Source organism: Azospirillum sp. A1-3 (genome assembly GCF_023806445.1).
Lineage (GTDB): Bacteria > Pseudomonadota > Alphaproteobacteria > Azospirillales > Azospirillaceae > Azospirillum.
Genome location: NZ_JAMSLU010000001.1, coordinates 2241016 through 2298376, shown reverse-complemented (window position 1 = coordinate 2298376; position 57361 = coordinate 2241016). Strand labels below are relative to the sequence as shown.

At 65.2% G+C, this 57361-nt stretch carries 47 protein-coding genes, 1 tRNA gene and 2 pseudogenes (2 of these 50 running past the window's edge); 23 read left to right on the top strand and 27 right to left on the bottom strand.

Going from position 1 to position 57361, the window contains the following annotated elements:
* Both M5E06_RS11030 and ppdK read left to right on the top strand, forming a co-directional pair.
* Positions 1 to 1603, top strand: the 3' portion of a protein-coding gene (locus M5E06_RS11030; protein WP_252138195.1) for a putative bifunctional diguanylate cyclase/phosphodiesterase. 653 nt of this gene lie to the left of the window's left edge; 1603 of the gene's 2256 nt are visible here — the last part of the coding sequence; its start codon lies off the left edge, out of view; the stop codon is at positions 1601 to 1603.
* Positions 1604 to 1954: 351 nt separating this feature from the next.
* A complete protein-coding gene (gene ppdK / locus M5E06_RS11025) occupies positions 1955 to 4648 on the top strand; it encodes a pyruvate, phosphate dikinase (RefSeq protein WP_252138194.1) in 2694 nt (897 codons plus the stop codon).
* Between the two features lie 387 nt (positions 4649 to 5035).
* Here the strand turns inward: ppdK and M5E06_RS11020 are convergent, their stop codons facing one another.
* The 9 genes and pseudogenes from M5E06_RS11020 to hrpB all read right to left on the bottom strand — a co-directional run bounded on the left by M5E06_RS11020 (position 5036) and on the right by hrpB (position 17868).
* The gene (locus tag M5E06_RS11020; RefSeq protein ID WP_252138193.1) at positions 5036 to 5950 is read right to left on the bottom strand and encodes a hypothetical protein; all 915 of its coding nucleotides are present in this window, start codon (positions 5948 to 5950) and stop codon (positions 5036 to 5038) included.
* Positions 5951 to 6379: 429 nt separating this feature from the next.
* Complete coding sequence (locus M5E06_RS11015; RefSeq protein ID WP_286208646.1) at positions 6380 to 7672, bottom strand: IS1380 family transposase; 1293 nt, start codon at positions 7670 to 7672, stop codon at positions 6380 to 6382.
* Complete coding sequence (gene istB, locus M5E06_RS11010) at positions 7647 to 8480, bottom strand: IS21-like element helper ATPase IstB (protein WP_252138191.1); 834 nt, start codon at positions 8478 to 8480, stop codon at positions 7647 to 7649. The genes M5E06_RS11015 and istB overlap by 26 nt, the downstream gene beginning before the upstream one ends.
* Positions 8477 to 9985 (bottom strand): annotated as a pseudogene (istA, locus tag M5E06_RS11005) (IS21 family transposase). Before istA ends, istB begins: the two are co-directional and overlap by 4 nt.
* 177 nt (positions 9986 to 10162) lie before the next feature.
* Positions 10163 to 10357, bottom strand: a pseudogene (locus M5E06_RS11000) (transposase); the annotation flags it as partial.
* A gap of 578 nt (positions 10358 to 10935) precedes the next feature.
* Positions 10936 to 11757 carry an IS5 family transposase gene (locus M5E06_RS10995; protein ID WP_252138190.1) on the bottom strand — a complete coding sequence of 274 codons (822 nt, stop codon included), beginning with the start codon at positions 11755 to 11757 and terminating at the stop codon, positions 10936 to 10938.
* Positions 11758 to 11798: 41 nt separating this feature from the next.
* Entirely contained in the window at positions 11799 to 13763 is a 1965-nt protein-coding gene (locus tag M5E06_RS10990) for an NACHT domain-containing protein (RefSeq protein ID WP_252138189.1), read from the bottom strand.
* Positions 13764 to 13810: 47 nt separating this feature from the next.
* Positions 13811 to 14881: an IS630 family transposase gene (locus M5E06_RS10985; protein ID WP_252138188.1), complete on the bottom strand. Its 1071-nt coding sequence runs from the start codon at positions 14879 to 14881 to the stop codon at positions 13811 to 13813.
* Between the two features lie 431 nt (positions 14882 to 15312).
* Positions 15313 to 17868, bottom strand: coding sequence for an ATP-dependent helicase HrpB (gene hrpB, locus M5E06_RS10980; RefSeq protein WP_252138187.1), 2556 nt, complete (start codon positions 17866 to 17868; stop codon positions 15313 to 15315).
* A gap of 177 nt (positions 17869 to 18045) precedes the next feature.
* Here hrpB and M5E06_RS10975 point away from each other — a divergent pair, with 177 nt between their 5' ends.
* A complete protein-coding gene (locus M5E06_RS10975) occupies positions 18046 to 18519 on the top strand; it encodes a ferritin-like domain-containing protein (protein WP_252138186.1) in 474 nt (157 codons plus the stop codon).
* Between the two features lie 42 nt (positions 18520 to 18561).
* On the opposite strand, the gene M5E06_RS10970 is transcribed toward M5E06_RS10975, so the two are convergent.
* Positions 18562 to 18774, bottom strand: coding sequence for a hypothetical protein (locus M5E06_RS10970; protein WP_252138185.1), 213 nt, complete (start codon positions 18772 to 18774; stop codon positions 18562 to 18564).
* Between the two features lie 113 nt (positions 18775 to 18887).
* Positions 18888 to 19889 carry a hypothetical protein gene (locus tag M5E06_RS10965; RefSeq protein ID WP_252138184.1) on the bottom strand — a complete coding sequence of 334 codons (1002 nt, stop codon included), beginning with the start codon at positions 19887 to 19889 and terminating at the stop codon, positions 18888 to 18890.
* Positions 19890 to 20115: 226 nt separating this feature from the next.
* On the opposite strand from M5E06_RS10965, the gene M5E06_RS10960 reads away from it, so the two are divergent.
* Together M5E06_RS10960 and M5E06_RS10955 are read left to right on the top strand one after the other, a co-directional pair.
* A complete protein-coding gene (locus tag M5E06_RS10960; protein ID WP_252138183.1) occupies positions 20116 to 20532 on the top strand; it encodes an HRDC domain-containing protein in 417 nt (138 codons plus the stop codon).
* A 239-nt stretch (positions 20533 to 20771) separates the two neighbouring features.
* Complete coding sequence (locus tag M5E06_RS10955; protein ID WP_252138182.1) at positions 20772 to 20918, top strand: hypothetical protein; 147 nt, start codon at positions 20772 to 20774, stop codon at positions 20916 to 20918.
* Positions 20919 to 21125: 207 nt separating this feature from the next.
* On the opposite strand, the gene frc is transcribed toward M5E06_RS10955, so the two are convergent.
* Together frc and M5E06_RS10945 are read right to left on the bottom strand one after the other, a co-directional pair.
* Positions 21126 to 22376 carry a formyl-CoA transferase gene (frc, locus tag M5E06_RS10950; RefSeq protein ID WP_109073341.1) on the bottom strand — a complete coding sequence of 417 codons (1251 nt, stop codon included), beginning with the start codon at positions 22374 to 22376 and terminating at the stop codon, positions 21126 to 21128.
* A gap of 139 nt (positions 22377 to 22515) precedes the next feature.
* Positions 22516 to 22968, bottom strand: coding sequence for a PAS domain-containing protein (locus M5E06_RS10945; protein WP_109154693.1), 453 nt, complete (start codon positions 22966 to 22968; stop codon positions 22516 to 22518).
* A gap of 323 nt (positions 22969 to 23291) precedes the next feature.
* On the opposite strand from M5E06_RS10945, the gene M5E06_RS10940 reads away from it, so the two are divergent.
* Complete coding sequence (locus M5E06_RS10940) at positions 23292 to 23963, top strand: YopT-type cysteine protease domain-containing protein (protein WP_252138181.1); 672 nt, start codon at positions 23292 to 23294, stop codon at positions 23961 to 23963.
* A 5-nt stretch (positions 23964 to 23968) separates the two neighbouring features.
* Here the strand turns inward: M5E06_RS10940 and M5E06_RS10935 are convergent, their stop codons facing one another.
* From M5E06_RS10935 to mdh, 6 genes are all read right to left on the bottom strand, one after another.
* Complete coding sequence (locus tag M5E06_RS10935; protein WP_252138180.1) at positions 23969 to 24694, bottom strand: Tle-like phospholipase domain-containing protein; 726 nt, start codon at positions 24692 to 24694, stop codon at positions 23969 to 23971.
* A 189-nt stretch (positions 24695 to 24883) separates the two neighbouring features.
* On the bottom strand, positions 24884 to 26125 hold the full coding sequence (odhB, locus tag M5E06_RS10930; RefSeq protein WP_252138179.1) for a 2-oxoglutarate dehydrogenase complex dihydrolipoyllysine-residue succinyltransferase: 1242 nt from the start codon (positions 26123 to 26125) through the stop codon (positions 24884 to 24886).
* 40 nt (positions 26126 to 26165) lie between these two features.
* The gene (locus tag M5E06_RS10925; RefSeq protein WP_252138178.1) at positions 26166 to 29120 is read right to left on the bottom strand and encodes a 2-oxoglutarate dehydrogenase E1 component; all 2955 of its coding nucleotides are present in this window, start codon (positions 29118 to 29120) and stop codon (positions 26166 to 26168) included.
* Positions 29121 to 29390: 270 nt separating this feature from the next.
* Entirely contained in the window at positions 29391 to 30266 is an 876-nt protein-coding gene (gene sucD / locus M5E06_RS10920) for a succinate--CoA ligase subunit alpha (RefSeq protein ID WP_014246680.1), read from the bottom strand.
* Position 30267: 1 nt separating this feature from the next.
* Entirely contained in the window at positions 30268 to 31464 is a 1197-nt protein-coding gene (gene sucC / locus M5E06_RS10915) for an ADP-forming succinate--CoA ligase subunit beta (RefSeq protein WP_252138177.1), read from the bottom strand.
* Positions 31465 to 31596: 132 nt separating this feature from the next.
* Entirely contained in the window at positions 31597 to 32565 is a 969-nt protein-coding gene (gene mdh / locus M5E06_RS10910) for a malate dehydrogenase (RefSeq protein ID WP_042699729.1), read from the bottom strand.
* 270 nt (positions 32566 to 32835) lie between these two features.
* Between mdh and M5E06_RS10905 the strand changes: the two genes are divergently transcribed.
* Positions 32836 to 33330 carry a hypothetical protein gene (locus M5E06_RS10905; RefSeq protein ID WP_252138176.1) on the top strand — a complete coding sequence of 165 codons (495 nt, stop codon included), beginning with the start codon at positions 32836 to 32838 and terminating at the stop codon, positions 33328 to 33330.
* A 9-nt stretch (positions 33331 to 33339) separates the two neighbouring features.
* Here M5E06_RS10905 and M5E06_RS10900 read toward each other — a convergent pair whose 3' ends face one another.
* Complete coding sequence (locus M5E06_RS10900) at positions 33340 to 34575, bottom strand: DUF2336 domain-containing protein (protein ID WP_252138175.1); 1236 nt, start codon at positions 34573 to 34575, stop codon at positions 33340 to 33342.
* A gap of 554 nt (positions 34576 to 35129) precedes the next feature.
* Here M5E06_RS10900 and M5E06_RS10895 point away from each other — a divergent pair.
* Positions 35130 to 35429 (top strand): hypothetical protein, encoded by a 300-nt coding sequence (locus M5E06_RS10895; protein WP_199231067.1) that lies wholly within the window; start codon positions 35130 to 35132, stop codon positions 35427 to 35429.
* The gene (locus tag M5E06_RS10890; RefSeq protein WP_252138174.1) at positions 35419 to 35748 is read left to right on the top strand and encodes a type II toxin-antitoxin system HicB family antitoxin; all 330 of its coding nucleotides are present in this window, start codon (positions 35419 to 35421) and stop codon (positions 35746 to 35748) included. Before M5E06_RS10895 ends, M5E06_RS10890 begins: the two co-directional genes overlap by 11 nt.
* A 105-nt stretch (positions 35749 to 35853) precedes the next feature.
* Here M5E06_RS10890 and M5E06_RS10885 read toward each other — a convergent pair whose 3' ends face one another.
* A complete protein-coding gene (locus M5E06_RS10885; RefSeq protein WP_252138173.1) occupies positions 35854 to 37422 on the bottom strand; it encodes a lysine--tRNA ligase in 1569 nt (522 codons plus the stop codon).
* A 204-nt stretch (positions 37423 to 37626) separates the two neighbouring features.
* On the opposite strand from M5E06_RS10885, the gene M5E06_RS10880 reads away from it, so the two are divergent.
* Genes M5E06_RS10880 through M5E06_RS10870 form a run of 3 tightly spaced genes read left to right on the top strand, consistent with a single transcriptional unit; the run spans position 37627 to position 38810 of the window.
* The gene (locus M5E06_RS10880; RefSeq protein ID WP_252138172.1) at positions 37627 to 37950 is read left to right on the top strand and encodes a DMT family transporter; all 324 of its coding nucleotides are present in this window, start codon (positions 37627 to 37629) and stop codon (positions 37948 to 37950) included.
* A gap of 51 nt (positions 37951 to 38001) precedes the next feature.
* The gene (locus M5E06_RS10875) at positions 38002 to 38340 is read left to right on the top strand and encodes an ArsR/SmtB family transcription factor (protein WP_109155091.1); all 339 of its coding nucleotides are present in this window, start codon (positions 38002 to 38004) and stop codon (positions 38338 to 38340) included.
* On the top strand, positions 38337 to 38810 hold the full coding sequence (locus M5E06_RS10870; protein WP_252138171.1) for an SRPBCC family protein: 474 nt from the start codon (positions 38337 to 38339) through the stop codon (positions 38808 to 38810). Before M5E06_RS10875 ends, M5E06_RS10870 begins: the two co-directional genes overlap by 4 nt.
* Positions 38811 to 38824: 14 nt before the next feature.
* On the opposite strand, the gene M5E06_RS10865 is transcribed toward M5E06_RS10870, so the two are convergent.
* From M5E06_RS10865 to secA, 3 genes are all read right to left on the bottom strand, one after another.
* Positions 38825 to 41572 (bottom strand): EAL domain-containing protein, encoded by a 2748-nt coding sequence (locus tag M5E06_RS10865; protein WP_252138170.1) that lies wholly within the window; start codon positions 41570 to 41572, stop codon positions 38825 to 38827.
* Positions 41573 to 41696: 124 nt separating this feature from the next.
* Positions 41697 to 42149, bottom strand: a complete 453-nt coding sequence (gene mscL, locus M5E06_RS10860) for a large conductance mechanosensitive channel protein MscL (RefSeq protein ID WP_252138169.1) — start codon at positions 42147 to 42149, stop codon at positions 41697 to 41699.
* A gap of 223 nt (positions 42150 to 42372) precedes the next feature.
* Entirely contained in the window at positions 42373 to 45108 is a 2736-nt protein-coding gene (secA, locus tag M5E06_RS10855) for a preprotein translocase subunit SecA (RefSeq protein ID WP_252138168.1), read from the bottom strand.
* A gap of 500 nt (positions 45109 to 45608) precedes the next feature.
* Between secA and M5E06_RS10850 the strand changes: the two genes are divergently transcribed.
* The 5 genes from M5E06_RS10850 (at position 45609) to M5E06_RS10830 (ending at position 51019) form a co-directional block, all read left to right on the top strand.
* Positions 45609 to 46613, top strand: coding sequence for a peptidylprolyl isomerase (locus M5E06_RS10850; RefSeq protein ID WP_252138167.1), 1005 nt, complete (start codon positions 45609 to 45611; stop codon positions 46611 to 46613).
* 186 nt (positions 46614 to 46799) lie between these two features.
* A complete protein-coding gene (gene argJ, locus M5E06_RS10845; protein ID WP_252138166.1) occupies positions 46800 to 48038 on the top strand; it encodes a bifunctional glutamate N-acetyltransferase/amino-acid acetyltransferase ArgJ in 1239 nt (412 codons plus the stop codon).
* Positions 48039 to 48057: 19 nt separating this feature from the next.
* On the top strand, positions 48058 to 48501 hold the full coding sequence (locus M5E06_RS10840; protein ID WP_109152247.1) for a (deoxy)nucleoside triphosphate pyrophosphohydrolase: 444 nt from the start codon (positions 48058 to 48060) through the stop codon (positions 48499 to 48501).
* A gap of 411 nt (positions 48502 to 48912) precedes the next feature.
* Positions 48913 to 50841 (top strand): DNA helicase RecQ, encoded by a 1929-nt coding sequence (gene recQ, locus M5E06_RS10835; RefSeq protein WP_252138165.1) that lies wholly within the window; start codon positions 48913 to 48915, stop codon positions 50839 to 50841.
* A gap of 103 nt (positions 50842 to 50944) precedes the next feature.
* Positions 50945 to 51019 (top strand) — tRNA-Thr (locus M5E06_RS10830).
* Between the two features lie 97 nt (positions 51020 to 51116).
* Here the strand turns inward: M5E06_RS10830 and M5E06_RS10825 are convergent.
* On the bottom strand, positions 51117 to 52109 hold the full coding sequence (locus M5E06_RS10825; RefSeq protein ID WP_252138164.1) for a S1C family serine protease: 993 nt from the start codon (positions 52107 to 52109) through the stop codon (positions 51117 to 51119).
* 643 nt (positions 52110 to 52752) lie between these two features.
* Between M5E06_RS10825 and M5E06_RS10820 the strand changes: the two genes are divergently transcribed.
* From M5E06_RS10820 to M5E06_RS10800, 5 genes are all read left to right on the top strand, one after another.
* On the top strand, positions 52753 to 52962 hold the full coding sequence (locus tag M5E06_RS10820; RefSeq protein WP_252138163.1) for a hypothetical protein: 210 nt from the start codon (positions 52753 to 52755) through the stop codon (positions 52960 to 52962).
* 29 nt (positions 52963 to 52991) lie between these two features.
* Positions 52992 to 53312 (top strand): hypothetical protein, encoded by a 321-nt coding sequence (locus tag M5E06_RS10815; RefSeq protein ID WP_252138162.1) that lies wholly within the window; start codon positions 52992 to 52994, stop codon positions 53310 to 53312.
* 21 nt (positions 53313 to 53333) lie between these two features.
* The gene (locus M5E06_RS10810) at positions 53334 to 53756 is read left to right on the top strand and encodes a LysM peptidoglycan-binding domain-containing protein (protein WP_252138161.1); all 423 of its coding nucleotides are present in this window, start codon (positions 53334 to 53336) and stop codon (positions 53754 to 53756) included.
* Positions 53757 to 53808: 52 nt separating this feature from the next.
* Positions 53809 to 54279 carry a hypothetical protein gene (locus M5E06_RS10805; protein ID WP_252138160.1) on the top strand — a complete coding sequence of 157 codons (471 nt, stop codon included), beginning with the start codon at positions 53809 to 53811 and terminating at the stop codon, positions 54277 to 54279.
* Positions 54280 to 54828: 549 nt separating this feature from the next.
* A complete protein-coding gene (locus M5E06_RS10800) occupies positions 54829 to 55275 on the top strand; it encodes a hypothetical protein (RefSeq protein WP_252138159.1) in 447 nt (148 codons plus the stop codon).
* A 76-nt stretch (positions 55276 to 55351) separates the two neighbouring features.
* Here M5E06_RS10800 and map read toward each other — a convergent pair whose 3' ends face one another.
* The gene (gene map / locus M5E06_RS10795; protein WP_252138158.1) at positions 55352 to 56161 is read right to left on the bottom strand and encodes a type I methionyl aminopeptidase; all 810 of its coding nucleotides are present in this window, start codon (positions 56159 to 56161) and stop codon (positions 55352 to 55354) included.
* A gap of 56 nt (positions 56162 to 56217) precedes the next feature.
* Positions 56218 to 56955, bottom strand: coding sequence for a DNA/RNA nuclease SfsA (gene sfsA, locus M5E06_RS10790; RefSeq protein ID WP_252138541.1), 738 nt, complete (start codon positions 56953 to 56955; stop codon positions 56218 to 56220).
* 66 nt (positions 56956 to 57021) lie between these two features.
* Here sfsA and M5E06_RS10785 point away from each other — a divergent pair, with 66 nt between their 5' ends.
* Positions 57022 to 57361: the 5' portion of a competence/damage-inducible protein A gene (locus tag M5E06_RS10785; RefSeq protein WP_252138157.1), read on the top strand. Its footprint extends 446 nt past the window's final position; the window shows 340 of its 786 coding nt (coding positions 1-340); it begins with the start codon at positions 57022 to 57024; its stop codon lies off the right edge, out of view.

Genomic DNA, 57361 nt, shown 5'->3' with positions numbered 1-57361 from the left:
GGTGATGTCCGTCGACATCGCCGAAGACCCGCGCTGGGCACCCTATCGCGAGGTGCCGCTGGCCCATGGGCTGGCCGCCTGCTGGTCCAACCCGATCAAGGGGCGGGACGCCCGCATGCTGGGCAGCTTCGCGCTTTATTATCGCGAGTGCCGTCCTGCCGCCCCCTTTCACCGCCGGCTGGTGGAGGCCTGCGTGCATCTGTGCGCGCTCGCCATCGAACATGACCGGGCGCGGGCGGAGATCAACCGGCTGGCCTATTTCGACACGCTGACCGGGCTGCCCAACCGCCAGCTCCTGGCCGACCGCGCCACTGCGGCGCTGGCGCTGGCCGGACGCACGCGGCAGCCGGTGACGCTGATGTTCCTGGACATCGACCGCTTCAAGACCGTCAACGATTCTCTGGGCCATGCGGTCGGCGACCGGCTGCTGGTGGAGGTGGCGACCCGGCTGGAGCGACTGTTCATCGAGGGCGACACGCTGGCCCGGCTGGGCGGGGACGAGTTCGTAGCATTGCTGCCGGGCTGCGACGCCGCCCATGCGTCCCTGCTGGCCGAACGGGTGCTGGCCACCCTGTCGGTGCCGCTGACGGTCGCCGATTTGACGCTGACCCCGACCGCCAGCATCGGCATCGCCGTGCATCCCGACGACGGCATGGACTTCGACACGCTGCTGCGCCAGGCCGACGCGGCGATGTACCGGGCCAAGCAGGCCGGCCGCAACCGCTGTCATTTCTTCCGCCGCGACATGAACGAACAGGCGGTGCGCCGGCTGGAGATGGAGGCGGCGCTGCGCGAGGCGCTGGACCGCCAGGAGGCCGGATGCCCGGACGACGAGGCACCGTTCGAGCTGCATTACCAGCCCCAGGTCCGGCTGAAGCCGCATTGCCTGCATCGGGTGGAGGCGCTGATCCGCTGGACCCACCCGCGCTGGGGCGCGGTGTCGCCGGTTGAGTTCGTGCCGCTGGCCGAGGAATGCGGGCTGATCGACCGGCTGGACAGTTGGGTGCTGCAGACTTCGGTGGCCCAACTCGGCCGCTGGCGCGCGGCGGGGGTGCCGGTGCCGGGGCTGGCGGTGAACGTCTCCGCCGTCCGCTTCGCCCGCGGCGACCTGCCGGATCAGGTCCGTGCCGCGCTGGCCGCCAACGGCATCCCGGCCAACGACCTGACGCTGGAGATCACCGAGCGGCTGATGATGACGGAGGAGGTCGGCGTCCATGACGCGCTGGATGCCCTGCATGCGCTGGGCGTCACCCTGTCGATCGACGATTTCGGCACCGGCTATTCGTCCCTCAGCTACCTGAAGCGCTTCCCCGTCGGCGAACTGAAGATCGACCGCAGCTTCGTCAAGGAGTTGGACATCGACGCCGCCAACCGGCCGCTGGTGCGCGCCATCATCCAGATCGGCGAGGCGTTGGGCCTGACCGTCGTGGCGGAGGGGGTGGAGCGCGAGGCCCAGCACCTGATGCTGGAGGCGGAAGGCTGTGCCATCGGCCAGGGCTACCGCTTCGCCCGGCCGATGCCGGCGGCGGCGCTGGCGGACTGGCTGGCAGGGGAGGGCAAGCACTGGGTGGAGTGTCCGGCCGAGACCTGCTTCAGCATCTGAAACATTTGCAGTGGAAATGGTCCCGTTTTTCTTTGGATTTACGGGGTACTTCGACCGCATTTCACCATTCGAATCGGTGCTTATGCGGTTCCGCCGGAGTAATGGGGATCCGGCAATACGATATAGTCGCAACGCTCCTTTGCCGGCAAAGCGCAGGTCATCCCGTTCTAGACCACGCGACTGTCTTGTGTCCCAACGTTTGGGGCGATAGAAGGTCCACTCAGCGGCATGTGCGGTCAAGCAAACTGACCACGGCGTTTCGCTGAGCGGAAAGGACCGCCCGGCGAGCGTCGTTGGACACAAGGGGAGCACCCGCATGCCGGACGACCATGGGGCGAGAGGAATTCCGCGATGGCGAGCCAGGGTGAATCCAAGTGGGTCTACAGCTTCGGGGCCGGTGCCACCGAAGGACGGGCCGATATGAAGAACCTGCTGGGCGGCAAGGGCGCCAATCTGGCCGAGATGGCCAATCTTGGCCTGCCCGTTCCGCCGGGCTTCACGATCACCACCGAGCTGTGCACCTATTTCTACGCCAACGGCCGCTCCTATCCGCCGGAGCTGACGGCGCAGGTGAACGCCGCCATCGCGCGGCTGGAACAGGCGATGGACGCCAAGTTCGGCGACCCGGTCAACCCGCTGCTGGTGTCGGTCCGCTCCGGCGCCCGCGCGTCGATGCCCGGCATGATGGACACCGTCCTGAACCTGGGCCTGAACGACGCGACCGCCGCTGGCCTCGCCAAGCGGTCGGGTGACGGCCGCTTCGCCTACGACAGCTATCGCCGCTTCATCCAGATGTACTCCAACGTCGTGCTCGACGTTGAGCATCACCATTTCGAGGACATCCTCGACAACCACAAGCGCGACAAGTCCTACAACCTCGACACCGACCTGTCGGCCGAGGATTGGCAGGCGGTGATCGAGGACTACAAGAAGGCGGTCGAGCGCGAGCTTGGCCGGCCCTTCCCGCAGGATGTGCAGGAGCAGCTGTGGGGCGCCATCGGCGCCGTCTTCGGCTCCTGGATGAACGCCCGCGCCATCACCTACCGCAAGCTGCACGACATCCCGGCCGATTGGGGCACCGCGGTCAACGTGCAGTGCATGGTCTTCGGCAACATGGGCAACGACTGTGCCACCGGCGTGGCCTTCACCCGCAACCCGTCGACCGGCGAGAACGCCTTCTACGGCGAGTATCTGGTCAACGCCCAGGGTGAGGACGTCGTCGCCGGCATCCGCACGCCGCAGCACCTGACCATCGCCGGCAAGATCGCCAACAAGTCCGACCTCCCCGCCATGGAAGAGGTGATGCCGGAGGTGTTCAACCAGCTGAACGAGGTCCGCCTCAAGCTGGAAAAGCACTACCGCGACATGCAGGACATCGAGTTCACGGTCCAGCAGAACAAGCTGTTCATGCTGCAGACCCGCAACGGCAAGCGCACCGCCCCGGCGGCGCTGAAGATCGCCGTCGATCTGGCGAACGAGGGCGTCATCGACCAGAACGAGGCGGTCCGCCGCATCGATCCGGCCTCGCTCGACCAGCTGCTGCACCCGACGCTGGACCCCAAGGCCGACCGCAAGGTCATCGCCAAGGGCCTGCCGGCCTCCCCCGGCGCCGCGTCCGGCAAGGTGGTGTTCACCGCCGACGAGGCCGAGCAGATGGCCGGCAAGGGCGAGTCGGTGATCCTCTGCCGCATCGAGACCTCGCCTGAGGACATCCACGGCATGCACGCCGCCCGCGGCATCCTGACCAGCCGCGGCGGCATGACCAGCCACGCGGCGGTGGTTGCCCGCGGCATGGGCCGTGCCTGCGTGTCGGGCGCCGGCGACCTGCGCATCGACTACAAGACCAAGCAGATGGCCGTCCGCGGCGTCACCGTGAAGGAAGGCGACGTCCTGACCATCGACGGCTCCACCGGCGAGGTGATGCTGGGCGAGGTGCCGACGATCCAGCCGGAACTGTCGGGCGACTTCGCCACCCTGATGGGCTGGGCCGACAGCATCCGCCGGATGAAGATCCGCGCCAACGCCGAAACCCCGCTGGACGCCCGCACGGCGCGGAAGTTCGGCGCCGAGGGCATCGGCCTGTCGCGCACCGAGCACATGTTCTTCGACCCGGAGCGCATCCTGGCCGTCCGCGAGATGATCCTGGCGGAGGACGAGGCCGGCCGCCGCAAGGCGCTCGCCAAGCTGGAGCCCTTCCAGAAGAAGGACTTCGTCGAGCTGTTCACGATCATGACCGGCCTGCCGGTGACGATCCGCCTGCTCGACCCGCCGCTGCACGAGTTCCTGCCGAACACCGAAGAGGACATGGCGGAGGTCGCCCAGGCCACCGGCACCGATCCGCTGCGGGTGCGCCACCGCACCATCCAGCTGCATGAAGCGAACCCGATGCTGGGCCATCGCGGCTGCCGTCTGGGCATCTCGTACCCCGAGATTTACGAGATGCAGGCCCGCGCCATCTTCGCCGCCGCCGCCGAGGTCGCCAAGACCACCGGCGAGGCCGTCATTCCCGAGGTGATGATCCCGCTGATCATCACCAAGAAGGAGTTCGACATCCTCAAGGGGGTGATCGACCGCGCCGCCGAGCAGGTGAAGGCCGAGACCGGCGTGACGGTGGAGTACCTGACCGGCACGATGATCGAGATCCCGCGCGCGGCCCTGAAGGCCGGCGAGATCGCCGAGTCGGCCGAGTTCTTCAGCTACGGCACCAACGACCTGACCCAGACCACGCTGGGCCTGTCGCGCGACGACGCCGGCAGCTTCCTGCCGGAGTACCAGCGCCAGGGCATCCTGGAGCAGGACCCGTTCCAGTCGCTGGACGTCACCGGCGTCGGCGAACTGGTGGAGATCGCCACCGAGCGTGGCCGCAAGGTCCGTCCGGACATCAAGCTGGGCATCTGCGGCGAGCATGGCGGCGACCCGGCCTCGATCTCCTTCTGCGAGAAGATCGGGCTGACCTATGTCTCCTGCTCGCCCTACCGCGTGCCGATCGCCCGCCTCGCCGCCGCCCAGGCCGCGCTGAACAGCGACACGGTCAAGCGCGACTGAGCCGCTTCGGATAGCTGAAACGATTTCGGCCCTCTTCCCGTAAGGGAAGGGGGCCGTTTCGTTTTGGGGGCGGAGTTGGGCGGGTGGAACATCGTGGAACAGATTTCGGCGGACTGTTCACTGTTCCATCCGGTACCGCCCGACCCGGCCTGCGGCGGTCGGATGGAACGTTTGGAACAGTTTGGAACGGCTTTCCGGGGACTGTTCACTGTTCCATCCGGCGGGGCGGGGGCGCGGGAGGACGGGCGCAAGGCGGCGTGGCACCATTGGCGATGCATGCAGGACACTCCTCGGGCGGTTGAGGCTTATAGTCCTATCATGGATGGCGGTGGGTGGTAAGGGGATGTGGAAAAATTCCAACGTAACAGTGAGTGGGTGAAGATGTAGTTATTCATCAGTAAACCAGTTATCTCGCGCGGCGATTTTCCCAACAGGAACAGCGTCGGCGCCAGTCTTTGAGGCGAGAATTGCCTCAGCTTGACCAACAACATGTAACGGGTATTCGTCTGGATTAACACATATTGATCGCGCGATATCCATTGGTATCTTTTTTAAATTATTTGAACCATGGTGCATGAACGGAAATGAAACCCCATTTTTGTAGGCGTGAGCGATGACGGGAAGTGCCCGCGTCCAAAGCTCCGGTTTCTTCGCTATGCTGTCCGCAAGGATTTTTGTGATAGCAAGCAGAACTGCATTGTCTCTCCCATCGTAATTTTCCAAATAATGATGGAAAATAATTTGAGCGGATGCCGATTTGACCCGATACGATATTAGAGAGGCTAAACGAACAGACATGGAGGTGGGCATATCCCGTTTTGTAATAGAATGTAGGCCATTTCTGCGCCGCCTAATCGACAGATTTGATATAACCGAGACAGCAGATGCAAGGTTATTCCAAGACGTGTTATCCATTTCGTCTAACGCATTAGAGATGATATCAGAAAACTCTAAAACATTTTCTATCGGCATCCATTTTAAAGCACACAATATGACTAACTGTGAGTATAATGTATTGGAAAATCTTTCTTTGACGATTTGAGATCTCCACCATTCTATATTTCTTGCTGATTTTTTTGCCCATATAGTTCTGTGGCAAAGAGGCGCTTGATCGTCAAAGATGTCATAACTCTGATGATCATTTATATCAACGGTCTCTGCTACATAAACAGATAGGGTGCAAAGCGCCCAACGATTTCCCCAAGTTTTCCTGGAGGCTTCAACAAATATTGACCATATTTCGATATCTGAACGAAGAGTAGGAATTTTCGTGCTTAGGATATCGTAGATCATCGCCAGCATTTATCCTGGAACTATTCCAGGACAATTAATGTGGTTTGAAGAAGTATCCATGAATCTTCTCATTATCGCATGAAAAGGACCGTAATGAGAAAGGAATGTTGCTAGAGATATTTGTGCTGGTGATTCCATTCTGTCAAAATGGATATCGGGAGAAAGCAATGCTGCTAGTGCTCCGAACAGAGCTGCTGAATCCGTTAAATCCTTTCCGTTTTGATAAAAGGAGTAGTAGCTTCCGCCATTGTCTAAGATATGATCTAAAAAAGTCTTCTATAAAGCGGGATTTTCATCAAATAGGTCTAGCCTGGATCATTCATCAGGGTTTTGGAACGGCTGTCCGAAGGCGCGTCGATGGGTGGCGCCAATGGCGCGGGATGACGGGGCTTGAGGGTTGCGGGGATAGGTTTGTTCAGGGGCAGGTTGCCCCGGCGTTCACGGCGGGAGCTTGACGGTGCGGGCGGCCAACACCGCAAGGCTTTCCTGGTAGGGGAAGCTGGTCGGCAGAGAGACCTTGATGCGGGTATTCATCTCGGTGACCCGCGCCGCCACCTTGATGAGACCAAGGCGCAGGGTGTCGAACTGGGTGTCGCGCCAGAACGACGCCTTCGGTGCCAAGCCGCGCAAGGTGTGCAGCAGCCAATAGGCGGCGGTGTGGATGAGCAGCCGGAACTGATTGGCGGTTGCCTTGCTGCAGGAGGTTCGGTCGGAGGCGAGGTGCAGCTTATGCGCCTTGATCAGGTTCTCCATCTGGCCGCGGGCGCAGTAGATCGTCTCGTACAGCGCCTTGGGCGTTCCAGCCAAGTTGGTGACGATGAAGCGGGTGTCGGTGCCCTGGGCTGACGCCTCGATCCGGGCGATGACCCGGCGCTCGACCTTCCAGGTGCGGGCGGCATAGCGGAACTCGCCGAAGCGCCGGACCTTGTCCGCCTCGCCGGCGAGCCGGCCCATCGCGGCGTCCTCGGCCAAGTCGGTGACCCGCCCGAGCAGGATCTTGTTGCCGCCGAGGCCGAAGATATAGCCGACGCGATTTCGTTCGCACCAACTCATCGCCTCGTGGCGGCCGTAATGGCTGTCGCCACGCACCAGAATATCAACGCGCGGCCAGCGGGCGCGGATGGCGCGCACAACGTGGCGCAGCACCAACGCCACCTCGGCGCCGTCCGGCGTCTTGCCGGGCCGCAGGATCACGGCGACCGGCTTGCCCGTCGTCGCCTCGTAGATGTGCATCGGCAGGAAGCAACGCTCATCGTAATGGGCGTGGAACAGCGAGAGTTGCTGGGCGCCGTGGACGCGATCCTCGGTGTCGTCGATGTCCAGCACGATGCGCCGCGGCACCATGGCGAAGCTGTCGCAGAACAGGTCCACCATAGCCGCCATCATGCGCTTGAGCGCCACCGGGCCGGGCAGGTTCTCCAGGCGACTGACGGTCGGCTGCGAGCAAAGGTCGCCTCCGCTCTCGGGAAGTCGGCCCACCGCCATCTTGAAGGCGGGATCGCTGCGCAGGGCGTCGCAGTCATTGGCATCCGGGTAGCCGGCGGCGATCAGCAGGGCGCGGAAGCGGATCATCTCCGCCAGCGTGTGCTGGACGCGCTCGGGAGCGCGCGGTATGGCGCGACAATCAGGATGGAGAGCGCGACAATCAGGATGAGACGGTCTGGGGTCGCGGCAGGAGCATGATTGACGCTGCAGTAGGCGGGTTTCAAGGGTCCTGTCGCGGAGCGTCAATCAGGTTGGAGTTGATTGTCGCGCGCGAGGGCGGGCGTCCAGGTCCCCGTTTTCTCTCCAGTGCTGCTCGTCGCCGGTAGCTTTCGACGTTCATCTCGAAGATGGTGGCGTGATGAACCAGCCGGTCGATGGCAGCCAGCGTCATGGCTTGGCTGGGAAAGATCTTGCCCCAGTCGCCGAAGGGCTGGTTTGCCGTGATCAACAAGGAGCGCCGCTCGTACCGGGAGCCAATCAGCTCAAAGATGACGCTGGTCTCCGCTTGATCCTTGGCGACGTAGGCGAAGTCATCGAGGATCAGCAGGTGGTATTTGTCCAGCTTGGCGATCGCCGACTCCAAGCTTAGGTCACGTCGGGCGATCTGCAGCTTCTGCACCAGATCGGTGGTCCGGGCGAACAGCACGCGCCAGCCATTTTCCACCAGGGCGTAGCCGATGGCGGCGGCTAGATGCGACTTGCCCCCGCCGGGTGGCCCGAACAGGATCAAATTGGCGCCTTTTTCCAACCAGCTGTCGCCGGCAACCAAGGCCATCACCTGGGCCTTGCTAACCATGGGCACCGCGTCGAACTCGAAGCTCTCCAGGGTCTTGCCAGGTGGCAGGCGGGCTTCGTCGAGGTGACGCTCAACACGCCTGCGAGCGCGTTCAGCGATCTCATGTTCGGTTAGGGCGGCCAGGAAGCGGGCAGCAGGCCAGCCCTCCTTGTCGGCTCGCGCGGCAAAGTCGGGCCAGATCAGCTTGATAGCCGGCAGGCGCAGATCGCCGAGCGCCAGCGACAGGCGGGCGGCGTCGATAGGATCAGCCGCAGTCATGCTGGTTCTCCCGGGCGAACGGTGCCCAGCTCGTCATAGACGCTGAGCGGCACGAGATCGACGGTGACGGTGGTGAGGGCGGCGGTGGGAGCCTGGAAGCGCTCGCGCAAATCCTGCAAGTCGGGCAACCGGCCGGCCGCCAATTCGATCTCCAAGAGTTGGGCCAAAGCGGCTTCGCAGCCCCGTTCGTGGGCCAGCGACAGCAACTCCACCGTGGTGGCGCAAGCCCGCCGCTCGTCGCCGGCAGCCAGCAAGGCCTCGAAGGCCCGGGCGTAGGCTTGGCGAGGGAACAGCTGGTCACGGTAGACAAGATTGAGCAGCGCCATCGGCTTGCGCCGCAGGGCGTGGATGACGTGGCGGTAATCCACGACATGGCCATGCTTGCCGTTCCCGCGCGAGCGTCCACGCGGCAGGCTCAGCACGTGCGTTCCACCCAAGAAGCAGTCGAGCCGATCATCGAACAGATGAACCCGCAGGCGATGCCCGATCAGGCGCGAGGGCACGGTGTAGAACACTTTGCGCAGGGTGAAGCCGCCGCTGGAGGTGACACAGACGATGGTTCGTTCGAAGTCGCGGGTTCGATCGGGGGCAAGGGTTTGAGGGCATCCCGCTCCACCGCGACCTCCTTTATCCGGCGAGCATTCTGCTGGCCCACGACCTCGTCGATGAAGCGGCGGTAGGCCGCCAAGTCGGTGAAGTCGCGGCTGCCGCGTAACAGCAGCGCATCCTCCACCGCGCGCTTGAGGTGGCCATGGGGGCTTTCGATGCTGCCGTTCTCGTGGGCGACACCGCGGTTATTCCGGCTGGCGCTCATGCCGTAGTGGGCGCAGAGCTCTTCATAGCGGCGAGTGGCATCCTTGGCGGCCTCGCGATCCAGGTTACGGAATGCAGCCGACAGGCTATCGCTGCGATGATCAGCCGGCACGCCGCCGAGCGACCAGAGAGCGTTCTGCAGCCCCTCGGCCAGAGCGACAAAGCTTTCCCCGCCCAGCACGACGTGGGCGTGCTCCCAGCCGGAGTAGGCGAGGCGGAAATGGTAAAGGCGGTGATCGAGCGGCTGCTGGGCGATGGTAACTGCCAGAGTCGCCATGTCAGTGAAATCCGATAGGCCCATCCGGCCGGGTTCGTGATCCTGGCGGAAGATGACGTCCTGATCTGGGCCATTCACCGCTCGCCAAGCACGGATGCGGCGCTCCAGCGTACGGCGAACGCTTTCGCTCAGGTCCGGATGCCGCCGACGGATTTCGGCGAACACGGCGATCGCCCGTAGCCCCGGTGCTGCTTTGAGCATCGGCACCACCTCGCTGTCCCAGAAGCCAGCCAACGGATCGGGTCGGCGGCGCCCCCGTGGTGTCTTCTTGGTCGATGGCGGGCTGGGATCCTGGTCTATGCGATAGGCGGTCGCCGGGCTGAACCCGGCTTTTGCTGCCGCAATCGCGGGGGTGTTGGAGGACCGGTATTTCATGTAGAGCCTCATTTGCTGGTCGGTGATGTCGGCCCGGCAAGGTCGGGGTTCCTCATTGGCGTGAAGACCCTCGATCCTGGCTGCGTTCACCGCTTCCGCCAGCAGCGCCTTTCCCAAACAGAAAGGCGCCGATGCCGCCGTCGTGCCTCCGGCCGGGCTACGCCCGACCTCCGACACGACGGCGGCATTCCATTCTCATCCTGATTGTCGCCATTCTCACCGTGATTGTCGGGCCATAGCGCGGGTCCTCGATGCAGCGCGCCAGACGCTCGCAGACGCCCAGACGCCGATCAATCTCGGCCAGCAGCAGGACGCCGGCGTCGGAGGTGAGACGGCCGCCATCGAAGGCGGCGTGAACCGGCTTGCCGGCAACCGGTGACAAACCGGGCAGAACCCCGGTACTCTCGGTCATGGCGGGTGTGAACTCCCTTGATCCGTGGTGAGACTGTTTCAGCACCAGAATCATACACGAATTCAGTGGATTAGCCTCGCGCCCGCCGCCCCAGCTTCAGCTCCGGTGAATTATCCGGGCTAGACGGCCTACTTTGAGAAATTCGATAGAACTTTCTGATCCAGAGTTATGTATTAAATCTAAGCATTCATTCTTAGGTATTCGCGCAAGAACGTTTAAAAAGTTTCCAACTCTAAGCCAAAGCTGGTCGTTTTTCATTACGGATCTCGATCGGAGCCAATAAGATTTGATTTCATCTGGAATGCAATTCGAGAGAAGTGCCTCAGAGGCGGCGTAAAGAGTATCAAACTGATCTTTACTCTCTATTATCTTCTTGCAGCTTTCTACAAGCATAGATCGGGCTGGACCAGAAGGTAGCGGGAATCCACTTTCTGAGCGTTCAAAGTAACGTTTGGCTAACAAGCTTCTGAACCTTGACTCTCCCGTTACGCGGGCTGCCAATTTTCCTGCTAATTTAGGATGCTGAGCGAAGACATAGTCAGAAAGAAGTATTGCTGAGAGCCCGTTTGACAACCGCTTCAATGGCAGACTCGTCGAAGTAGCAGGCTTGCCATGGCGAGCTGCATCATACCGCCGGAGACGTCGATCCGGGCTTCATAATCTCGAACCAGACGTCTCCAGCGGGTCATCCATCCGAAGGTCCGCTCGACCACCCAGCGTCGCGGCACGACCTTGAACCCTGGCTCGGTGTCGGTTCGCCGGACCACCTCGACGGTGAAGTCGAGGAAGGCAGCCTTGTCCATCAGCTTCTTGCGATCATAGGCGCCATCGGCGAAGAGGTGCTTCATCCACGGCCACCGCTTGCGCATCGCCTCCAGGATGGTCTGGGCTCCGGCGGAGTCGGAAATGTCGGCGGTGGTCAGGTTCACCATCAGCAGGCGGCCATCGGTGTCGACCGCGATGTGCCGCTTGCGCCCGTTGATCTTCTTGCCCGCATCGTAGCCGCGCTCCGTGGCGGCGGGAGCTTTCACCGATTGGCTGTCCACAACCCCGGCGCTCGGACTGGCTTCGCGCCCGGCCCGCTCACGGTCGATCATCAACGTCACGTCGTGGATCGTCTGAAACAGCAAGCGCCGCAAGAGATGCCGAAACCACCAGTACACCGTCTGCCACGGCGGGAAGTCCTTCGGTAAAAGCCGCCAGCCACAGCCCGTCCGAGCCAAGTAGCGCAAGGCGTTCAAGATTTCTCGAAGGTCCACACACCTCGGACGGCCGGTTTCGGCCTTCTGTGGCATCAGCGGTTCTATCAGAGACCATTCCTCATCGGTCAGGTCCGTCGAATACCGCTTCGTCTGCTTCTCGATCCTGGCCATCCGGCTGCGCGTCGCTTCGGTCCACATCCGAAGCTTGAATCACATCACGCTTTCAGCGCCAACACTTTTCAAACGGTCTCTGAGAACTCTGGGACATGGCTGATACATTTAAACTGCTCAGAGTCCTCGATTTCTTCTAATCCATCAAGCAAAGAGGCAAGCTCGCCACTGCTGTAGCAGCCTGCATAAAAGCGCGCGACATTAAGCCAATAGAAATTTCTTATAATTGCATCAAAGCGGTCAGGTAAAGTTCCGCGGCGTTGTACGCCGGTAGGAGTATAGGGAGCAGTGTCATAAAGATACCGTGCCGCAAAGTACTCCCTTAAAGGCTGTACTTCAAACTCAAATGTCCCTTGAACACGGGATACAAGCGCAACAACACGTTCCACCATGCCTGTAAACAAATCGTCGACCAAGCTGGTTCCATGTCCACCGCTTTCTAGAAATTTTCTAAGGGTTTCGCGGAGGCGAGACTCTGCAATATGCCCAGAGCCGGATTTTGTTTCCGCTTCAACCTGTAGAATCCAGGCAAGATGCCTGTGTATCTGAATAAGAAGTTCTCTGCGATCTCGAACAACATCACTTTTCTCAGACTCCCTATTTAGGAAAATGTCGATATATTTGTCGTAAAGTGCTGTTCTTTTGTTTGGCAGAGAAGCGCCCTGCACAGAGATTAAGTTCAGCAAAATGGCCAATTGCATCGGATTACGGGCCAAATCACGCACATGTGCCTGATCTAACTTGCTTTTTAAAGCCCTAATCGTATCTCTCTTTTCCTTCGCGTCAGCGCCTCGAGCATCAAGCCATTTCTGTGCATATGATTCGATCGCAGAACGGGACAGTGATAGCAGGTGCATATGTTGCCACTCGTCACGAGGAAACCCAGGAGAGTTGGCAAAGGCTGTTGGGCGGCTCGTTACAAGAATCTGAGCAGAAAGCGCATTCTCCTCAATTCGGACAGCTGCGTCTGAGGCTTCTCTAACAATACGGTTTCTAATCGAGATGTCAGCAACCTCATCAAAGCCATCAAGCACGATGAGAATCTGAGATGCATGTGACACCGCAGTCAGGTCATCTACCGAAAAGGTCATGCCCGTATAACGTTGAACTTGAGCCGCAAGGAAACACTCAAGAACGGGACTGCTTCCTGACGGAATACGAGCTTCAGAGTCGTCACTAAATGGATCTCTCCCGGAAATCCAGCTTGCATAGTCGCGCAAATCTACACGAAACGGTATCATAGCATCGCAAGGACGATGAGCGGCAGGTATCTTGGAGAGCTCTGACGTTCTTTTAAGTAAAATCATGCGATAAAGCTGACAAAGATATTGAGTTATTGTAGATTTCCCTTGCCCAGGTGCGCCCTCCAATACCAGCCTTGAAAGTGCTTTGGTGCTATCTTTTTTGATAAGTAGCTGTAGTGCGCCGGGCGCTTGAGAAAGGCGCTCCTCGCTTACATCGTTAAATTCTGTGGAGACTGAAAGTGATTCGTCAAACAATGCTTCATGACCACTAACGTGACTTGACCAGTGGCTTCCTTTCTCCATCATCTTAACTTGCGCAAGGCGTGCAGGGACATCAACAAAAAGGTCGTTCAAACTTTTCTGTAGATCAATTTGCTTAAATTTCAATTGAGAATCGTACTTGAATTGGTACGCCATATATGCCCTGAGAGCGTCTGACCTTCTATTAGATTTTTCGTCATTGTTTCCGGCTAAAAGTGATTGTAGCAAATCTGTTGTTCGTATTATCTCAGGATAGCTCCACTTAATGGCAGGCTTTGAATCAATTCGACGCTCAATGTCATCTCTCCACCAGCAATTAACTTTTATGCCAAAGGCGTTGCTTATTTCTATGTTTGCTTTGTCTATAGATCCCGATTCTAAGTGGGAAGAGCCTGATACATTGGTCAGAAGAAAGTATGATTTAGCACCTCGCTCAACTAAACGAGATACTTTCGCGCTCTCAGTTCTGATTACCTGCTCAATCAGATCGCGGGCACTTTTCGAATCAGGGTTTCTGACAAATTTCACTTGAAATATTATGGAATCGGTAGAGCTGCCCCCACTAGTGCACTGACTCATTCAGAAGGTGCAGGCAAACGGCTGAGTTTATCGAGGATGTCGTCGGCTGGCTTGGTCCAGACGAAGGGCTTGGATGCCCTGTTATGCTCGCGGATGTAGCGGGTGATGGCGTCCTGGAGATCGGCCACGGACTTGAACACGCCGCGTCGGATGCTCCGGCGGGTGATGATGGAGAAGAAGCCCTCGACGGCGTTGATCCAGGATGCCGAGGTCGGCGTGAAGTGGAAGACCCATCGTGGATGATCGGCCAACCATTCCAGCACCTTGGGATGCTTGTGGGTGGCGTAGTTGTCGACGATGGCGTGGATCACCTTGCCGACCGGCACGACGCGCTCGACGGCGTTGAGGAACTTGATGAACTCCTTGTGGGTGTGCTTGGGCAGGCAGCGCCCCACCACGGTGCCGTCCAGGGTGTTCAGCGCGGCAAACAGCGTGGTGGTTCCGTTGCGCTTGTAATCGTGCGTCATCGTCCCGCACTTGCCGGGCTTCAGCGGTAAACCCGGCTGGGTGCGGTCAAGTGCCTGGATCTGGCTCTTCTCGTCGATGGACAGAACCACCGCATGGCATGGCGGGTCCATGTAGAGGCCGACGATGTCCTCCACCTTGGTGGCGAAAGCCGGATCGTTGGAGCGCTTGAAGGTACGGATGCGATGGGGCTGGAGGCGGTTGGCCTCCCAGATGCGCTGAACGGCACGCAGGCTGATGCCGATGATCTTGGCCACGGCTCGACCAGTCCAATGGGTGACGGCGCCGGGTGGTTCCGAACATGTCAGCGCCAGCACCTTGGCCACGGTGGCGGCCGGCAGAGGCGCCCGGCCGGGCTTGCGCGTTTTGTCGCGCAACAGCCCGTCGACGCCTTGTTCGGCGTAGCGCACTTGCCAGCGCCACACCGACGGGCGGCTGACGTCGGCCCGACGGGCCACCTCCAGCACGGGCAGTCGCTCGGCCGAAAGCAGAACGATGTTCGCCCGTTGCGCATGTTTCTGCGGGCGATTGCGGTCAGCGAGGATCGCGGCCAAACGCGCACGATCCTCCGCTCCAATGATGACGCTGACGATCTGGGCCATGCCGACAGAATTGCACGTCGCCCGCCCGTTGTGAATCCTATGTCTGTGTCAGTGCACTAGCTTCTCGAATGAACGCATCGCGACCACCATCAGGTTGGCCAACGGGTAAGCACTGAACGTCAGGATAAATAGAGGCAAGGATGGCTTGGCAGAGTTGTTGAAATCGCTCGTCGCCAAGTTCCTCCAGTAGATACGCCATATCAGACCTCTGCCCAGAATATAATATGGCTTCCTACATTAATGGTTGATGGATAAGGAATCAAGCATCGCGACTGGGAGCATTTCAAGGCGTTCAGTGCCTGTAGTGCTTTGCCCTTGTTTGTTTGCGAACGTTCAAGCTGCATCTGAGTTGAAAAAGCACGCTTGTCGAGATACATGCGGCACTGATGAACGACGGAGAATATTTGTAGATTGGGCGGCAAGGTATTCCCTCACCGCCCCCTCGGCTTCGCCCTGGCGGTCGGCTCGGCTTCCAGCGGGTTGTCGGGCCAGTAGTGTTTCGGGTACTGGCCCTTCAAATCCGCCTTCACCGCCTTGTAGGCGTTGGCCCAGAAGCTCGCGAGGTCGCGGGTGACCTGGACCGGGCGGCGGGCGGGGGACAGCAGGTGCAGCAGAAGCGGAACCCGGCCGCCGGCGATGCGCGGGGTCTGGGCCAAGCCGAACATCTCCTGCAGGCGCACCGCCAGCACCGGCTCCTCGCCGTCATAGTCGATGGGGATGCGGGAGCCGCTCGGCACCTCGACATGGGTCGGGGCCTCGGCGTCCAGGCGGGTCCGCAACTCCCAGGGCAGAAGGGCGCGCAAGGCGCTCGACAGGTCGATGCGCTCCAGATGGGCGCGGCGCGACACGCCGTCGAGGAAGGGGGCAAGCCACTCCTCCAGGCCGTCCATCAAGGCCGTGTCGGACAGGTCGGGCCAGACTTCGCCCTCCTTCATGCGTAGGAACATCACGCGGGTGCGCCATTTGCGCAGCTCGTCGGTCCAGGGCAGGCAGCTTGGGCCAAGCGCGCGGATGCCCTCGATCATCGCGGCGGTCATCGCCTCGGCCGGGGGCTTGGCCAGCTTCTCGTCCTTCAGGATCAGGGCGAACAGCATGCGGCGGCGGCGCGCCAGGACCATCTGCTCGCGCGCGTCCCAGGCGACGATGGTCTCGGTGCGGATGTCGTCGGCGAAGCTCTCCTCCAGATCGGCCAGCGTCACCGGGGCGGCCAGGAAGATGCGCGACTCGCGGGCGGCGCCGTCGAGGTCGGCGATGGCGAGCCACTCCTCGGCCGACAGCGGCTCTGCCTCCTGGAAATAGGCGCCGCGCCCGCCCGACAGGCGATACTGTGCCGCCACCCCGCCGGGCTGGCCGCCGGGCCGCCGTTGGCCGATGCGGTCGGGATAGGCCAGCGCCACCAGAATGCCGACGGCGTTCGAGTCCATCGCGTCGTCGCGCACGCCAAGCTGGCGGCGCCACTGCCGCGCCTGCTTCACCGCCTGTTGGGCGCCGCCGCGGTCGACGCTGAGACCGCGCGCCGCGCCCTGGCCGCCGCGCTCCTCGCCGCGCAGCAGGTCGACGCGCAGGCGCAGGTCGGCGTCGCGGAAACCCGGTTGCGAGCGGACGATGTCGCGCTCGCCGAGCAGGGCGGCGACCAGACAGGCGAGCGCGCCCTGGCCCATCGCCTTGCCGGCCAGCATCATGTGGGCCAGACGCGGATGCACGCCGAAGCCGGCCATGCGGCGGCCGTGCGGGGTGATGGGGCCTGATCTATCGAGCGCGCCGAGGCCGGTCAGCAGCTCGCGCGCCTGGGCCATCGCCGCGGCGGGCGGCTGGTCGAGCCAGGACAGGGTGGCGGGGTCGGACACTCCCCACACCGCAAGCTCCAGCGCCAGCGGGGCGAGGTCGGCGTCCTCAATCTCCGGCGTGGTGAAGGGGGCCAGCGCCTTGTGCGTCGCCTCCGGCCACAGGCGGTAACAGACGCCGGGCTCCAGACGGCCGGCGCGGCCGCGGCGCTGCTCGGCCGAGGCTTGGCTGACCTTCACCGTCGCCAGACGGGTCATGCCGCCGCGCGGGTCGAAACGCGGAACCCGCATCAGGCCGCTGTCGACCACGATGCGGATGCCCTCGATGGTCAGGCTGGTCTCGGCGATGGAGGTCGCCAGCACGATCTTGCGCTGGCCGGGCGGGGTGGGGGAGATGGCGCGGTCCTGCGCCTCGGCCGACAGGTCGCCATAGAGCGGGGCGATGACGGTGTTGGGCCCGAGGTCGGACTGGTCGAGCAGCGACTGCACGCGGCGGATCTCGCCGACACCGGGCAGGAAGACCAGCGCGTTGCCGGGCTCCTCGCGCAGGGCGCGGCGGACGGCGGCAGCGACGGCGTCCTCGATGCGGGTGCCTTGCGTGGGGGCGTCGAGGTGGCGGGTCTCGACGGGGTAGGCGCGGCCCTCGCTGGTCACCATCGCGGCGGGGCCTTGCGCATCCGCGAGAAGGGTAGCGACTGGGGCGGCGTCGAGCGTCGCCGACATCACGACAAGGCGCAGGTCGTCGCGCAGGGCGCCGCGCGCCTCCTGCACCAGGGCGAGGGCGAGGTCGCTGTCGATGCCGCGCTCGTGGAACTCATCGAACAGGACGGCGCCGACGGCGGGAAGCTCCGGGTCCTCTTGCAGTTGGCGCAGGAACAGGCCGTCGGTCACCACCTCGATCCGGGTCTTCGGGCCGACCTTGGTGTCGAGGCGGACGCGGTAGCCGACGGTCTCGCCCACCGCCTCCCCCAGCATCGACGCCATCCGGCGGGCGGCGGCACGGGCGGCGAGGCGCCGCGGCTCCAGCACCAGGATCTTGCGGCCCTTCAGCCAATCGGCCTCCAGCAGAGCCAGCGGCACCCGCGTGGTCTTGCCGGCGCCGGGCGGGGCCTGCAGCACGGCGGTGCCGCGGCTGTCCAGCGCCTCCAGCAGGGCGGGGAGGACGGGATCGATGGGGAGGGCGGGGAAGGCGGGCTTGCTCATGAGGGGGAGTCTGCTGCCGCGAACCGGCGGGAAAGGCAATGGTTTTCGGGAGGCGAGTGGGACGGCGCGCGCCAAAAGGTCGCAGGGGCGGGGGAGGGGGACAGGGGCCGCGACCTATGACCGTAAAAAATGTATGGTTTTTGGGTCGTCGGGCTTATTCGCTTCTCAAAGGGATCCATGACCGAAATCCACGACGCCGCCCTGTTCCTCGCCCACGCCTGCGCGCTGGAGGAGGACGCCGCCAACCGATTCGCCGACTTGTCGGAAGCGATGAAGACCTATGGCAACCAGGAGGTCGCGGCCTTCTTCGGCCAGATGGCGAAATTCTCGCGCATGCATCTGGCCGAGGCGCGGGAACGGTCGGGCTTCCGCAAGATCCCGGACCTGAAGCCGGAGGACTTCCAGTGGCCGGACGGCGACAGCCCGGAAGCGGCCTCGATGGAAGGCTCGCACTATCTGATGACGGTGGAATACGCGCTGGAGCTGGCGCTGGAGAGCGAAAAGCGCGGGCAGGCCTTCTATGCCGAGGTGGCGAAGACCACCACCGATTCGGAAGTCCGCATGATGGCCGAGGAGTTCGCCGCGGAAGAGGCCGAGCATGTCGCCCAGCTGGAGGTGTGGGCCAAGCGCTATCCGGCTTTGCAGGTGTGATGAGGACGTAAGGAAGGGGGCGTTGGCGGCCCCCTCCCCCGGTTACTTTGACAGGGCGGACCAGTCGATCTCGTACAGCTTGTCGACCGGCTTGTAGCTCTTGAAGGCGGCGATCACGTCGTCGATGGTGACGTCGCCCGGCACATTCTGGATTTCATAGACGACCGAGCTGCCGCTGGTCGGGCCGACGTCGGCGTTGCGGTGAGCCTGCGAGACCAGCCCTTCGCCGGCCTTCTTGATCATGATGGAAGCCATGCATCCGTCTCCTGTTTCGACTCGCCCGACGGGAAAACCATAAACAAAAAGTGGTTTAATCGGAAGGCGGAAAGAACGGGGACGGTTGCACTGCGTCAATTACGGCAAGGGCATCAGGGCAACGCGGCGGCTTCGGTCACCACGGCGCCGCCGGGCATACGGTCGGGCTGGGCGCCGGCCACCGCTCCGGCGATGCCGCCGGTCAGCCAGGCGGAGAAGGCACTGCGCCCGTCGGTGCTGGCTTGGCCGCAGGCGGTGGCGGGGATGGCGTCCTCGTCATCGTAGTTCCATAGCGGCAGGTTGATGCCAGAAGTCTCGGCAGACGGCTCGGCCGCGGACGCGGTGGCGATCAGGCCGGTGGAGCGCGGGGCGGCGGGGCGGCTGTGCACCTCGATCAGGGCGACGCGGATGCCGGCGGCCCAGGCGCGGTCGATGAAGGCGCGCACCTGCCGCGCGGTGGCGGTGGAGCCGTCGACGGCGCCGGGCGCTCCGCCGGTCAGCCAGGCCGACGGCGTCGGGCCGCAGCCGCGCCGGTATTGCAGCGCCACCTGATCCTGCACGTAAGCCTGCCCGCGATAGAGCCGCAACAGGCCGTGGCCGTAGCGCTCCAGCTCGTCGAACGGGCTGCGGCTGGCGGTCAGCAGGTTGCGGTCGAGCAGGATCAGCGTCGGCTTGACGGCGATCAGCCGGTCGAGCAGCGGCTCGAAATCGGCGAACTGGGCCTGCCGATGGACGATGCGCAGGAATTCCAGGTCAGGTACGCCACGCTCGGCGGCGACCTTCGCCATGCCGCGCTCGTCCAGCGTGGCGTCGCGCAGCACGGTGTCGCCGAGTGCGACCACCATCACCGAATCGGGATTGCGCGCCACCCGGTCGGCCATCGCGTCGATGCGGTTCAGGTTGTACCAGGCGAAGGGCTGGTCGTAGAGCATCGAGCCGACCCACAGGACCGCCAGCACCGCCAGCCCGCCCAGCGCCAGCGGCGCCAGCAGCAGCCCGGTCCCCAGCATCCACCAGCGCCGCCCGCCGCGGCGCGGTGTCGCGGCGGAGTCGGGAGTGGACTCCTCGTGAAGGGGATGGGCGGATTGCGGCTCCTGCGGTTCGGGATGGGTCATCTGGGGGCTCCAAGCGGTGGAGGCGTGGGACGGGCGAGGGGAATTGGCCGGGTGCCGGTGCGCGTCGTCTCCTCCCACAACGCGCGGGGGAGCAGATTCGGCCCGTGGAAATTGGGGGTATCCCCAAGGCCCCGGAACACCCCCGTGGCAGGGTCCCGGTTTGCCGAACGCGCCATTTCTGTGTAGGCTTCCTCCATCCAGGGAAGCCTTTCAGCAAGGTTGGGCGATGAGCACCGAGATCCGCACCTTCTCCATTCCCGACGCCGCCGCCGAAGAGGCGCAGGTGCAGCTGTCCGCCTTCCTGCGGACGGTCGAGGTCCAGCGCATCGAGACCGCCTATGCCGACGGCGCGTGGCGGGTGCTGGTGCTGTTCACCGACCTCCGCCGCAAGGAGGAGTCGCAGCAGATCGAGGCGGCCATCGCCGCCGCGCTGAACGGCTGGCGCGACAAGGCCGCCGCCCAGGCCGGGGTGACGCGCGACGCCATCCTGGCCGACGATCTGGTGCAGGAGATCGCCCGCTTCGCCCCGACGACGGAGCATGAGCTGTCGATCATCGTCAACGCCCGCGGACAGGCCAGCTCGCCCTATGGCGGGGAGATCGTGCAGGTGGTCCGCTCGACGCTGGACCTGCTGATCGACTGACCGGATTGCGGCGGAGTCCTATCCGGTTCGGTCGGGTGCGGACACACCCAAAGGCTGTGACGCTGCTGCCGTAAGCGTCAGTTGGTTCCTGAGCGCCGGCGTGCCAGGATTGCGCCCTTCACCGGCATCGACGGATGGGGTGGTTTGTGGCTTCGAAAGATCATCCGAAGGCTCGCGTCGCGGCCGGCGCGGCCGGCGCGGCCGACACGGCGTGGAGCGCAGTTCCGGACTATCGGAAGATGGCCCTTGAGCTGGCCCAGCTGGGCGCGGAGGCCGCCCGGCGCGCCCGCATGACCGGTAACGGCCATTACGACCGGCTGGCCCACACCCTGACCAGCCGGGCCGGGGAAATCCTCGACGATCTGGAGCGCAGCGGAAAGGCGTGACGGTCTGGGGTGGGGTGGATGCGAATGAAAACGGCGCCCGGGTGGGGCGCCGTTGTCGTTTGTGCGGAGTGGTCGCACTTGCCCCCACCCCGACCCTCCCCCGCTGGGCGGGGGAGGGAGTCTGTCGCAGTGCTGCGGAGTTCCCTCCCCTGCGGAGCGGGGGAGGGTTAGGGTGGGGGCAAGTGCGACGCCTCAGACCACTCCGCCTCAGACCACCTTGGCTTCGTGCATGGCGGCGATCTGGTCCTTGTTGTAGCCGAGTTGGGCCAGGACCTCGTCGGTGTGCTCGCCGAGCAGCGGGGAGCCGGTGACCTCGACCTTCATGTCGGAGAACTTGATCGGGCTGCCGACGGTCAGGTACTTGCCGCGCACCTTGTGGTCGACCTCGACGACCGTGCCGCTGGCGCGCAGCGACGGGTCGTTGGCGATCTCCTTCATCGACAGGACCGGAGAGCAGGGGATGTCGAACTTGCGCAGGATGTCGACGGCCTCGAACTTGGTCTTGTCCTTCAGCCAATCCTCGATCACCGCGAAGATGTCGAAGATCTTGTCCTGGCGCGCCTCGGCGGTGTTGTAGGCCGGGTCGTCGATCCACTCCTCGCGGCCGAGAGCCTTGCAGATCGGCGCCCAGGCATGGCCCTGGATGGTGAAGTAGATGTAGGCGTTGGGATCGGTCTCCCAGCCCTTGCACTTCAGCACCCAGCCCGGCTGGCCGCCGCCGCCGGCATTGCCGCCGCGCGGAACCACGTCGGTGAACTTGCCGTGCGGGTACTGCGGGTATTCCTCCAGATAGCCGACGCGGTCGAGGCGCTGCTGGTCGCGCAGCTTGACGCGGCAGAGGTTCAGCACGCTGTCCTGCATCGACACGGCGACCTTCTGGCCCTTGCCGGTCTTGGTGCGGGCCATCAGGGCGGTCAGGATGCCGATGGCGAGGTGCATGCCGGTGTTGCTGTCGCCGAGAGCGGCGGCGGACACGGTCGGCGGGCCATCCCAGAAGCCAGTGGTCGACGCGGCGCCGCCAGCGCACTGGGCGACGTTCTCATAGACCTTCAGGTCCTGGTAATGGTGGCCGTCGCTGAAGCCCTTGACCGAGGCGACGATCATGCCGGGGTTCAGTTCGCGGATCTTGTCCCAGCTGAAGCCCATGCGGTCGAGCGCGCCGGGGCCGAAATTCTCCACCAGCACGTCGGATTCTCGGATCAGACGGGTCAGGACTTCCTTGCCTTCGGCGGTCTTGGTGTCCAGCGTCAGGGAGCGCTTGTTGCTGTTGAGCATCGTGAAATAGAGCGCGTCGGCGTCCGGGATGTCACGCAGCTGGTTGCGGGTGACGTCGCCGGCGCCCGGGCGTTCGACCTTGATCACGTCCGCGCCGTACCAGGCCAGAAGCTGGGTGCAGGCGGGGCCGGCCTGCACATGGGTGAAGTCGATGATCTTAATGCCTTCAAGCGGCTTGGTCATGACTGCAACACTCCCTTTTTTCACGTAGTTTCAGATTGTCTCTTGGACTTGCTTGTCTGCCCGGCCGGCCCACGCCCGGAGATCGGGGGGGCGTCGAGGTCGCCGCCGGCCGGAATTCGATAATCGCCGCAGGGCGCCGTCAGCCGGCCGCCGCTTCGAGTTCGGTGAGGCGGCGGCGCAGTTTCCGTTCTTCGGTCCAGCGGGCGGTTTCGTCCCGCACCACGGCGACGATCCCGGTCACCCCACCGTCGGTCCCGCGCAAAAGCGCGACGGTGAAGGCGATCGACAGGCTGTGCCCGTCCTTGTGGACCGCCGGAACCCGCAGCAGGTCATGGCCGTAGCGGGTCTCGCCGGTGGCCATGGTCTTTTCGTAGCCGTCCCAATGACGCTGGCGCTGGCGTTCGGGAATGATGATGTCGAGCGACTTGCCCATCGCCTCGTCGGCGGTGAAGCCGAACATCCGTTCCGCCGCCGCATTCCACAGGATGATGGCGCCGGTCGGGTCGGACACGATGACGGCGTCGCCGATCACCGCCACCAACTGTTCGCAATCCACAACCGCGGGCGAACCCGCTGCTGCTGTCTGTTCCATGTCGATCTCCTTGGCGCTCGCCCCCTCTTGGATTGGGCGCCGGGGGAGCCGGTGCGGCGGTGGCCCGTAAAGCGCGCCGCACTGACATTATCGATACCGTATACCAGATACCATCGACCACGCAAGAGAATTTGAGCGCGACGCAAACTGTCCTTGTGGCGAACAGACGGCCACTCCGAGAGGGGGGCCCGGGGCGCGGACTCGACAGAGCGCCGACGATGGCGCAATCGATTGTGCACCTACAGTTATCGGCATAGGATCCCGGCGACGGAGCCCGCCGGGCGGCGAAGATCGTCGTTCCACCGCCGACAGAAGGACTGAAAATGGCCGCTTTCGACAGCTATTGCGTGGCGCCTTTCAAGCAGCGCCTGCCGATTCAGCGGCTGTTCCCGGAGGATCACGAGGTGAATAGCGGGATTTGCTTCGGTCTTACCTTGGAATGGATCCGGCGCCACCGGTCCAACAAGGGCGAGACGCCGCAGAAACGCATCGCTTTTATCGACCAGGACAGCACAATCCTGCATGCCAGCATCAAGCAGCGCCTCTATGGCGCCGAGTTGTTTTTCGATCTCGACCTGTCATCGGGCCAGCTGGGCGCCCGCAATCAGGCCATGAGCCATGCCGGATTGAAGATCGGATCGACCAGGACGGAGTGGATGGACGCGACCGACTCAGACAGCGTCAAGGAGGTGATGAAGGCGATCTCGATCGCCACCGCCAGCCCGCACACCTATCACATCGTCAGCATGAATTTCGAACAGCGGGGGGCGGCGCATGCGACCTGCTGCTACAAGTCCGGCGGCAAGGCCTTCGGTTTGGGATCGCACCTGTATTTCTTCGATCCCAATTTCGGCGAGTTCAGGGCATCGAGCGGCAGCGCCGCCGACCTGTTCACCGGGCTGGTCGACCGGTACCGCCATTTCGTGAAGCGGGACGGGTCGACCATCGATTACCGGGTTCAGGAATTCGTCGTGCAGAGCATTTCCTTCGCCTGACCGGTTCACCCGACCAGATCGAAGAAGGGCATCGACGCGTATTTGCTGGACTTGATGTTGGCGACGACCTTGTCCTGCGAATGGCCGCCGGTGGACAGGGTCGCCGGCAGCTTGATCACCTTGCCGACCGCCTTCGACGATTTGCTGATCGGGTCCCATTGCAGGTTGAAGTTGATGATCTGCTTTTCGATGGACGCCAGATCCTCGGTGGGCACCCGGACATAGGGGCCGTGGATGATGCCGCCGCGCACCATCTTCGACACCGTCGGCGCATTGAAGGCGCAGCAGGGCAGCGCGGTTTCGACCGCGACGATGGTGGCGATGGCGCCGCCCAGCGAATGGCCGCACAGGATCGGACGGGCGGCGCCCAGCAGCATCTTAGCCTGTTCCAGCAGAAGATGGGCGGCACGGATGCCGGCGGGCAGGCTTTCAATCGTGTAGAGCGCGATGTCGGTCTTCAGGTTCTTGGTGCCGGCCATCTGGCCCGACGTGCTGCTGCCGACCGCCGTGCCGCGATAGGCGATGATGTACTGGTCGGAGTGCTTTTCCTGATAGACGGCGCCGAAGAAGCCGACGTCGATATCTTCATGGGTGAAGATCACCTGGAAGCCGGGCGGAGACCGCCGTGCCCCGTCCGCCTTGTTGAAGGCGGCGGCGTCGTTGCCGCGGCCCTTCTGGAAATTGTAGACGGTGTTCGCGGCAACGGCCAGATCGAGGATATTGACCGGCATGATGGCGCCCTTCGTCGTAAACGGGAAGCCGAGACAATACCGGCACGCAGGGGCTGTCAACGAACTGGAGCGATTGTTATCGGCATTTGTGATTTTGTTTTGGTTGTAAGTGCGGTTCCGGTCGCATCGGCAAAAGAAAAGGGCGCCTCGCGGCGCCCTTCCTTGCGTCATTGAACCCGGTCTTCCGGATCAGACGTCCAGCAGCAGGCGGCGCGGATCCTCGATCAGCTCCTTGATGCGGACGAGGAAGGTGACCGCCTCCTTGCCGTCGATGATGCGGTGGTCGTAGGACAGCGCCAGATACATCATCGGGCGGACCTCGATCTTGCCGCCGACGACGACCGCGCGATCCATCGTCTTGTGCATGCCGAGGATGGCCGACTGCGGCGGGTTGATGATCGGGGTCGACATCAGCGAGCCGTAGACACCACCGTTGGAGATGGTGAAGGTTCCGCCGGTCAGCTCGTCCATCGACAGCTTGCCGTCGCGGCCCTTCTTGCCGAGAGCGGCGATGGTGCCCTCGACGCCGGCGAAGTCCAGCTTGTCGGCGTCGCGGACGACCGGAACCACCAGACCCTGCGGCGTGCCGACGGCGACGCCGATGTCATAGTAGTTCTTGTAGACGATGTCGGTGCCGTCGATCTCGGCGTTGACGGCCGGGATCTCCTTCAGGGCCTGGACGGCGGCCTTGACGAAGAAGGACATGAAGCCGAGCCGCACCTTGTGGCGCTTTTCGAAATAGTCCTTGTACTCGGCGCGCAGAGCGATCGCCGCCGACATGTCCACCTCGTTGAAGGTGGTCAGCATGGCGGCGGAGTTCTGGGCCTCCTTCAGACGCTCGGCGATGCGCTGGCGCAGGCGGGTCATGCGGACGCGCTCTTCCTGCGCGGCCCGCGGACGGTCGCCCTGGGTGCCGGCGGCCCACACCATCTTCGGCGCCGGAGCCGGGGCCGGAGCGGCCGGCTTGGCGGCCGGGGCGGCCAGCACGTCGCCCTTCGTCACGCGGCCATCCTTGCCCGAACCGGCGATGGACGAGCCGTCGATGCCCTTCTCGTCCGCCAGCTTGCGGGCGGCCGGGCCGGAAGCGGCCAGGTTGCCCGGAGCGGAGGCGGCGGCCGGAGCCGGGGCCGGGGCAGCGGCCGGAGCCGGAGCAGCGGCGGGGGCAGCAGCAGCCGGAGCGGCGCCGGCGCTGGCGCCCTCATTGATGACGCCCAGCAGGGCGCCGACCTCGACGTTCGCCCCTTCCGGAGCGACGATCTCGGCCAGCACGCCGGCGGTCGACGCATTCACCTCAAGCGTGACCTTGTCGGTCTCCAGCTCGACCAGCGCCTCGTCCATGGCGACGGCCTCGCCGGCCTTCTTCAGCCAGCGGGCAACCGTCGCCTCGGAGACGGACTCACCCAGCGTGGGGACCTTGATGTCGGTAGCCATTCTTTATCCTCGTTCGTCTTCTTGTTCGCTTGGGTGATGGTCAGCGGACCGTCAGGGCTTCGTCCAGAAGCTTGGCCTGCTCCTGGTTGTGACGCTTCAGCAGGCCGGTCGCCGGCGAGGCGGTGGCCGGGCGGCCGACATAGGACGGGCGGCCGGCCTTGTGGCCGACGTCCTTCAGCACGGCTTCCAGGCGGCGGTCGGCGAAGAACCAGGCGCCCTGGTTCTCCGGCTCTTCCTGGCACCAGACCAGCTCGGCGTTCGGATACTTGGCGAACTCGGCCGCCAGAGCGTCCTTCGGGAACGGGTAAAGCTGTTCCAGGCGCAGGATGACCACGTCCTTGATGCCGCGGCTCATGCGCTCCTGCAGCAGGTCGTAATAGACCTTGCCGGAGCACACCACGATGCGGCGGATCTTGTCGTTGGCGGCCAGATCGTTGGCGGTCTCGCCCAGCACGCGGTGGAACGTGCTGCCCGGACCCATCTCCGACAGGTCGGAGATGCACAGCTTGTGGCGCAGCAGCGACTTCGGCGTGAACAGGACCAGCGGCTTGCGGAAGCTGCGGCGGATCTGGCGGCGGAAGACGTGGAACAGGTTGGCCGGCGTCGTCACGTTGCAGATCTGCCAGTTGTCCTCGGCGCACATCTGCAGGAAGCGTTCCGGACGGGCGGACGAGTGTTCCGGACCCTGACCCTCGTAGCCGTGCGGCAGCAGCATCACCAGGCCGGACATGCGCAGCCACTTGGACTCGCCCGACGAGATGAACTGGTCGATGATGGTCTGGGCGGTGTTGGCGAAGTCGCCGAACTGCGCTTCCCACAGCACCAGATTGTGCGGCTCGGCCAGCGAATAGCCGTACTCGTAACCGACGACGGCGGCTTCCGACAGCGGGCTGTCATGGACCTCGAAGGTCGCCTGATCCGGGCTGACGTGGCAGAGCGGGACGTACTTCTCTTCGGTGTTCTGGTCGTACATCACCGCATGGCGGTGCGAGAAGGTGCCGCGGCCGGAATCCTGGCCCGACAGGCGGACGCCGGTGCCCTCGGCCACCAGCGTGGCGTAGGCCAGCGCCTCGGCGGTCGCCCAGTCGATGCCTTCGCCCGACTCCAGCGTCTTCTTCTTGGCTTCCAGCTGACGCGCGATCTTGGAGTTGATCGCGAAGTTCTTCGGGTACTCGCAGAGCTTGAAGCCGATCTGCTTCAGCTTGTCGATGTCCACGCCGGTCTCGCCGCGGTGGGCGGAGTTGGCGCCCTGCGCCTGCAGGCCGGCCCACTTGCCTTCCAGCCAGTCGGCCTTGTTCGGCTTGTAGGTGCTGGACGCCTCGAACTCACCCTCGAGCTTCTTCATGAAGTCCTGGGTGATCTGGTCGCCCTCGGCCTGGGTGATCACGTTCTCCTCGACCAGCTGCTTGGCGTACAGCTCGCGCGTGGTCGCGTGGGCACGGATCTTCTTGTACATCAGCGGCTGGGTGAAGCCCGGCTCGTCGCCCTCGTTGTGGCCGTGGCGACGGTAGCAGACCATGTCGATCACGACGTCCCGCTTGAACTTCTGGCGGAACTCGATGGCGATGCGGCTGACATGGACGACGGCTTCGGGATCGTCGCCGTTCACGTGGAAGATGGGCGCCTGCACCATCTTGGCCATGTCGGAGCAGTACACGCCCGACCGCGAATAGGTCGGGTTGGTGGTGAAGCCGATCTGGTTGTTGATGATGAAGTGCATGGTGCCGCCGGTGCGGTAGCCGCGCAGCTCCGACAGGCCCAGCGTCTCGGCCACGATGCCCTGGCCGGCGAAGGCGGCGTCGCCGTGGATCAGCACGCCCATCACCTGCTCGCGCTCGAGATCGCGGCGCTGCTGCTGCTTGGCGCGCACCTTGCCCAGCACGACCGGGTTGACCCATTCCAGGTGGGACGGGTTGGCGGTCAGCGACAGGTGGACGATGTTGCCGTTGAAGTCACGGTCCGACGAGGTGCCGAGATGGTACTTCACGTCGCCCGAACCCTGGACGTCCTGCGGGCTCGACGGGTTGCCCTGGAACTCCGAGAAGACGGCGGAGAAGGGCTTGCCCATGAAGTTGGTCAGCACGTTCAGACGGCCGCGGTGGGCCATGCCGACGACGACCTCTTTCAGGCCGAGCTGGCCGCCGCGCTTCAGGATCTGCTCCAGCGCGGGGATCATCGACTCGCCGCCCTCAAGGCCGAAGCGCTTGGTGCCGGTGTATTTCAGCTGCAGGAACTTCTCGAAGCCCTCGGCCGCGGTCAGGCGCTCCAGGATGGCGCGCTTGCCGTTCACCGTGAAGTCGGTGTGGTTGCGGCCGCCCTCGATGCGCTCCTGGATCCAGGCCTTCTCTTCCGGGTCCTGGATGTGCATGAACTCGACGCCGATCGTCCCGCAATAGGTCTTGTGCAGGATCTCGAGGATCTGGCGCAGCGATGCCGTTTCCAGGCCGAGCGAGTAGTTCAGGAAGATCGGACGGTCGAGGTCGTCCGGACCGAAGCCGTAGGTCGCCGGATCCAGTTCCGGGTGCGGCTCGCGCTTTTCCAGGCCCAGCGGGTCGAAATGCGCGTTCATGTGGCCGCGGACGCGGAAGACGCGGATCAGCATCAGGGCGCGGATGCTGTCCAGCGTGGCGGCGCGCAGCTGCTGCGGGCTGATGCCGCCGTAGACCTGCTGGGTGTGGGCCAGCATGGCGCCGTTGGCCGGGCCGTTCATCGCGGCGGCGGCGCCATTGGGAGCGGCGCCGTTGGGGAGACCGACGATGAAGCTCTCGGCGACCGGGTCGCGCTTGGCCTTGGGGTCCTCCAGATCGGACACGGTCCAGGACGCGCCGCGCAGCTCGTCCAGGACGGCGCGCGAATCCTCGTCCAGATCCTGGAAGAAGCTGTTCCAGCTGGGGTCGACGGCGGCCGGGTTGGACAGGTAGCTGGCGTAGAGTTCGGCGACGTAACCGGCGTTCGAGCCGAAGAGGAACGAGGTCTGTTCCAGATTTGCCGACATGGTTTCACCTCGGGCGTGGACCCGGGTCCCTGTGGGAGATGGTTTTAAGGCGGAAGGGGACGGGGGATCGTTGGATCCCCATGTGCCAGCGCCGGCGGGGAGACCGCCGACGCTTGCATATGGGTCCCCAGGACCGTCCGTCCAGAGGGCCGACCAGAGAGGCGGCGGGCGGGGCACCGCAGCGTCCCGCCCGTCAGCCTCTTTCGAGGCGTCCTCTTTTCAAAGGCCGGAGGCCGTGGGCGTCACCCTTGAGGCGACGCCCGCAGGCGATCAGCCCTTGAACACCTTCAGCATGGTGGAGCCCAGGCTGGCGGGGCTGTCGGCGACGGCGATGCCGACCGACTTCATGAAGTCGATCTTGAAGTCGGCGGTGTCGTTGCCGCCGGAGATCACCGCGCCGGCATGGCCCATGCGGCGGCCCGGAGGAGCCGTGCGGCCGGCGATGAAGCCGACGACCGGCTTCTTGGTGCCCGAGGCCTTGATGAACTCGGCGCCGCGGACTTCGGCGTCGCCGCCGATCTCGCCGATCATGATGATGCCCTCGGTCTCCGGGTCCTTCACGAACAGCTCCAGGCTGTCGACGAAGTTGGTGCCGTTGACCGGGTCGCCGCCGATGCCGATGCAGGTGGTCTGCCCCAGACCGGCCGCCGTGGTCTGCGCGACGGCCTCATAGGTCAGCGTGCCGGAACGCGAGACGATGCCGATCTTGCCACGCTTGTGGATGTGGCCCGGCATGATGCCGATCTTGCACTCGTCCGGCGTGATGATGCCGGGGCAGTTCGGGCCGATCAGGCGGGTCTTGGAACCGTCGAGCGCGCGCTTGACGCGGACCATGTCCAGCACCGGGATGCCTTCGGTGATGCAGACCACCAGCGGGATCTCGGCGTCGATGGCTTCCAGGATCGCGTCCGCGGCGAAGGGCGGCGGCACGTAGATCACGGAGGCGTTGGCACCGGTCTTCTCGACCGCCTCGGAGACGGTGTCGAAGATCGGCAGGTCGAGGTGCTTGGCGCCGCCCTTACCCGGGGTCACGCCGCCGACCATCTTGGTGCCGTAGGCGATGGCCTGCTCGGAGTGGAAGGTGCCCTGGGCTCCGGTGAAGCCCTGGCAGATCACCTTCGTGTTCTTATCGACGAGAACAGCCATGTTACGCGGCCTCCTTCACGGCCTTGACCACCTTCTCGGCGGCATCGGCGAGGTTGTCGGCCGAGAGGATCGGCAGGCCGGATTCGGCCAGGATCTTCTTGCCCAGATCGACGTTGGTGCCTTCCAGGCGCACCACCAGCGGAACGTGCAGGTGCACTTCGCGCGCCGCGGCGACCACGCCCTCGGCGATCACGTCGCAGCGCATGATGCCGCCGAAGATGTTGACCAGGATGCCTTCGACGTTGCTGTCGGACAGGATCAGCTTGAAGGCCGCGGTGACGCGCTCCTTCGTGGCGCCGCCGCCGACGTCGAGGAAGTTGGCCGGCTCGCCGCCATACAGCTTGATGATGTCCATGGTGGCCATCGCCAGACCGGCGCCGTTCACCATGCAGCCGATGTTGCCGTCGAGCTTGACGTAGTTGAGGCTGTGCTTGGCCGCCTCGATCTCCGCCGGATCCTCTTCGGCCTCGTCGCGCAGCTCTTCCACGTCCTTGTGACGGAACAGCGCGTTGTCGTCGAAGTTCATCTTGGCGTCGAGCGCCAGGATGTCGCCGGCACCGGTGACGATCAGCGGGTTGATCTCGACGATGGCGCAGTCCAGATCCACGAACGCCTTGTAGGCGGCCTGGATGAACTTGGCGGCGGCGCCGACCTGCTTGCCTTCCAGGCCCAGCGCGAAGGCGACCTTGCGGGTGTGGTAGCCCTGGATGCCGGTGGCCGGGTCGATGGCGACCTTGATGATCTTCTCGGGCGTGTTATGGGCGACCTCTTCGATCTCCATACCGCCTTCGGTCGAGGCCATGATCGTCACGCGGCCGGTGGCGCGGTCGATCAGCATGCCGAGGTACAGCTCGCGCTTGATGTCGGCGCCTTCCTCGATGTAGAGGCGCTTGACCTCGCGGCCTTCCGCGCCGGTCTGCTTGGTCACGAGGACGTGGTTCAGCATCTCGGCGGCGTTCTTGCCGACTTCCTCGATCGACTTGACGACGCGGACGCCGCCCTTGCCCTCGGGGTTGTCCTTGAAGCGGCCGGCGCCGCGGCCACCGGCGTGGATCTGGGACTTCACCACCCAGACCGGACCGCCGAGTTCACGGGCGACCGTCTCGGCCTCCTGCGGGGTGTAGGCAACGCCGCCGCGGGGAACCGCGACGCCGTACTTCTTCAGCAGGCTTTTCGCCTGGTACTCATGGATGTTCATCGGGCGTCCATCTGTTTTTTGGTTCGGCTGACGAGAACGGGTCGACTGAAGGACAAGACGGGCGCACCACCGGCGCCGTCCCGGACCCGGAAAATGGGCCGGAACGGCGCCGGAGACCGCGCACTCCGTTCTTTAGGAAGCGGCCTTCTCGGCGTCCAGCTTCTTGACGACGTCGACCAGAGTCTTCACCGCGTCGACGGAGTTCTGGAACATCGCCTTCTCTTCGTCGTTCAGCTCGATCTCGATGATCTTCTCGACGCCGCCGGCGCCGATGATCGTCGGGACGCCGACGTAGAGGTCGTCCTGGCCATACTGGCCGCTCAGGTGGGCGGCGACCGGCAGGACGCGCTTCTGGTCCTTCAGGTAGGACTCGGCCATCTGGATGGCGGAAGCGGCCGGGGCGTAGAAGGCCGAACCGGTCTTCAGCAGCTTGACGATCTCGGCGCCGCCGTCACGGGTGCGCTGAACGATGGCGTCCAGCTTCTCCTGCGTGGTCCAGCCCATCTTGACCAGATCGGGCAGCGGGATGCCGGCGACGGTGGAGTAGCGCACCAGCGGGACCATCGTGTCGCCGTGGCCGCCCAGCACGAAGGCGGTGACGTCCTCGACCGAGACGTTGAACTCTTCGGCCAGGAAGTAGCGGAAGCGGGCCGAGTCGAGCACGCCGGCCATGCCGACCACGCGCTCCGGCGGCAGGCCGGACGCCTGCTGCAGCACCCACACCATCACGTCGAGCGGGTTGGTGATGACGATGACGAAGGCGTTCGGGGCGTACTTGCCGATGGCCTCGCCGACGGTCTTGCAGACGCCGCTGTTGATGCCGATCAGGTCGTCGCGGCTCATGCCCGGCTTGCGCGGGATGCCGGCGGTGACGATCACGACGTCGGCACCCTCGATGACCGAATAGTCGTTGCCGCCGGTCAGGCTGGCGTTGAAGCCCTCGACCGGGGAGGTTTCGGCGAGATCCAGCGCCTTGCCGGCCGGCATGCCTTCGGCGATGTCGAACAGGACGACGTCGCCCAGTTCCTTCTGAGCAGCGAGCAGAGCCAGCGTGCCGCCGATCTGGCCGGCACCGACGAGCGCAATCTTCTTGCGAGCCATGGAGCGTTCCCTAAAACGTTTGAGCGTCCCCCATTCAGCGGGAGACTAGAACCGTTGGTCATTCTAACGTCTTAGGGATCCAGCGCCCCGAGATTTCGGAAGCGTAGGTAGCGCGTTTTGTCGCGGAGGGCAAGCCTGACCGCTAGCGAGGCATTGCAGCTTTGCGTCGCACCCCCGATGATCCTTTCCAACGACTGGACCGTTCGGCTTTATACGTATGGTTCGCGTCCGGTCCTTACCTTGTTCAAAGATGGTCGAAGGAGAGCGCAGATGGCCCAGCTCGTGGCCCGTATCATTCCCGGTCTGACCATGTCGCTGGCGCTTGCCGCCGGCATCGCCGGTGCCTCAACGGCCCAGGCCCAGACGGTCGGCGACTATACCGCCGCCATCACTGCCGCCCCGATCACCGACGCGGTGGCGGAGGGCAGCATCGCCTATTGCCGGCCGCTGACCAACTACGTCTACACCTCGATCCCCGCCGACCAGCGGGCGAACTGGGTGCTGCCGCTGGTGACGCTGGACGGCTCGCAGTCGGCGGAACTGGCTGCCAAGCGCGAAGCCTGCCTGAAGGTGCGCCAACTGCCGCTGATCGCCTTCGACGCCGGCACCGGCGAGCAGATCGTCACCCCGGCCGAGGCGATGGAAAGCCCGACCGACCGCGGCCCCTATTACAAGGAGGTCTCGCCCGACACCCCGGTGCCGCGCACCGGCCGCGCCACGCCGCGCCAGCCGATGCCGCGCGGGGGCGTGCAGCAGCCTTACTGATCGGTTCCCTTACGGCCCGATGCCGTAGCGTTCCAGGTGTCGGGCCATCTCGGCGGAGGACAGCGGGAAGCCGCTGCCTTGCCGTGCGTTCAGCATGGCGCGCGGGTGGATGCCGGCCGCGCGGACCTGGATCTGCATGGCGCAGCGCATCGACAGGCCGGCGCGCCAGACCAGGGCGGTGACCGCCTGCGGATCGTGGGCGTCCAGGATCAGGTCCACCACCTCCGGCGCCACGCGGGCGCGCAAGGTCAGCGCAGCCCGCACGAATCCGGCCTCGTTCCACGACATCGCGTCGCCCAGCGCCGTCTCGTCCAGCTTGCCCAGCCGGTGCAGGCGGACGGCGCGACGTTCCGGCGACTCGGCCGAGTCGGGGGCTTCGGCCCAGTCGATGCGGCGGCGGGTGGTGGCGGCGATCTCCGCCACCGTGGCGTCGTCGAAGTCGGGACGCCGCCGCAGAGTCTCCACCACCGCCAGATCGACGAAATCGGCCAGCCGCAGCGCCAGCCGGCGGGGCAGGGCGGGACGGCGGGCCAGCTTCTCCCGCCAGTCCGGATGGTGGGCCGACCGCTCCACCAGCGATTCCAGCGTCGGTTCGGCGATCACCGCCCCGCTGTTGTCGAGCAGGATCCCGGTGGCCTCGGCATGGCCGCTGCCGGCGATGGCATCGGACAGGGCGGCGCCGATGCTGTGGCGCCGGGCGATGGCCGATAACGCCCAGCCGGCAGGGGCGGCAGCGACGATGTCCAGCAGATCATCGTCGCTGAGCGCCGCGCAGCAGCGCAGAACCGGCTCCGCTACCGTCCGTTCGACGTCGCGCGCCAGCGTCGCCACCACCGAAGGCGGGGCGCAGGCGATGTCCTTGATCGCCGTCGCCAGCGCCTCGCGCACCCGGACGATGTGGTCGTGGGCCAGCTGCTCCAGCGCGCGGATCGCCACCGTGCTGACGGTGTCGGCCCCGCCCGGCGGCAGGTCGGGCAACAGCCGGCACAGCTTGCGGGCGAGGGTGGAGCGCACGTCGGCATCGCCCATCCCGGCCAGCCGCGATTCGACCAGCACGTCGCCGACCTGCCGGGCGACGCCGCGGCCGGGCGCACAGGGGGGCGCAGGGGGCGGTGCAGAGGGCGCTGCTTGGAGCGGCTCCGGTGATCCGGCGAACAGGTAGTCCATCAGTTCGGGCGCGACGCCGCAGTCCGTCTCCGGCAGGAGTCGGGGGGAGGGGCGGGACGGGGAGCGCCGGGCTGTCACCGGAGCTGAAACCTTGTGGTTGTGCCGCCGCTCAACGAAGCGGGGACGGCTGTGAGAGCATCGGCACCATCGAAGCGCCTGTCCGGTTAACGGCTCCCTAATATGGGCCGGCGGTTGCCTCCGGGCTTAGACCAAAAAAAAGGCCGCAGCCCATGCGGGCGCGGCCTTTAGTCTAGGGAGGAAACGCACTGCAAAATGCAGTAACGAGGCGGAGTTTAAGCCTGCGGCCGTGTTAGCGGTACCACGGTTTTCGAATTGGTGCGGTGCGATACCCGCATAGCGTGGTATGGAATATCGTTAGGTTTGCCCATCCGGTGGGCGAAAAGGCAGTTTTCCGCACTCTTTTCGGGCATAAAGCCAGTTGCGGGTCAGGTGAACGATCAATTTTGAAAATGATCGCGCCCGTGAATGTTCGCGAGCGAAAAAGCATCTTACGATTTAGGCATCCCTGCTTGATGGCGTTGTGGCCGATACGGTGGTAGGCCGGGCTTCAGCGGGCGGGCGTTGCCTTGATCCGGCTGGACCGGTATCGTGATAGCGTTATTGATACTATCATGCTTGATGCCAAGGCGGGGCGCATGGCGAAGGTCGAGGATATCGTACGGCGGATGCTGACCGTGCCGCACGACGTGCCGTTCGCAGACGTCGCAAAGGTTTGTGAACATTATTTCGGACCGCCCCGCCAACGCGGAACGAGCCATGCCGTGTATCGCACCCCCTGGCCCGGCGACCCGCGTGTCAACATCCAGCAGGGCAAGAACGGCAAGGCCAAGGGCTATCAGGTGAAGCAGGTCGTGCAGGCCATCGATCGGTTGCTGACCCAAGGGCGACAGGAGAATGACGATGCCGAATAGCCATTACACCTATCGTGTCACGTGGTCGCCGGACGATCGGGAATTCGTCGCCACCTGCGTGGAGTTTCCCAGCCTCTCCTGGCTCGAGGAGGACGAGATCGAGGCGTTGCGCGGCATCCGCAAGCTCGTGGCGGAGACGGTCGAGGATATGCGGACGAACGGCGAGGCCGTTCCCGAGCCGCTGGCCGACCGTGAATATTCGGGAAAGATCCTGCTTCGGACAACGCCCGACCTGCATCGCCGGCTGGCGATCGAAGCGGCCGAGGCGAAAGTGAGCCTGAACCGCTACGTGAACGCCAAGCTGGCGCTGAACGGCTAGCCTTCACTCTCCGATGCAGCGGATGGTCGTCATGGACAAAAGAAAAGGCCATGGGCAGCTTGGATGCCGTCCATGGCCTTTGTCGTTCAGCGCGTCAAGCGGGCATCAGGCCGCCAGCTTCTCGCGGATCAGCGCCTTGGTCTCGTCGATGCCGTAGAGCTGGATGAAGGAGCCCATGCGCGGGCCGGTGGTCTGGCCCAGCAGCACCTCGTACAGCGCCTGGAACCACGCCCGCAGCTCGGTGAAGCCGTGGGTCTTGCCGACCTCGAACACCTCGTTCTGGATGGTGTCGGCGCGGGCGTCGGCCGGCAGGCTGTCCAGCTTGGCCAGCAGGTCCTGCAAGGCGGCGCGTTCGGCGTCGGTGGGGGCGCGGAACCGCTTGGTCGGCTTCACCTGATCCTGGTAGTAGCGCACGGCATAGCCGACCATGCTGTCCAGGAACGGGCTGTTCTCCGGCGTGGCATCCGGCGCGTAGCGGCGGATGAAGCCCCACATGGTGTCCTTGGTCTCGGCATTCGCCGCACCCGCCAGATTGAGCAGCAGGTTGAAGGACACGTCGGAGCGCACGGCCGGCGGCTTGCCGTTGTGGATGTGCCAGGCCGGGTTCTCCAGCTTCTTCGCCGGCTCCTCGCCATGGACCTTGTCGACGAAGGTCAGGTATTCGTCGACGGCGCGCGGGATGACGTCGAAATACAGGCGCTTGGCCGACTTCGGCTTCTGGAACATGTAGAGGGCGAGGCTTTCCTGCGGGGCGTAGGCCAGCCATTCCTCCATCGTCAGGCCGTTGCCCTTCGACTTGGAGATCTTCTGGCCCTTGTCGTCGAGGAACAGCTCGTAATTGAAGCCTTCCGGCGGGGTGCCGCCGAGGATCTTGCAGATCTTGCCGGCGAGATCGGCCGACGGGATCAGATCCTTGCCGTACATCTCGTAATCGACGCCGAGGCCGAACCAGCGCATGCCCCAGTCGGGCTTCCACTGCAGCTTCACATGGCCGCCGGTGACCGGAAGCTCCACCTTCTTGCCGTCCTCGTCCTCGAAGACGATGGTGCCGGCATCGACGTTGCGCTCCAGCATCGGCACCTGGAGAACCCGGCCGGTGGAGGGGGAGACCGGCAGGAAGGGGCTGTAGGTCGCCTGACGCTCGGCGCCGAGGGTGGGCAGCATCACCGCCATCACCTCGTCGTAATGGCCCAGGATGCCGAGCAGCGCCTCGTCGAAGCGGCCGGACTTGTACCAGTCGGTGGAAGACTGGAACTCGTACTCGAAGCCGAAGCTGTCGAGGAAGGCGCGCAGCCGGGCGTTGTTGTGGGCGCCGAAGCTGTCATGGGTGCCGAAGGGATCGGGCACCTGGGTCAGCGGCTTGCCCAGGTTGGCCGCCACCATCTCCTTGTTGGGGATGTTGTCGGGGACCTTGCGCAGGCCGTCCATGTCGTCCGAGAAGCAGAACAGCCTGGTCGGAATGTCGCTCATGGTCTGGAAGGCGTGGCGCACCATGCTGGTGCGCGCCACCTCGCCGAAGGTGCCGAGATGCGGCAGGCCCGACGGACCATAGCCGGTCTCGAACAGGACATAGCCTTTGGCGGGCGGCGCTTTCGCGAAGCGCGCCACCAGTTTGCGCGCCTCCTCGAACGGCCATGCCTTCGCCTGCAACGCCAGATCCCGTTCGCCGGTCATCGTCGGACCCTTTCGAAACCACATAGATAAAGTTGGGAATAAGGGCAAAGACCCTAGGGCCGGGCGGGCGTGGCGTCAACCGTGGGCATCTGGCGTGGGATGTGTGTGGGGGAGTCTTGCGGCGCCCTTCCGCCCGGTCCATCCTGCGTTCCCCGCGGCAACGGCCTTGCGGGAGCGGTTGGGGGTTGGCGGGGTCTTTGGGCGATGAGCTGGCTGTATCTGATTGTGGCGATCCTGTTCGAGGTCGTCGGCACCTCCGCGATGAAGATGTCGGACGGCATGACTCGGCTGGGTCCGGCGGCGGCGGTGGTCGTCTGTTATGGCGTCGCCTTCGTGCTGCTGGCCAAGGCGCTGCGCACCATGGAGGTCGGCATCGCCTATGCCATCTGGTCGGCGACGGGCACGGCGGCCATCGCCGCCATCGGCGTGTTCGTGTTCGGCGAATCGCTGACGGTGATGAAGGTGGTCGGCATCGCCCTGATCGTCGCCGGGGTGATCAGCCTGCATGTGGCGAGCGGACCGGCGTGACTGAGATAGTTAGGCATTGACCTAAGTATTTTCTCCCGCTAGGGTGCCGTCATGGATGCAGCACTCGACAGGACGTTCCGTGCGCTGGCGGACCCCACGCGCCGGGCGGTGATCCAGGCGCTGGGGCGTGGACCGGCGTCGGTCGGCGACCTTGCGAAACCCTTCGGCATGGCTCTGCCCAGCTTCCTTCAGCACCTGAAGATGCTGGAGGACAGCGGGCTGGTCGAAACGCGCAAAGAGGGGCGGGTGCGCACCTGCACGCTGAAGCCGGAGGCGCTGGCGGCCGCGGAAAGCTGGCTGGAAGCCCAGCGGAGCCTGTGGACAAAGCGGCTCGACCAACTGGACAGCCTGGTGCTGGACCTGAACAAACGGGAGGAAGGGACACCATGACCGATGTGGTTTTCAACCCGCAGCTCGACCTTGAACTGAAGCGTGAGGTCGCGGTGCCGCCGGGCCTCGTCTGGCGGGCCTGGACCGAGCCGGAGCTGCTGATGAAGTGGTTCACGCCGGCGCCTTGGCGCACCACCGCCTGCGAGATCGACCTGCGGCCCGGCGGCAAGTTCCGCACGGTGATGGAAGGGCCGAACGGCGAGAGGAACGACAGCACCGGATGCTTCCTGGCCGTGGAGCCCGAGCGGCGGCTGGTCTTCACCGATGCGCTGGGGCCGGGCTTCCGCCCCACCGGCGGCGGCTTCATGACCGCGTCCGTGACCATCGAGCCGACGGCCGGCGGCACGCTCTATACCGCCGTCGCGCTCCACAAGGACGAGGCGTCGAAGAAACAGCATGAGGAGATAGGCTTCCATCACGGCTGGAGCGCCGCGCTCGACCAACTCGTCGCCCTGGTGAAGGGCATGTAAGGAAAGGGGCGGCCTTAAGCCCCGACCTTGAACGGGTTTACCTGCCGGGCGGCGCGTTCGACCGCCTCGGCGGGGCCGGGGCGGCCCAGGTAATAGCCCTGGGCGATGTCGCAGCGCAGGGTGCGCAGGGCTTCCAGCGTTTCGGCGTCCTCCACGCCTTCGGCCACGGCGGTCAGGTTCAGACTGTGGGCCATCTGGATGACGGCGGCGGTGATCTTGGCGCTGTCGTGGTTGCTGGTGAGGTCGGCGACGAAGCTGCGGTCGATCTTCAGCTTGTCCACCGCCAGACGGCCGATGTAGGACAGGTTGGAATAGCCGGTGCCGAAATCGTCGATCGACACCTGCACGCCCATCGCCTTGATGCGGCGCAGATTGTCCATCACCAGATCGGTGTTCTGGATCAGCATCGATTCGGTCAGTTCCAGCTCCAGCAGCAGCGGGTCGAGCCCGCTGTCGGTCAGGGCCCGCGTCACCGTGGCGACGAGGTCGTTGCGCTGAAGCTGCAAAGCCGACAGGTTGACCGCCACCGACAGCGACAGGCCGCGGGCATGCCATGCCGCCGCCTGCCGGCAGGCCTCCGTCAGGACCCAGGCGCCGATGGGCACGATCAGGCCGCTGTCCTCGGCGATCGGGATGAAGTCGCCGGGCGGGACCATGCCCTTGTCCGGGTGGTTCCAGCGCACGAGCGCCTCCGCGCCGGTCACGGCACCGCTCTCCAGGCTGACCTGCGGCTGGTAATGGATCAGGAACTCCCCGCGGTCGAGCGCGCGGCGCAGGCCGCTGCGGGTGGACAGGTGGGCCACCGCCTCGGCGTTCATCGCCTCGGCATAGAAGCGGTGGGTGTCGCGGCCGGCCGCCTTGGCGTGGTGGAGCGCGGTGTCGGCGTTCTTCAGCAGGGTGGCGAAGTCCTTGCCGTCGGCCGGGGCCAGCGCCACGCCGGAGGACAGGGTGACGGTCAGCTCGTGCCCGCCGACCTGGAAGGGCTCGGCCATCGCCTCGTGCAGGGAGGCGACGGTCTCCACCACCGAATCGATGTCGGACTGGCCGGACAGCAGCAGGATGAACTCGTCGCCGCCGCCGCGGCTGACGGTGTCGGTGTCGCGCACCGCCGCCTTCAGCCGCTCCGCCACCGCGCGCAGCAGGGCGTCGCCGACGGCGTGGCCGAGGCTGTCGTTCACCGTCTTAAAGCGGTCGAGGCCGCAGGCGACCAGCGCCACCAGCCGGCCGTTGCGCTCCGACCGGGCCAGCGCCTGTTCGGTGCGGTCCTGCACCAGGACGCGATTGGGCAGCAGGGTCAGCGCGTCGTGGCGCGACAGATATTCCATCCGTTCCTGCGCCGCCTTGCGGTCGGTGATGTCGCGGACGAGGACGAGCAGCCGGCGGTCGTTGCCGTCGATGACGGCGCGCCGCAGGCTGACCTCCACCCAGAACAGCGATCCGTCGAGCCGGCGGGCATGCCATTCGAACAACTGCGGTTCGCCGTCGGCCGCCTTGCGGATGCAGGCCGCCGCGTCATCCCGCGTGTAGGGCGGCACGCCGGAACTGAGCATTCCGACATTGATGTCCGACAGCGGGATGTCGCCCACCCGGTACATCTCCTTCATCCGGCGGTTGCCCTCCAGGATGGCGCCGCTGTCCAGGTCATGGATGAGGATGGCGTCGGTGACGCTGTCGAAGATGGTGCGGACCCGCTCCTCGCTGGCGGTCAGGGCCGCCACCGCGGTGCGCAGGCTTTGCGTCTTGCTTTCCACCTGCCGGCGCAGCAGCAGCACCCACACCAGCGCGCCGAAGCCCAGCACCGCCAGTCCGCTCAGCAGCTTGAGCAGCAGGTCCATCATCTGGGGGCTGACGATGCCGGTGAGGCGGCGGCCGAGCCAGCGCTCCTCGATCGCCTTGCGCTCCTGCGGGGTGATGCGGGCGAAGCCGTCGGCGACCAAACGGTAGAGCGTGACATTGCCCTTGCGCACCGCCCAGTGCAGTTCGCCGGTATAGAGCGGATCGGTGTAGCGGAAGCGTCCCTGCACGCCGCGCTTGGTCATGTAATAGCGGGCGGACGGGTCGTCCATGCAGAAGACCCGGGTTTCCTGCCGCGCCGCGGCCTCCACCATCGCTTCGAAACCGGGATAGCGCTGGAAGGCGGTGATGCCCTGGTCGGTCAGCCATTCGGCACAGAAATCACCGTCCTTCACCCCGACCGTGAAGGCGCGCAGCGACTCCACCCCGGTAATGCCGCTGAGGTCGCCGCTGAACCAGATCGGCACGTCGACGCGGGCATAGGGCTTCGAGAAATCATAGAGCACGTCGCGCGCGCTGTTGCGGAAGATCGTCTCGATGACGTCGGCGGCCCCGGTGTCGATGGCCTGGCGGGCGAGGCTCCAGTCGGTGGGCATCATCTGGACCGGGATTCCGGTCTTCTGCGACCACAGCGTCCACAGGTCCTTCACGATGCCGACATGGACGCCGTCGGGGGTGCGGAAGCTGTAGGGCGGGTAATTGTCGTCCAGCGTCACCCGGATTTCCGCCGGGCGCGGCCCTGCGTCCGGAGTTGCCGCCGCCGGTGCCGGCGCACTGATCGCAATCGCCGGGTCGCCGGCCAGAAGGGACAGCAGAAGGAAGGCAAGCAACCGCAAGGCGGCCCGGCGCGCCGCGAGGCGGATCATGGCGGCGCACCGGCGTGGACGGTCGACAGACAGCGCTTGGCGGACATGGACATGGCCCTTGCCGAGGTCATGGACAGCGCAGGCGTGCGAGGCCTTCGCCATCCCACCGCCATCGCCAGCTTATCAGACAGGGTAACCCGTTCGACGCGCTGCGGCAACGAGGGGTTCTCCCAACCCTGTGACAAGCTCCCGCAGTGAGGGAAAGTGGCTCAGGGCCGCCGGGCGATCAGGAGGTGTGGTCGGCGGGTGGCCGGGCGCCGGGTTCACTTTTTGCTTGGGCGCGCAGGGCGTCGCGGATTTCCTCCAGCAGCAGCTCCTGCCGCGGCGGGGTCTTCGGCGCTTCCTTGTGCAGGACATGCAGGCGGTTGACCTGCCGGACGATCATGAACAGGGCGCCCGACACGATCAGGAAATTGATGCAGCTGTTGATGAAGCGGCCGTAATTGACGGTGGCCGCCCCCGCCTTCTCGGCGGCCTGCAGCGAGTCGTAATGGCCGCCGGACAGGCTGATGAAATAGTTCGAAAAATCGATGCCGCCCATGATCCAGCCGATCGGCGGCATCAGGATGTCCTTGACCAGGGAATTCACGATCCCGGTGAAGGCGGCACCGATGATGATGCCGACGGCCAGCTCCACGACATTGCCGCGGCTGATGAATTTCTTGAATTCTTCGAACATGGCGTCCCGTTTTTTCCGTGGTCACGGATGGGAAACGGGGTGGGGAGGGGTTGGTTTCAATGGGGCTTTTGCCCCCTCCCTAACCCTCCCCCACCTTCGGTGGGAGAGGGGACTGCCGCTGTGTTGAGAACTCTCCCTCTACCGCTGAAAGCGGGGGAGGGAAGGGGCCCGCGGCGAAGCCGTGGGAAGGGAGGGGGGCACCGGCAGGCACCCCACAACCCACTTACGCCATGCGGCCGTGGCAGTGCTTGAACTTCTTGCCTGACCCGCAGGGGCAGGCGGCGTTGCGCGGGGTGTTTTCCATCACCTCGGCCGGCAGCGGCTGGTCTTCCGGCGTGCCGGCGAGCGACGAGGCGCGGACCATGCCGTCGGGCAAGGCTTCGCCTTCACCCGCACCCATGCCCGCCATCGCCAGCGCCGGGTCCATGCGGCCCTCGTGCATTTCCTGCATCTGGCGGGCGAACAGTTCCTCCTGCGACGGCGCCATGCGGATTTCGACATGCATCAGGATGGTGGTGACCTGCTCGCGCAGGGCCATCAGCATCGAGTCGAACAGCTCGAACGCCTCGCGCTTGTACTCGTTCAGCGGGTCCTTCTGGGCGTAGGCGCGCAGGTTGATGCCCTGGCGCAGGTGGTCGAGCTGGAGGAGGTGGTCCTTCCATTCCTGGTCCAGGATCTGGAGCAGGATGCTCTTTTCCACATGCCGCATCGTCTCGGCGCCGTAGGCCTCCTCCTTGTCCGCGTATTTGCGGTCGGCGGCCTCGCGCACGCGCTCTTCGATCTCCGGCTCGGCGATGCCCTCTTCCTTGGCCCACTCGTGCACCGGCAGGTCCATGCCCAGCACGCGGTTGACCGCCTCGTGCAGGCCGTCGATGTCCCACTGCTCGGAGTAGCTGTTGGCCGGGATGGCGGCGGACACCATGTTGGCGATGATCTGGTGGCGCATCTCGCGGATTTCCTCCGCGATATCCTCGCTCTCCATCACCTCGTGGCGCTGTTCATAGACGACCTTGCGCTGGTCGTTCATGACGTTGTCGAACTTCAGCAGGTTCTTGCGGACCTCGAAGTGATGCGCCTCCACCTTCTGCTGCGCCTTTTCCAGCGCCTTGTTGATCCAGGGATGGATGATCGCCTCGCCCTCCTTCAGGCCGAGACGCTGGAGCATGCTGTCCATCCGCTCCGACCCGAAGATGCGCATCAGGTCGTCTTCCAGCGACAGGAAGAACTTCGAGGTGCCGGGGTCGCCCTGACGGCCGGAACGGCCGCGCAGCTGGTTGTCGATGCGGCGGCTTTCGTGCCGCTCGGTGCCGACGACATAGAGGCCGCCGGCCTGCTTCACCTTCTCGCGCGCCTCGGCGATCTCGGCCTCGATCTGCTTGATGCGGGCCTCGCGCTCCGGGCCTTCCGGGACGTCGGCCAGTTCGACCTCGATCCGCATCTGGAGATTGCCGCCCAGCTGGATGTCGGTGCCGCGGCCGGCCATGTTGGTGGCGACGGTCACCGCGCCGGCGCGGCCGGCCTGGGCCACGATATAGGCTTCCTGTTCGTGATGGCGGGCGTTCAGGACGTTGTGCGGGATGCCGCGCTTGGTCAGCAGCTCCGCCAGCAATTCCGACTTTTCGATCGAGGTGGTGCCGACCAGCACCGGCTGGCCGCGCTTGCGGGCATCCTCGATCAGGTCGATCATCGCATGGTATTTCTCGGTCGCGGTGCGATAGACCTCGTCGTCGTGGTCGATGCGCTTGACCGGGACGTTGGTCGGGATGTCGACGACCTCAAGCCCGTAGATCTCGCCGAACTCCGCCGCTTCAGTCAGCGCGGTGCCGGTCATGCCGGCGAGCTTCGGGTAGATGCGGAAGTAGTTCTGGAAGGTGATGGAGGCCAGCGTCTGGTTCTCGCGCTGGATCGTCACCTTCTCCTTGGCTTCCAGTGCCTGGTGCAGGCCTTCGGAGAAGCGGCGGCCTTCCATCATGCGGCCGGTGAACTCGTCGATGATAACGACCTTGTCGTCCTTGACGATGTAGTCCTTGTCGCGCTGGAACAGCATGTGGGCGCGCAACGCCTGCTGCGAATGGTGGACCAGCGCCACGTTCTGGATGTCGTAGAGGCCGCCGGTCTTCAGCAGCCCGGCCTCGGCCAGAAGCTGCTCCATGTGCTCCTGACCGGCTTCGGTGAAGCTGACGGAGCGGTGCTTCTCGTCCTTCTCGTAATCCTCAGGAACCAGCATCGGGATCAGCCGGTCGACCTGGACATACATCTCCGACGAATCGGTGGAGGGGCCGGAGATGATGAGCGGGGTGCGCGCCTCGTCGATCAGGATCGAGTCGACCTCGTCGACGATGGCGTAGTTGAAGGGCCGCTGGACCAGTTCCTCCAGCCGGAACTTCATATTGTCGCGCAGATAATCGAAGCCGAACTCGTTGTTCGTGCCGTAGGTGATGTCGGCGGCGTAGGCGGCGCGGCGCTCGTCGTCGTCCAGCCCATGGACGATGCAGCCGGTGGTCAGGCCGAGGAAGCCGTAGACCCGCGCCATCCAGCCGCTGTCGCGCGAGGCGAGATAGTCGTTCACGGTGACGACGTGGACGCCCTTGCCTTCCAGCGCGTTCAGGTAGACGGCCAGCGTGGCGACCAGCGTCTTGCCTTCACCGGTGCGCATCTCGGCGATCTTGCCGCTGTGCAGCACCATGCCGCCCATCAGCTGCACGTCGAAATGGCGCTGGCCCAGCACGCGCTTGGCCGCCTCGCGCACGGTGGCGAAGGCGTCGGGCAGGATGTCGTCCAGCGTCTCGCCCTTGGCCAGCCGCTCGCGCAGCCAGTCGGTGCGACCCTTCAGCTGGTCGTCCGACAGCGCGGCGACCGACGGCTCCAGCGCGTTGATCTGAGCCACGGTCTTGTGCAGCGCCTTGACCGCGCGCGTGTTGGCGGTGCCGAAAATCTTGCGGGCGAGAGCGCCGAACATGAAAACCTCGGGAGTAAAACGGAATGTGGGCCAGCCTATCGACGGGTCTCACATAGGACTATGGCAAGGCCCTGTCAACGAGACCGGGCCGGTGGGGCGCCGGTTGCGGCATTTGCGCGGCCGGTTCGGGCACGGGATGGTCACGGGATGGGCAGGCGGCGGGTGGGGAAGCGGACGGGGTGGGTGCATGGACCATCCATGACGTCCGCCGCCCTGTGCGGGCATGACCGATTCATGAATTCGCGTCCAGAAAGCGCCGCGGCGGTTGGCTGGCGCCGGCCGGGGCTCGTATCCCCTGGCGGGGCACACAGCTATAGGGCGATTGCCGGCCATGGGGCGACGGGGACCCTTGCCCCGCGCGGCGTAGCCATGCTTAATCCCCTGCGGAATCGGGCGCGGAGCGGCGGATGGCTCCGATGCCGCAGACCATGCGAAACGGGCGCCGGCCCATCGGCCGCCCATTTGTTGCGAAGCATCCGCCGGAAGGAAACAGACACGCCATGGTTCAACGAGTGTTCCGCACCGCGCTCCTGTCGGTTGCCGCCTGCGGCATCGCGCTGGCCGCTCACGCCCAGACGCCTGCCCCGCAGACGCCGGCGCCCGCCACTCCCGCTCCGGCCGCTTCGGCGCCGGCCGCCGCTCCGGCTGCTTCCACCCCGGCCGCGACCACTCCGGCCGCCCCGGCCGATCCGGTGGTCGCCCGCGTCAATGGCGAGGAGCTGCACAAGTCGGACGTCACCCGCATGGTCTCGCAGCTGCCGCCCCAGGTGCAGCAGATGCCGATCGAGATGATCTATCCGGCGGTGATCGACCAGCTGATCAGCGGCAAGCTGGTCTCCTCGGCCGGTTACAAGGCCGGTCTGGCCGATTCGGCCGAGGTGAAGGACGAGATCAAGCGCGCCGAGGAGCGCGCGGTGCAGCGCGCCTACATCCAGAAGGAAATCAAGGCCCGCGTCACGCCCGAGGCGCTGAACAAGGCCTATCAGGATTACCTGAAGGAGAACCCGGCGCAGGAGGAGGTCAAGGCCGCCCACATCCTGGTCGAGAAGGAAGACGAGGCCAAGGCCATCATCGCCCAGCTGAAGAAGGGCGCCGATTTCGCCAAGCTGGCCAAGGAGAAGTCCAAGGACGCCGCCGCGGCGGCCCAGGGCGGCGACCTCGGCTACTTCACCAAGGACGCGATGGTCGAGCCCTTCGCCAACGCCGCCTTCGCGATGAAGCCGGGCGAGGTCAGCAAGGAGCCGGTCAAGACCCAGTTCGGCTGGCACATCATCAAGGTCGAGGACAAGCGCACCCAGCCGCAGCCGACGCTTGAGGAAGTGAAGCCGCAGCTGGAGCAGTCGCTGTCGAAGGACATCGTCACCGCCCTGGTCGAAGAGCTGCGCGGCAAGGCGAAGATCGAGACCTTCCAGATCGACGGCTCGCCGATGCCGAAGGAAGAGCCGGCCGCCGCTCCGGCGACCCCGGCCGCTCCCGCCGCTCCGGCGGAACCGGCGAAGAAGTAAGGGGACGGGGGGCGCATTGCCCCCACCCCGACCCTCCCCCGCTCTCGCGGGGGAGGGAGTAAGTCGCAGAGCGGCGGCAGTTCCCTCCCCTGCGAAGCGGGGGAGGGTTAGGGTGGGGGCAATGCGCCAGCACCTTAACCCTCCCCCACCACGCCACCACCACTCCCCACCACGGGAATTCCCTCCATGGCCACGACCCTCTCCCCCTTGGCTCCCGCCAGCTTCCCGACGCTGCCGCCCATCGCGGGCGTGCGCATCGCCACGGCGAACAGCGGCATCCGATACAAGGGCCGCGACGATCTGCTGCTGGCCGTGCTGGATCCCGGCACCAGCGTGGCGGGCGTGCTGACCCGGTCGCTGACCTGCTCGGCGCCGGTGATCTGGTGCCGCGACAGCCTGCCCAAGGGCTCGGCCCGCGCCGTGGTGGTGAATGCCGGCAACGCCAACGCCTTCACCGGCAAGGCGGGCGACGCCACCGTGCAGGCGACCGTCACCGCCGCCGCCGATCTGGCCGGCTGCGCCCCCGACGAGGTCTATATCGCCTCGACCGGCGTGATCGGCATCCCGCTGGCCGCCGACGCCATCGGCAAATGCCTGGCGCCGATGGCCCCGAACCTTGCCGCCGATTCGGCCGCGTGGGAGAAGGCCGCCCGCGCCATCATGACCACCGACACCTTCCCGAAGGGTTCGGTGCGCACCGCCAAAATCGGCGGGACGACGGTGACCGTCGCCGGCTTCGCCAAGGGCTCCGGAATGATCGCGCCGGACATGGCGACGATGCTGGGCTTCGTCTTCACCGACGCCGCCATCGCCGCTTCCGCGCTGCAGGACATGCTGTCGGAATTCACCGAGCGCACCTTCAACGCCGTCACGGTCGACGGCGACACCTCGACCAGCGACACGCTGCTGCTGTTCGCGACGGGCAAGGCCGGCAACGCCCCGGTGACGAGCGCCGATGCCGCCGAACTGGCGGAGTTCCGGGCCGCGCTGGAGGATCTGCTGCTCGATCTGGCGCTGCAGGTGGTGCGTGACGGCGAGGGGGCGACCAAGTTCATCGCCATCACCGTGCGCGGCGCCGACAGCGACGCCGCCGCCAAGCGGATCGGCATGACGGTGGCGAACTCGCCGCTGGTCAAGACCGCGGTGGCCGGCGAGGACGCCAACTGGGGCCGCATCGTCGCCGCCATCGGCCGCGCCGGCGAGCGCGCCGACCGGGATCTCATCAAGATCACCGTCGGCGGCACCCTGATCTGCGCCGACGGGATGGAGGTCCCGGGTTACGACGAGACGCCGGTCGCCGCCCACATGAAGGGCAAGGAGATCGACATCGACATCGACTTGGGCCTCGGCAAGGGAACGGCGAAGGTGTGGACCTGCGACCTGACGCACGGCTACATCGACATCAACGGCAGCTATCGGAGCTGACCGCCACCGGAGTTGAGTGATGACCGCCTGTTTCGATCCCAGTTCCACCCCCGCCCGCGGCTCGCTGCCGGTGCTGATGGTGGTCGCAGTGGCGCTCGTCGATGCCGACGGGCGCGTGCTGCTGGCCCAGCGCCCGCCCGGCAAGTCGCTGGCGGGGCTGTGGGAATTCCCCGGCGGCAAGGTCGATGCCGGGGAAACGCCGGAGGCCGCGCTGGTGCGCGAGCTGAAGGAGGAGTTGGGCATCGACACGGCGGCGAGCTGCCTCGCGCCCTTCACCTTCGCCTCCCACAGCTACGAGAGCTTCCATCTGCTGATGCCGCTCTATGTCTGCCGGGTGTGGGAGGGTGACGTGATGCCGCAGGAGGGGCAGAGACTAGCCTGGGTCTACCCGAACCGGATGGGCGATTACCCGATGCCGCCGGCCGACGTGCCGCTGGTGGCGATGCTGCGGGATTTGCTGTAGCGGCCAATACCGCGCGTTGAAAATCGGGGCGTGCGGCTGTATATTTTTCGGAGGTGGCCGGCGGGTGCTGCTACACCCACCGGCACTCTCCCGGTGTTTAGCGACGGATCAGGCGGATTTCGATCCGCCATCGCCGCCACTGGAGCACCAGGAAGAAGGGCATTTTGCTCATGCCACCTTCCTCCTTCTGAAACGGCGGATGGCCAATCCATCCGCCGTTTTCAGTTTACACGCGGACGATGAGCGGGCGCTACTGTTTCACACCAATGTGTGGTGGCGCCGGGGCAGGTCCGACCTTTGTTCCCGGGCGTGTCCCTTTGCGGCTTTGCCCCGGGGGCGATCTGTGCCACATGATGGGGCGTTGAGACGACAAGCCGGATTTCCGGCACCACTTTCCTGAACCGCATCGGCGTGGATTCGTTGTTTTCCTACAGCAACCCGGGTGCGTCGGACGATGCCCTCGGTCAACGGCCGGCCACGGCGCTCGACGCGCTGCGGACGGTGTTCGGCTACGACTCCTTCCGCGGCCAGCAGGCCGACATCATCGACCATGTGGTGCGCGGCGGCGACGCGCTGGTGCTGATGCCGACCGGCGGCGGCAAGTCGCTGTGCTACCAGATCCCGGCGCTGGTGCGCGACGGCGTGACGGTGGTGGTCTCGCCGCTGATCGCCCTGATGCGCGATCAGGTGACGGCTCTGCGGGAATTGGGCGTGCGCGCGGCCTTCCTCAACTCCTCCCTCGGCCCGGCGGAGGCGCGGGAGGTGGAGCGGGCGATGGTGCAGGGCGAGATCGACCTCGTCTATGTCGCGCCGGAACGGCTGGTGACGCCGCGCTTCCTCGACCTGCTCGACCGCACCCGGCTGGCGCTGTTCGCGCTGGACGAGGCGCATTGCGTGTCGCAGTGGGGGCATGACTTCCGCCCCGAATATCTGCAGCTGTCGATCCTGCACGAACGCCACCCGATGGTGCCGCGCATAGCGCTGACCGCCACCGCCGACGTGCAGACCCGCGCCGAGATCAAGGACAAGCTGGGGCTGACCGACGCCCGCGTCTTCCTGTCCAGCTTCGACCGCCCCAACATCACCTACCGCGTGGTGCCGAAGAAGAGCGAGCGCCAGCAGATGCTGGCCTTCCTGCGCGAGAACCACCCGGAAGACGCCGGCATCATCTATTGCATGTCGCGCAACAAGGTTGAGGATGTCGCCGCCTGGCTGAACCAACAGGGCCGCGAGGCTCTGCCCTACCATGCCGGACTGCCCGCCGAGGTGCGCGAGGCCAACCAGGACCGCTTCATCAAGAGCGAAGGTCTGGTGATGGTCGCCACGGTGGCCTTCGGCATGGGGATCGACAAGCCGAACGTCCGCTTCGTCTGCCACCTCGACCCGCCCAAGAGCCTGGAAGCCTATTACCAGGAGACCGGCCGCGCCGGCCGCGACGGGCTGCCCGCCAACGCCTGGATGGCCTACGGCATGGCCGACGTGGTGATGCTGCGCCAGATGCTGGAGCAGTCGGAGGCCGGCGACAGCCACCGCCGGGTGGAGCGCGGCAAGCTGGAGGCTCTGCTGGGCTTCTGCGAGACATCGGACTGCCGCCGTCAGGTGCTGCTGAACTATTTCAACGAGACGCTGCCGGAGCCCTGCGGCAACTGCGACACCTGCCTGGACCCGGTCGAGACCTGGGACGGCACCATCGCCGCGCAGAAGGCGCTGTCGGCGGTCTACCGCACCGGCCAGCGCTATGGCGCCGGTCACCTGATCGACGTGCTGGTCGGCAACGCCACCGAAAAGGTGGTGCAGCAGAACCATGACCAACTGAAGACCTTCGCCGTTGGCAAGGATCTCACCAAGGTCGAATGGCAGTCGGTCTACCGCCAGTTGGTGGCGACCGGGCTGCTGACCGTCGATCTGGAAGGCTATGGCGGCTTCCGCCTGACCGATGCCGGGGTGGCCGTCATCAAGGGGCAGCGGGTGGTGAAGCTGCGCAAGGACCCGGTGCTGGAACGCCGCCGCGGCGTCCACGACGCGCTGCGCCGCCACACCGCGCGGGGCGGGTCGGTCGGCGGCGGATCGAGCGGCGAGGGCGTGTCGCGCTCCGGCGCCCGCGGTGCGCTGTCGGCTGCCGACGACGCGCTGTGGCATGCGCTGAAGGACTGCCGGACGGCGCTGGCCAAGGCGCAGAGCGTGCCGCCCTACGTGATCTTCCACGACAGCACACTGTTGGAGATGGTGGCCCAGCGCCCCCGCGACCACGCCGCCTTCGCCCATCTGCCGGGGGTGGGCGGCCGCAAGCTGGAACGCTACGCCGATGCCTTCCTGGAGGTGATCCGGCAGCATGGATGAGGCGTTCGGGTGCATGGCAGGCTTGAGGCGGAGCGGTCGAATTTTCCGAAATTCACTGCTTGCATCCCGCGGAGCACATCGCTATGTTCCGCGCCACAACGACGCCGCAGTAGCTCAGGGGTAGAGCAACTGATTCGTAATCAGTAGGTCCGGGGTTCAAATCCCTGTTGCGGCACCAGTTTCTTCAAGGGCTCGGCAAGCAATTGCCGGGCCCTTGATCGTTTCTGGTCTTGGATCCCGAAGTGGGTTGCTGACGGCGTCGCCCGGTGCCGCCGCTATGGAGAGAAGACCACCGGCGTGATCCGTACGGCCATGTCGAGAGCAACTCCGGAGCGGAGGATTCTCAGGACAGCGATGGTGCCTACGGTGGCGTCGTGGACGAGGGATTGCAGTTCCTCCGGCGAGGAGACCATGCGGCCATTGGCCTCGATGATGGCGTCTCCCGGCATTGCTCCGGCGCGGGCGGCGGGGGAACCGGGGACGACCTGCTGGACCACAAGGGCGCTGCCGCCGGGCACCACATAGAGCCCCAGTCCCGGACGGGCCGATCCGCGCTGCACGGTTCCGGATTCCGCAGGGAACCGCGAGCCGAAATCGGGTGCCGCAGCGACGGCGGTGTCGGCGCGCAACATCCGCGCGACCGTCGCATCGGCGATCTCCATCGGGATGGCAAAGCCCAGGGTCGAGCCGCCGGGTGCGGTTTGCACCGCCGCCGTGTTGATCCCGACGACTTCCCCGCGGCAGCTCAGCAATGGACCGCCGGAATTGCCGGGACGCAGCGGCACCGTTGTCTCCACCATTCCCATCATGTGGCGATCCGGTGCCGTGATGACCTCGCGGCCGAAGCCGTTGACGATGCCGGTGCTGATGGTGGTCCCTTGACCGAACGGATTGCCGATCGCCAGCACGGAGTCGCCCGGCTGCAGGCTGCCGGCCGGCGCACGCCGTGCTGCCGGGGGAAGGGGGCCGTCGACGGACAACAGCGCCAGATCCTGGTCGGGCGCACGGGCCACGATCCGGGCAGCGCGGTGCTCGCCGTCGGCCAGGGTGACGATGTGCCGGTCTCCGACCGTGGCAACATGGTCATTGGTGACGATGTGGCCATCGCTGTCCCAGATGACCCCCGTCCCGAACGCGGGCTGGCCGCTTGAGGTCCGGATGGTGATCTTCACCGCCGACGCCGCGCTGGTCGGCAACAGCTGGATGCCGGCCGGGCCGCATCCGGCGAAAACCGGTTCGAGCGTCAGTATGGAAAGGGCGATGGCCATCGCCAGTGCAGCAAGTCTTTGCATAGCGAGTACCTCCTTGGAAGCAGCCAAACAAAAACGATGCCAACTGGAGCCAGTGGCCGGAAAAAGAGAAAGCCTAGCGATACTGGTTGGATGTTGCTTTGCTCGATAACATCATAGTCCTTAGGCAATGCAGCCGGGCGGCAGGTTTTGCCGGGTGTCGGGACAAATATTCCCAGTCATCCCTAATTGGCCCGGTAGGCATTTTCTGCAAGGCACAGAGATTGAAGCGATCGGAGTAAAGCCGTTGAGGGCAAGTGTCAGGCAGCGGATACGATGGAATTGCCTCTAATTTTATGTGTCTGCCCTGTAATCAAAATGATGATTTTAGATTGTCCGAAAGCCATTCCCGAAAACCAAATATCGTGGAATAGTGCCTCTCATAAGTGGTCGCCCAAAAGGGGCAACCAATGATGAACGGCTAATAAGGAATTAACCAATGCGTACGCCAATCATTGTTGCCCTTTTCGTTTCTGCCGGCTTGGCCGGTTGTACGACCACGAACGGTTCGACCGTTGCCGGCGTCGCGGTTACTGCAACTCCGGTGGTTGCCACTCCGGTTATGGCTACCCCAGTCATGGCCACTCAAGTTATGGCTTCCCCGGTTGTGGCCAGCCCGGTCATGACCACTCCGGTCATGGCGTCCCCGGTCGTGTCGACCCCTGTGATGGCGGCCCCGGTTATGGCGGCCCCGGTCGTCTCCACCCCCGTCATGGCCACTCCGGTGGTTTCCGCACCCGTCATGGCGGCCCCGGTTATGGCAACCCCCGTCATCTCCACTCCCGTGATGGCCGCTCCGGTCGCCGGTTCGCCGGTCTACTACGTCCGTTGACCGCCCGGCGCTGCAGATAGGAGGCTGAGATGATGAAGGCACTCGCTTGTGCAACGTTGCTGGTGGCCGGTATGGCCGGCGCGGCTCAGGCTCAGGTCGTCTACTATGCGACCCCGGTGGTTGCGGCCACGCCCGTGGTCACAGTTCCCGTGATGGCGACCACGGTCGTTGCGCCGACCGCCATGATCGCCTCTCCGGTCGTTGCGGCTCCGGTGGTGAGCGCGCCCGTTATCGCCTCTCCGGTGGTTGCAGCCCCGGTGATGGCGGCGCCGGTCGTTGCCGCACCGGTTGTCGCAATGCCGACCTACATGGTTCCGACCTATGCCGCGCCGGTCTACCGGGTCCGCTAGGCTGGGTAAGGGAGGCATGTGATGCGCTTGTCCATATGGTCCGCTGCGGCATTGTCCGTCGTCGCTGTCGCTTCGTCCGCCCAGGCGCAGGTCGCCTATTACGGCACCCCCGTCGTTGCGGGAACGGTCGTACCGACGGCCGCGGTGACGGTTGGAACGGTGATGGCAACTCCGGTGGTCGCCGCACCGGTGATGGCGGCGCCAGTGGTCGCCGCGCCGATGGCGGTCGCTCCGGTGATGGCCGCTCCGGTGCTCGCTGCGCCGGTTGCCTATGCGGCCGGACCGGAGGTGCGCGGCTTCTATCAGGTGAAGCGGGGCGGACGGCTCGAAACGGTTGCCCGGAAGGTCGGTGTTTCGCTGGCCGATCTGGTCCGGCTGAACCCCTCGCTCGATCCGCAGGAACGGCTGGCGTCCGGCACCCTGGTCGCCCTGCCGGTGCCGTAAGGGCGGAGCTTCGCTGTTGCCGATGTTCGGGAATACCAATCTCCGTACCGGCTTGCGGACGGCCGGCAAGCTGGCGGTTGCGGCGGCGGTGCTGGTCACCGCCGCCTGCACCACCACCGGTGGCCAGCCGCCGGCAGGCGTCATCGAGCCGTCCTATGTCTTTATGATCGGCGCCAACAAAAGCGACGTGCTGGGCATGTTGGGTGCCCCGCAGACGGGACCTCGGTTCGACCGTTTCAGCAACCTGACCGAGGTGACGTATGTCTTCCCGTTCCGCGCGGTGCAGGCCGAATCCCGGCTGAAGGACGGAACGACCCGGGTCGAACTGGTCGACACCATTCACTTCTTCTTCAATCAGAAAAATCTGGTCGAGCGCATGGCGTTCCGAACCGACCGCTATTATCCGAGCTTCACCGATTTTCCCGTTCACAAGGTTACCGTGCTGCCCCGATTGATCGACCGCCAGGGACGGATCCATCCCGTCGCGGAGCATTCACCTTCCATGCTGCGGACAGCGGGCTGAGGCGCCATGGCGACGGGAACTGGAAGACGGCGCCGCGGCTCCCCCAACGCCCAGAGCGATGAGGCAAAAGCCTCCGCTCCGACCGAAGCGCAGAGCGACGCGGTGCAGGCGGAGGACGGCGGGAGCGGACAATCCGGTGCGGACGGACCGGAGACTCCGTCCGGAGACGACCGGCGCCGAAACGGATGGATAAGGTCCAGGCCGCGGTTGGCGGCCTTCGCCGCGGCCGGACTTGCGGCCGCCGGCTTGGTGGTTGTCGGGCTGGCGGTGGTGCTTCCGCAGCAACCGGCGTCCGGTGACATTGCCGCACTTTGGGGCCGGCTGTCCGCCGCCATAACTGCGAGCACGACGCCAACGGTCCCGGGAGAGCCGCCGCCGGCTGAGAAAGTGTCGTCAGAGGCCGCCCCGCAAAGCCCGGCGGCGAATGTCCAGGCCGCTAAGACACTAACGCCGCCGGAGCCTCCGGTTACGCAGACGGCTCCGGCGATGGCACCGATGCCGGAGGAGCCCCCGCCTGTTCCGCCGGCCGCGGTGCCGGTTGTACCCCCCATGCCGACAGCGCCAGCGGCAGCGCTGGCTGAACAGGGCCGGCAGCAGCTTCCGCCCCGTCTGGCCGCCGCCTCTCCAATTCCGCAACGGAAGCCGAAAGCGGCGCCGTCCGGGCAGACCGGCACGCCCATCATGGCGGCTCCGACCGTCGGGGTCGCCGCCGGGGCTGCGGTCGTGCTGACGGTTGGGCAATCCACCGTGGGAAGCACGTTGCGCGTTCTGGGACCGGGCTCGTCAGACCGGCTTTGGCCCGATCGCACGCGGGAAATCGCTTACCGTTTCGGCCGACACCGCGTCCTTGTGGAAGGCATGGCGGTCACCGGTGTCACGCTGTGGTTCGATCCCCAGGGGGTGCTGGCCGCCGCCCGAACCCTGGATCCGGCGCCCCATCTGATCGGGAACCCCGGCAGTGTGGCGGTCCTGCCGGCGACCATGGCCGGGTATTGAAGCTTGCTCATACGGAAACGGGCGCCGCATCCCCTGGACACGACGCCCGCCAATCACCCCGGATGACCCCTGGACGTCACTCCACCGGGTAAGGCGGCTTGGTGTAGCCCGCCGGCGACAGGGTGAAGATCTCCGCCCCGTCGGCCGTCACGCCGATGGAATGCTCGAACTGGGCGGACAGCGACTTGTCCTTGGTCACGGCGGTCCAGCCGTCGCCCAGGATCTTCACGTCGGGGCGGCCGGTGTTGATCATCGGCTCGATGGTGAAGATCATGCCTTCCTTCAACACCAGACCCTCGCCCGGCTTGCCGTAATGCAGGACCGACGGCGGCTCGTGGAAGACGCGGCCGACGCCGTGGCCGCAGAAATCGCGCACCACCGAGAAACGGTGGGACTCGGCGAAAGTCTGGATGGCGTGGCCGATATCGCCCAGCGTGGCGCCCGGCTTCACCGCGGCGATGCCGATCATCAGCGCGTCATAGGTGACGTCCACCAGCTTGCGCGCCTTCACGCCGACGTCGCCGCACAGATACATGCGGCTGCTGTCGCCGTACCAGCCGTCGACGATGGGCGTGACGTCGATGTTCAGGATGTCGCCGTCGACCAGCCGCTTGTCGCCGGGGATGCCGTGGCAGACGACGTGGTTGACCGAGATGCAGTTGGCGCGCGGGAAGCCGCGATAGCCCAGCGGGGCGGGGATGCCGCCATGGTCGCGGATGAACTGCTCCAGCAGGCGGTCAAGCTCGCCCGTGGTGACGCCCGGCTGCACATAGGGGACGATGTAGTCCAGTGCCAGCGCGGCCAGACGGCCGGCCTTGCGCATGCCTTCGAATCCCTCCGGACCATGAAGGCGGACGCGGTTGGATTCGACGTGATCCTGTTCCAAGACGAAAGCCCCTATGCCAAGTAACCAAAAGCCGGATGCCGAAGCCCGCCGCAGTCCTAAAGCCGGATCGGCAGCGGCCGGTCCAATTCAATCGATTCGGGCGTGATCGCGCAAGACCAACACAGCGCCTCCACTCCCGAATCCAGCGCGCGGCGCAGACCATCATGATACGCCGGATCGAGATCGGCCGCCGTGCGGAAATGGGAACAATCGCCGCGCTGGACAAGGTAGAGCATGACCGCGCGGCAGCCCTGGCCCACCATCGCCGCCATCTCCTCCAGATGCTTGGCGCCGCGGGCGGTGACGCAGTCGGGAAATTCGGCGGCGTCACCATACGGGCCGTCGGGGCGGCGGAGGTGGACGTTCTTGACCTCGACATAGACGGCAGGCCGGGGAGCGGACTTGGCCGGGTCGTCCTCCAGCAGCACGTCGATGCGGCTGTTGCGGCCGTACTTCACCTCGCGCCGCAGCCGGTCGTAGCCGGCCAGTTCCGGGATGGTGCCGGTCGCGATGGCGGCGGCGACCAGCGCGTTCGGGTGGCCGGTGTTGACGCCGACCAGCCCCTCACCCCAGGGGGCGGCGGCCTCCACCAGTTCCAGCGTGTAGGCCAGCTTGCGGTTCGGGTTGTCGGAGCGCGACAGCCAGACGGCGGAGCCGGGAAGGTCCAGCCCGATCATGCTGCCGGAATTGGGGACATGCGCCGTCACCTCCACCCCGTCCAACAGGATATCGGCGAGGAACCGCTTGTAGCGGCGGATCAGGCGGCCTTGAAGAAGGGGGGTGGGAAAGCGCATCTTGGCGGCGACGCTACCCTTGGCCTTCCCGCTCGACAAGAGCGTTCCACGGAGACCCCCGCCGCCATGACGTCTGAAGCCGCAGAAAACCCGGTTGCCGCAAATCCCACTGCCGCCGTCCTGGTGATCGGCAACGAGATCCTGTCGGGCCGGACCAAGGACGCCAATCTCGGCCACATTGCGGAGAAGCTGACGGAGATCGGCGTGCGGCTGCGCGAGGCCCGCGTGGTGCCGGACGTGGAGGAGGAGGTCGTCGCCGCGGTCAACGCGCTGCGCGCCCGCTACACCTATGTCTTCACCACCGGCGGCATCGGCCCGACCCACGACGACATCACCGCCGCCTGCGTCGCCAAGGCCTTCGGCGTGGCGCTGGAACGCAACCCGGAGGCGGTCGCCCGGCTGGAGC

Bases quoted from the DNA above. Each gene is read 5' to 3' on its own strand.
- ppdK (WP_252138194.1), top strand. From the start codon at position 1,955: ATGGCGAGCCAGGGTGAATCCAAGTGGGTCTACAGCTTCGGGGCCGGT.
- M5E06_RS11020 (WP_252138193.1), bottom strand. From the start codon at position 5,950: ATGCTGGCGATGATCTACGATATCCTAAGCACGAAAATTCCTACTCTT.
- istB (WP_252138191.1), bottom strand. From the start codon at position 8,480: ATGACTGCGGCTGATCCTATCGACGCCGCCCGCCTGTCGCTGGCGCTC.
- M5E06_RS10995 (WP_252138190.1), bottom strand. From the start codon at position 11,757: ATGTGGACCGAAGCGACGCGCAGCCGGATGGCCAGGATCGAGAAGCAG.
- M5E06_RS10985 (WP_252138188.1), bottom strand. From the start codon at position 14,881: ATGGCCCAGATCGTCAGCGTCATCATTGGAGCGGAGGATCGTGCGCGT.
- hrpB (WP_252138187.1), bottom strand. From the start codon at position 17,868: ATGAGCAAGCCCGCCTTCCCCGCCCTCCCCATCGATCCCGTCCTCCCC.
- M5E06_RS10975 (WP_252138186.1), top strand. From the start codon at position 18,046: ATGACCGAAATCCACGACGCCGCCCTGTTCCTCGCCCACGCCTGCGCG.
- M5E06_RS10970 (WP_252138185.1), bottom strand. From the start codon at position 18,774: ATGGCTTCCATCATGATCAAGAAGGCCGGCGAAGGGCTGGTCTCGCAG.
- M5E06_RS10965 (WP_252138184.1), bottom strand. From the start codon at position 19,889: ATGACCCATCCCGAACCGCAGGAGCCGCAATCCGCCCATCCCCTTCAC.
- M5E06_RS10960 (WP_252138183.1), top strand. From the start codon at position 20,116: ATGAGCACCGAGATCCGCACCTTCTCCATTCCCGACGCCGCCGCCGAA.
- M5E06_RS10955 (WP_252138182.1), top strand. From the start codon at position 20,772: ATGGCCCTTGAGCTGGCCCAGCTGGGCGCGGAGGCCGCCCGGCGCGCC.
- frc (WP_109073341.1), bottom strand. From the start codon at position 22,376: ATGACCAAGCCGCTTGAAGGCATTAAGATCATCGACTTCACCCATGTG.
- M5E06_RS10945 (WP_109154693.1), bottom strand. From the start codon at position 22,968: ATGGAACAGACAGCAGCAGCGGGTTCGCCCGCGGTTGTGGATTGCGAA.
- M5E06_RS10940 (WP_252138181.1), top strand. From the start codon at position 23,292: ATGGCCGCTTTCGACAGCTATTGCGTGGCGCCTTTCAAGCAGCGCCTG.
- M5E06_RS10935 (WP_252138180.1), bottom strand. From the start codon at position 24,694: ATGCCGGTCAATATCCTCGATCTGGCCGTTGCCGCGAACACCGTCTAC.
- odhB (WP_252138179.1), bottom strand. From the start codon at position 26,125: ATGGCTACCGACATCAAGGTCCCCACGCTGGGTGAGTCCGTCTCCGAG.
- M5E06_RS10925 (WP_252138178.1), bottom strand. From the start codon at position 29,120: ATGTCGGCAAATCTGGAACAGACCTCGTTCCTCTTCGGCTCGAACGCC.
- sucD (WP_014246680.1), bottom strand. From the start codon at position 30,266: ATGGCTGTTCTCGTCGATAAGAACACGAAGGTGATCTGCCAGGGCTTC.
- sucC (WP_252138177.1), bottom strand. From the start codon at position 31,464: ATGAACATCCATGAGTACCAGGCGAAAAGCCTGCTGAAGAAGTACGGC.
- mdh (WP_042699729.1), bottom strand. From the start codon at position 32,565: ATGGCTCGCAAGAAGATTGCGCTCGTCGGTGCCGGCCAGATCGGCGGC.
- M5E06_RS10905 (WP_252138176.1), top strand. From the start codon at position 32,836: ATGGCCCAGCTCGTGGCCCGTATCATTCCCGGTCTGACCATGTCGCTG.
- M5E06_RS10895 (WP_199231067.1), top strand. From the start codon at position 35,130: ATGCTTGATGCCAAGGCGGGGCGCATGGCGAAGGTCGAGGATATCGTA.
- M5E06_RS10890 (WP_252138174.1), top strand. From the start codon at position 35,419: ATGCCGAATAGCCATTACACCTATCGTGTCACGTGGTCGCCGGACGAT.
- M5E06_RS10885 (WP_252138173.1), bottom strand. From the start codon at position 37,422: ATGACCGGCGAACGGGATCTGGCGTTGCAGGCGAAGGCATGGCCGTTC.
- M5E06_RS10880 (WP_252138172.1), top strand. From the start codon at position 37,627: ATGAGCTGGCTGTATCTGATTGTGGCGATCCTGTTCGAGGTCGTCGGC.
- M5E06_RS10875 (WP_109155091.1), top strand. From the start codon at position 38,002: ATGGATGCAGCACTCGACAGGACGTTCCGTGCGCTGGCGGACCCCACG.
- M5E06_RS10870 (WP_252138171.1), top strand. From the start codon at position 38,337: ATGACCGATGTGGTTTTCAACCCGCAGCTCGACCTTGAACTGAAGCGT.
- M5E06_RS10865 (WP_252138170.1), bottom strand. From the start codon at position 41,572: ATGGCGAAGGCCTCGCACGCCTGCGCTGTCCATGACCTCGGCAAGGGC.
- mscL (WP_252138169.1), bottom strand. From the start codon at position 42,149: ATGTTCGAAGAATTCAAGAAATTCATCAGCCGCGGCAATGTCGTGGAG.
- secA (WP_252138168.1), bottom strand. From the start codon at position 45,108: ATGTTCGGCGCTCTCGCCCGCAAGATTTTCGGCACCGCCAACACGCGC.
- M5E06_RS10850 (WP_252138167.1), top strand. From the start codon at position 45,609: ATGGTTCAACGAGTGTTCCGCACCGCGCTCCTGTCGGTTGCCGCCTGC.
- argJ (WP_252138166.1), top strand. From the start codon at position 46,800: ATGGCCACGACCCTCTCCCCCTTGGCTCCCGCCAGCTTCCCGACGCTG.
- M5E06_RS10840 (WP_109152247.1), top strand. From the start codon at position 48,058: ATGACCGCCTGTTTCGATCCCAGTTCCACCCCCGCCCGCGGCTCGCTG.
- M5E06_RS10825 (WP_252138164.1), bottom strand. From the start codon at position 52,109: ATGGCCATCGCCCTTTCCATACTGACGCTCGAACCGGTTTTCGCCGGA.
- M5E06_RS10820 (WP_252138163.1), top strand. From the start codon at position 52,753: ATGACCACTCCGGTCATGGCGTCCCCGGTCGTGTCGACCCCTGTGATG.
- M5E06_RS10815 (WP_252138162.1), top strand. From the start codon at position 52,992: ATGATGAAGGCACTCGCTTGTGCAACGTTGCTGGTGGCCGGTATGGCC.
- M5E06_RS10810 (WP_252138161.1), top strand. From the start codon at position 53,334: ATGCGCTTGTCCATATGGTCCGCTGCGGCATTGTCCGTCGTCGCTGTC.
- M5E06_RS10800 (WP_252138159.1), top strand. From the start codon at position 54,829: ATGCCGACAGCGCCAGCGGCAGCGCTGGCTGAACAGGGCCGGCAGCAG.
- sfsA (WP_252138541.1), bottom strand. From the start codon at position 56,955: ATGCGCTTTCCCACCCCCCTTCTTCAAGGCCGCCTGATCCGCCGCTAC.